Source organism: Vibrio sp. MED222, assembly GCF_000153005.1.
Classification (GTDB): Bacteria; Pseudomonadota; Gammaproteobacteria; order Enterobacterales; family Vibrionaceae; genus Vibrio; species Vibrio tasmaniensis_A.
Genome location: NZ_CH902608.1, coordinates 165,248 through 222,918, shown reverse-complemented (window position 1 = coordinate 222,918; position 57,671 = coordinate 165,248). Strand labels below are relative to the sequence as shown.

The 57,671-nt window shown below is 45.5% G+C and carries 38 protein-coding genes and 1 pseudogene (1 of these 39 cut by a window edge); 25 read left to right on the top strand and 14 right to left on the bottom strand.

Annotation, left to right across the window (positions count from 1 at the left end):
• From MED222_RS09650 to sucD, 5 genes are all read left to right on the top strand, one after another.
• Positions 1-358, top strand: partial view of a succinate dehydrogenase iron-sulfur subunit gene (locus MED222_RS09650; RefSeq protein ID WP_009847320.1) — the 3' portion only. It extends 356 nt beyond the left edge of the window; only the last 358 of its 714 coding nucleotides appear in the window; its start codon lies beyond the left edge, outside the window; its stop codon occupies positions 356-358.
• A 97-nt stretch (positions 359-455) separates the two neighbouring features.
• Positions 456-3,275 carry a 2-oxoglutarate dehydrogenase E1 component gene (gene sucA / locus MED222_RS09655; protein ID WP_009847319.1) on the top strand — a complete coding sequence of 940 codons (2,820 nt, stop codon included), beginning with the start codon at positions 456-458 and terminating at the stop codon, positions 3,273-3,275.
• Between the two features lie 21 nt (positions 3,276-3,296).
• Positions 3,297-4,505, top strand: coding sequence for a 2-oxoglutarate dehydrogenase complex dihydrolipoyllysine-residue succinyltransferase (gene odhB, locus MED222_RS09660; RefSeq protein ID WP_009847318.1), 1,209 nt, complete (start codon positions 3,297-3,299; stop codon positions 4,503-4,505).
• A gap of 206 nt (positions 4,506-4,711) precedes the next feature.
• Positions 4,712-5,878, top strand: a complete 1,167-nt coding sequence (gene sucC / locus MED222_RS09665; protein WP_009847317.1) for an ADP-forming succinate--CoA ligase subunit beta — start codon at positions 4,712-4,714, stop codon at positions 5,876-5,878.
• Positions 5,878-6,750 (top strand): succinate--CoA ligase subunit alpha, encoded by an 873-nt coding sequence (sucD, locus tag MED222_RS09670; RefSeq protein WP_009847316.1) that lies wholly within the window; start codon positions 5,878-5,880, stop codon positions 6,748-6,750. Before sucC ends, sucD begins: the two co-directional genes overlap by 1 nt.
• Before the next feature lie 150 nt (positions 6,751-6,900).
• Here sucD and znuB read toward each other — a convergent pair whose 3' ends face one another.
• The gene (gene znuB / locus MED222_RS09675; protein ID WP_009847315.1) at positions 6,901-7,686 is read right to left on the bottom strand and encodes a zinc ABC transporter permease subunit ZnuB; all 786 of its coding nucleotides are present in this window, start codon (positions 7,684-7,686) and stop codon (positions 6,901-6,903) included.
• Entirely contained in the window at positions 7,686-8,465 is a 780-nt protein-coding gene (znuC, locus tag MED222_RS09680; protein ID WP_009847314.1) for a zinc ABC transporter ATP-binding protein ZnuC, read from the bottom strand. The genes znuB and znuC overlap by 1 nt, the downstream gene beginning before the upstream one ends.
• Before the next feature lie 83 nt (positions 8,466-8,548).
• On the opposite strand from znuC, the gene znuA reads away from it, so the two are divergent.
• The 5 genes from znuA (at position 8,549) to MED222_RS09705 (ending at position 16,430) form a co-directional block, all read left to right on the top strand.
• Positions 8,549-9,433 carry a zinc ABC transporter substrate-binding protein ZnuA gene (gene znuA / locus MED222_RS09685; RefSeq protein ID WP_009847313.1) on the top strand — a complete coding sequence of 295 codons (885 nt, stop codon included), beginning with the start codon at positions 8,549-8,551 and terminating at the stop codon, positions 9,431-9,433.
• 246 nt (positions 9,434-9,679) lie between these two features.
• Positions 9,680-13,066 (top strand): helix-turn-helix domain-containing protein, encoded by a 3,387-nt coding sequence (locus tag MED222_RS09690; RefSeq protein WP_032555261.1) that lies wholly within the window; start codon positions 9,680-9,682, stop codon positions 13,064-13,066.
• Between the two features lie 641 nt (positions 13,067-13,707).
• Positions 13,708-13,929 (top strand): FeoA family protein, encoded by a 222-nt coding sequence (locus MED222_RS22520; RefSeq protein ID WP_004734203.1) that lies wholly within the window; start codon positions 13,708-13,710, stop codon positions 13,927-13,929.
• The gene (gene feoB / locus MED222_RS09700; protein WP_009847311.1) at positions 13,930-16,203 is read left to right on the top strand and encodes a Fe(2+) transporter permease subunit FeoB; all 2,274 of its coding nucleotides are present in this window, start codon (positions 13,930-13,932) and stop codon (positions 16,201-16,203) included.
• Complete coding sequence (locus tag MED222_RS09705; RefSeq protein ID WP_009847310.1) at positions 16,200-16,430, top strand: FeoC-like transcriptional regulator; 231 nt, start codon at positions 16,200-16,202, stop codon at positions 16,428-16,430. The genes feoB and MED222_RS09705 overlap by 4 nt, the downstream gene beginning before the upstream one ends.
• A 136-nt stretch (positions 16,431-16,566) precedes the next feature.
• Here MED222_RS09705 and MED222_RS09710 read toward each other — a convergent pair whose 3' ends face one another.
• Together MED222_RS09710 and argS are read right to left on the bottom strand one after the other, a co-directional pair.
• A complete protein-coding gene (locus tag MED222_RS09710; protein ID WP_009847309.1) occupies positions 16,567-16,995 on the bottom strand; it encodes an HIT family protein in 429 nt (142 codons plus the stop codon).
• Positions 16,996-17,101: 106 nt separating this feature from the next.
• The gene (gene argS, locus MED222_RS09715) at positions 17,102-18,835 is read right to left on the bottom strand and encodes an arginine--tRNA ligase (RefSeq protein WP_009847308.1); all 1,734 of its coding nucleotides are present in this window, start codon (positions 18,833-18,835) and stop codon (positions 17,102-17,104) included.
• A gap of 349 nt (positions 18,836-19,184) precedes the next feature.
• Here argS and MED222_RS09720 point away from each other — a divergent pair, with 349 nt between their 5' ends.
• The gene (locus MED222_RS09720) at positions 19,185-19,781 is read left to right on the top strand and encodes a VOC family protein (protein ID WP_009847307.1); all 597 of its coding nucleotides are present in this window, start codon (positions 19,185-19,187) and stop codon (positions 19,779-19,781) included.
• Positions 19,782-20,093: 312 nt separating this feature from the next.
• Here the strand turns inward: MED222_RS09720 and purU are convergent, their stop codons facing one another.
• Positions 20,094-20,927, bottom strand: coding sequence for a formyltetrahydrofolate deformylase (gene purU, locus MED222_RS09725; RefSeq protein WP_012604522.1), 834 nt, complete (start codon positions 20,925-20,927; stop codon positions 20,094-20,096).
• 300 nt (positions 20,928-21,227) lie between these two features.
• Here purU and MED222_RS09730 point away from each other — a divergent pair, with 300 nt between their 5' ends.
• The 8 genes from MED222_RS09730 to rnd all read left to right on the top strand — a co-directional run bounded on the left by MED222_RS09730 (position 21,228) and on the right by rnd (position 29,229).
• Entirely contained in the window at positions 21,228-21,428 is a 201-nt protein-coding gene (locus tag MED222_RS09730) for a hypothetical protein (protein WP_009847305.1), read from the top strand.
• A 150-nt stretch (positions 21,429-21,578) separates the two neighbouring features.
• Positions 21,579-23,507, top strand: a complete 1,929-nt coding sequence (locus MED222_RS09735; protein WP_009847304.1) for an ATP-dependent DNA helicase — start codon at positions 21,579-21,581, stop codon at positions 23,505-23,507.
• Between the two features lie 58 nt (positions 23,508-23,565).
• Positions 23,566-24,267, top strand: a complete 702-nt coding sequence (gene tsaB / locus MED222_RS09740; protein WP_009847303.1) for a tRNA (adenosine(37)-N6)-threonylcarbamoyltransferase complex dimerization subunit type 1 TsaB — start codon at positions 23,566-23,568, stop codon at positions 24,265-24,267.
• Between the two features lie 93 nt (positions 24,268-24,360).
• Positions 24,361-24,666: a hypothetical protein gene (locus MED222_RS09745; protein ID WP_009847302.1), complete on the top strand. Its 306-nt coding sequence runs from the start codon at positions 24,361-24,363 to the stop codon at positions 24,664-24,666.
• Positions 24,667-24,705: 39 nt separating this feature from the next.
• Positions 24,706-25,266: a Slp family lipoprotein gene (locus MED222_RS09750; RefSeq protein WP_009847301.1), complete on the top strand. Its 561-nt coding sequence runs from the start codon at positions 24,706-24,708 to the stop codon at positions 25,264-25,266.
• 47 nt (positions 25,267-25,313) lie between these two features.
• On the top strand, positions 25,314-26,165 hold the full coding sequence (locus MED222_RS09755) for an alpha/beta fold hydrolase (RefSeq protein ID WP_009847300.1): 852 nt from the start codon (positions 25,314-25,316) through the stop codon (positions 26,163-26,165).
• A 106-nt stretch (positions 26,166-26,271) separates the two neighbouring features.
• The gene (gene fadD, locus MED222_RS09760; RefSeq protein WP_009847299.1) at positions 26,272-27,966 is read left to right on the top strand and encodes a long-chain-fatty-acid--CoA ligase FadD; all 1,695 of its coding nucleotides are present in this window, start codon (positions 26,272-26,274) and stop codon (positions 27,964-27,966) included.
• Between the two features lie 144 nt (positions 27,967-28,110).
• On the top strand, positions 28,111-29,229 hold the full coding sequence (gene rnd / locus MED222_RS09765) for a ribonuclease D (protein ID WP_032555277.1): 1,119 nt from the start codon (positions 28,111-28,113) through the stop codon (positions 29,227-29,229).
• A 99-nt stretch (positions 29,230-29,328) separates the two neighbouring features.
• Here rnd and pfaD read toward each other — a convergent pair whose 3' ends face one another.
• From pfaD to MED222_RS22775, 5 genes are read right to left on the bottom strand one after another with little or no spacing between them, the layout of a single operon-like run.
• Positions 29,329-30,966, bottom strand: a complete 1,638-nt coding sequence (gene pfaD, locus MED222_RS09770; protein ID WP_009847297.1) for an eicosapentaenoate synthase subunit PfaD — start codon at positions 30,964-30,966, stop codon at positions 29,329-29,331.
• A gap of 30 nt (positions 30,967-30,996) precedes the next feature.
• Entirely contained in the window at positions 30,997-36,939 is a 5,943-nt protein-coding gene (locus tag MED222_RS09775) for a hotdog fold thioesterase (protein ID WP_009847296.1), read from the bottom strand.
• On the bottom strand, positions 36,936-38,984 hold the full coding sequence (locus MED222_RS09780) for a PfaB family protein (RefSeq protein ID WP_009847295.1): 2,049 nt from the start codon (positions 38,982-38,984) through the stop codon (positions 36,936-36,938). The genes MED222_RS09775 and MED222_RS09780 overlap by 4 nt, the downstream gene beginning before the upstream one ends.
• A complete protein-coding gene (locus MED222_RS09785; RefSeq protein WP_009847294.1) occupies positions 38,984-46,825 on the bottom strand; it encodes a type I polyketide synthase in 7,842 nt (2,613 codons plus the stop codon). Before MED222_RS09785 ends, MED222_RS09780 begins: the two co-directional genes overlap by 1 nt.
• Positions 46,825-47,016 carry a hypothetical protein gene (locus MED222_RS22775; RefSeq protein WP_083784101.1) on the bottom strand — a complete coding sequence of 64 codons (192 nt, stop codon included), beginning with the start codon at positions 47,014-47,016 and terminating at the stop codon, positions 46,825-46,827. The genes MED222_RS09785 and MED222_RS22775 overlap by 1 nt, the downstream gene beginning before the upstream one ends.
• 527 nt (positions 47,017-47,543) lie before the next feature.
• On the opposite strand from MED222_RS22775, the gene MED222_RS09790 reads away from it, so the two are divergent.
• Positions 47,544-48,377 (top strand): 4'-phosphopantetheinyl transferase family protein, encoded by an 834-nt coding sequence (locus MED222_RS09790; RefSeq protein ID WP_009847293.1) that lies wholly within the window; start codon positions 47,544-47,546, stop codon positions 48,375-48,377.
• 30 nt (positions 48,378-48,407) lie between these two features.
• Here MED222_RS09790 and MED222_RS09795 read toward each other — a convergent pair whose 3' ends face one another.
• Positions 48,408-48,815 carry a thioesterase family protein gene (locus tag MED222_RS09795; protein ID WP_009847292.1) on the bottom strand — a complete coding sequence of 136 codons (408 nt, stop codon included), beginning with the start codon at positions 48,813-48,815 and terminating at the stop codon, positions 48,408-48,410.
• Positions 48,816-49,161: 346 nt separating this feature from the next.
• On the opposite strand from MED222_RS09795, the gene MED222_RS09800 reads away from it, so the two are divergent.
• From MED222_RS09800 to MED222_RS09810, 3 genes are all read left to right on the top strand, one after another.
• On the top strand, positions 49,162-50,157 hold the full coding sequence (locus tag MED222_RS09800) for a TRAP transporter substrate-binding protein (protein ID WP_009847291.1): 996 nt from the start codon (positions 49,162-49,164) through the stop codon (positions 50,155-50,157).
• A 65-nt stretch (positions 50,158-50,222) separates the two neighbouring features.
• Positions 50,223-50,978, top strand: coding sequence for a TRAP transporter small permease (locus MED222_RS09805; RefSeq protein WP_009847290.1), 756 nt, complete (start codon positions 50,223-50,225; stop codon positions 50,976-50,978).
• Between the two features lie 2 nt (positions 50,979-50,980).
• Positions 50,981-52,342: a TRAP transporter large permease gene (locus MED222_RS09810; RefSeq protein WP_009847289.1), complete on the top strand. Its 1,362-nt coding sequence runs from the start codon at positions 50,981-50,983 to the stop codon at positions 52,340-52,342.
• A gap of 32 nt (positions 52,343-52,374) precedes the next feature.
• On the opposite strand, the gene MED222_RS22515 is transcribed toward MED222_RS09810, so the two are convergent.
• The 3 genes from MED222_RS22515 to MED222_RS09820 all read right to left on the bottom strand — a co-directional run bounded on the left by MED222_RS22515 (position 52,375) and on the right by MED222_RS09820 (position 55,844).
• Entirely contained in the window at positions 52,375-52,548 is a 174-nt protein-coding gene (locus tag MED222_RS22515; RefSeq protein ID WP_009847288.1) for a hypothetical protein, read from the bottom strand.
• A gap of 77 nt (positions 52,549-52,625) precedes the next feature.
• Entirely contained in the window at positions 52,626-53,975 is a 1,350-nt protein-coding gene (locus MED222_RS09815; RefSeq protein WP_009847287.1) for a sigma-54-dependent transcriptional regulator, read from the bottom strand.
• 60 nt (positions 53,976-54,035) lie between these two features.
• Positions 54,036-55,844, bottom strand: a complete 1,809-nt coding sequence (locus MED222_RS09820) for a sensor histidine kinase (protein ID WP_009847286.1) — start codon at positions 55,842-55,844, stop codon at positions 54,036-54,038.
• 163 nt (positions 55,845-56,007) lie between these two features.
• Here MED222_RS09820 and MED222_RS22770 point away from each other — a divergent pair.
• Together MED222_RS22770 and tig are read left to right on the top strand one after the other, a co-directional pair.
• Positions 56,008-56,190: pseudogene (locus tag MED222_RS22770) on the top strand (hypothetical protein); the annotation flags it as partial.
• 294 nt (positions 56,191-56,484) lie between these two features.
• On the top strand, positions 56,485-57,671 hold a 1,187-nt coding region (gene tig / locus MED222_RS09825; RefSeq protein WP_009847285.1), incomplete at its 3' end, for a trigger factor.

Below are 57,671 nucleotides of genomic sequence, written 5' to 3'. Positions count from 1 at the left end.
CTTAGTGTCTGATGGCAATGTGCCACCGGCTCGTGAAAACCTACAAAGCCCTGATGAGCGTGCTCATTTAGATGGTTTGTATGAATGTATTATGTGTGCATGTTGTACGACTTCATGCCCATCATTCTGGTGGAATCCAGATAAGTTCATCGGACCAGCAGGCCTACTTGCAGCATACCGTTGGCTAATAGATAGCCGAGATACGGCGACAGACGAACGTCTGTCCGATCTTGATGATGCATTTAGCGTTTTTCGTTGCCATGGCATCATGAATTGTGTAAGTGTTTGTCCTAAGGGATTAAATCCGACGAAAGCGATTGGTCACATTAAGACCATGCTAGTGAATCGTTCGGTTTAAGTTATATAAAAATTGCCGCCCTAGAAGTTTTGGGGCGGCCTTTTAATAGCTCGGCATAGACCGCAGCAAACGTGAAAACTACTGGTTAAGGGAAAATATGCACAACGGCGTGATGAAGGCATGGCTCGAGTCTTCACACTTGGCTGGCGCCAATGCAACGTACGTAGAAGAACTCTATGAACTGTATCTAAGTGACCCCGATTCGGTAAGTGACGAATGGAGAAGTGTTTTTGAAGAACTGCCTGTGCAAGCTTCAGAAGCAGTGGAACAACCACACTCTCGTGTTCGTGAATACTTCCGTCGACTCGCTCAAGAAACAAAGCATTACAGTGTCCAAGTTAGTGATCCAGATGTCGATGCGAAACAAGTAAAGGTTCTGCAACTTATTAATGCCTATCGATTCCGAGGGCATCAATCAGCAAATCTAGACCCCCTAGGTTTATGGGAAAGAGATACAGTCGCTGAACTGGATCCTTCTTTCCACACTCTTACCGAAGATGACCTCAATGAGACGTTTAACGTCGGCTCTTACGCTATTGGCCAAGAGACGATGGTGCTTCGAGATTTGTACAAATCTTTAAAGCAAACTTATTGTGGTTCGATTGGTGCTGAATACATGCACATGACTAACACAGAGCAAAAGCGTTGGATCCAACAACGTTTAGAGTCTGTTTCTGGTCAACCCTCTTTCGATAAAGAAGAAAAGCAAGCTTTCCTAGAAGAGCTAACGGCTGCTGAAGGTCTTGAGCGCTATCTTGGTGCTAAATTCCCTGGTGCAAAACGCTTCTCTTTGGAAGGTGGTGATGCTCTTATCCCAATGACGAAAGAAATCATTCGTCATGCCGGTGGACAAGGCATGCGTGAAGTTGTTGTTGGTATGGCTCACCGTGGTCGTCTAAACATGCTGGTCAATGTGCTTGGTAAAAAGCCACAAGACCTGTTTGACGAATTTGCGGGCAAGCACAGCGATGATTCATGGGGTACTGGTGATGTGAAATATCACCAAGGTTTCTCTGCGGATTTCGCAACCCCAGGCGGCAACGTTCACTTAGCACTTGCATTTAACCCATCTCACTTAGAAATCGTAAACCCGGTAGTTATCGGTTCAGTACGTGCTCGACAAGATCGTCTAGACGATAAAGACGGCAGCCGTGTACTTCCAATTACTATCCACGGTGATTCAGCTATCGCTGGCCAGGGTGTAGTGCAAGAGACGTTTAACATGTCTCAAGCGCGTGGTTTCTGTGTCGGTGGTACGGTTCGTATCGTTGTAAACAACCAAGTTGGTTTTACGACGTCTAACCCTCGCGATACACGTTCTACGATGTACTGTACAGATATCGCGAAGATGGTTCAGGCTCCGATTTTCCACGTTAATTCTGATGATCCAGAAGCGGTTGCGTTCGTAGCGCGTCTTGCATTGGATTACCGTAATACCTTTAAGCGTGATGTTGTTATTGATTTGGTTTGTTACCGTCGCCACGGTCACAATGAAGCCGATGAGCCGAATGCAACACAGCCTTTGATGTACCAAAAAATCAAGAAGCATCCAACACCACGTAAGCTTTATGCTGATGTGTTAATGGAGCGCGGTGAGTTTGGTATTGATACGGCAACTCAACTGGTTAACGAATATCGTGATGCACTTGATCACGGTGAAGTTGTGGTTAAAGAGTGGCGCCCAATGGCACTTCACTCTGTGGATTGGTCTCCTTACCTAGGTCACGACTGGAACATTGAGTGGGACAATAAGATTGATATCGAGCGCCTGAAAGAGCTTGGTACTAAACTTTGCCAATACCCAGACAGCCACAAGCTGCAAAGCCGAGTAAATAAACTGTACAACGATCGAACTGCCATGGTGAATGGTGAGAAACAAGTCGATTGGGGTATGGCTGAAACACTGGCTTATGCAACACTTGTTGACGACGGTAAGCGTATTCGTATCTCTGGCCAAGATTCAGGTCGTGGTACGTTCTTCCACCGTCACTCAGTACTGCACAATCAATCAGATGCAAGCACGTATGTTCCTCTTGCGAACATTCATGATAAACAAGGGCCATTCCAAGTGTTTGACTCTGTGTTATCTGAAGAAGCGGTACTCGCATTTGAGTATGGCTATGCGACAGCAGAGCCAAGCGGTCTCACCCTTTGGGAAGCACAATTTGGTGATTTCGCAAACGGTGCACAAGTTGTTATCGACCAATTCATTTCATCAGGTGAGCAAAAGTGGGCACGTCTATGTGGTCTAACTATGTTGCTTCCTCACGGTTATGAAGGCCAAGGCCCTGAGCACTCTTCTGCGCGTCTTGAGCGTTACCTTCAGTTGTGTGCTGAACAAAACATGCAGGTTGTTGTTCCTTCAACGCCAGCTCAGGTTTATCACATGATTCGCCGTCAGGTTGTTCGACCAATGCGTCGTCCACTGATTGTAATGTCACCTAAGTCATTGCTTCGTCACCCTTTGTGTACATCTTCTCTTGAAGATTTGGCAGAAGGCACGTTCCAACCAGCTATCGCAGAAATTGATGATCTGGCTCCTGAGAACGTAAAACGCGTCGTGTTCTGTTCAGGTAAGGTTTACTTTGACCTGCTTGACCAAAGACGTAAGAACGAGCAAGACGATGTCGCTATTGTACGTATTGAGCAACTTTACCCGTTCCCTTATGAGGACGTGAGAGCTGCAATCGCACAATACACAAATGTAGTCGATTACGTTTGGTGTCAAGAAGAGCCACAAAACCAAGGTGCTTGGTACAGTAGCCAACATAATTTCCGAGCTGCTATCCCAGTAGGTGCTGATATTCAATACGCAGGTCGTCCTGCATCAGCGTCACCAGCTGTTGGCTATATGTCGGTACACTTGAAACAACAAAAAGCGTTAGTAGACGACGCTTTGACCCTACTTAAGAACTAGAAGTAAAAGGAAAATACAGACATGACAATTGAAATTCTGGTTCCAGATTTACCTGAATCTGTGGCTGACGCAACAGTAGCGACTTGGCACAAAAAACCAGGCGAAGCCGTTGCACGTGATGAAGTCATTGTAGACATCGAAACAGATAAAGTAGTTCTAGAAGTACCGGCTCCTGAAGCGGGTGTTCTGGAAGCTATCATCGAAGAAGAGGGTGCTACGGTACTTTCTAAGCAGCTTCTGGCTAAAATTAAGCCTGGTGCTGTCGCTGGTGAACCAACGAAAGACACCACTGAAGATACAGAAGCTTCTCCTGACAAACGCCACAAAGCGGCGCTAACAGAAGAAAGCAACGATGCACTAAGCCCTGCTGTTCGTCGTCTTCTTGCAGAGCACAACCTACAACCAGCTGACGTTAAAGGCACTGGTGTTGGTGGTCGTATTACTCGTGAAGACATTGACGCACACCTAGCAGCAGCGAAAGCGGCTCCGGCAGCAGCATCTGCACCAGCAGTTGAAGCGCCAGCAGCGGCTCGCAGCCAAAAACGCGTGCCTATGACTCGCCTACGTAAGACAGTTGCAAACCGTCTTCTAGAAGCGAAGAACAGCACTGCAATGCTGACTACTTTCAACGAAGTGAACATGAAGCCAATCATGGACCTTCGTAAGCAGTACAAAGACCAATTCGAGAAGCGTCACGATACGCGTCTTGGTTTCATGTCTTTCTACGTGAAAGCAGTAACAGAAGCACTGAAGCGTTTCCCAGAAGTTAACGCTTCTATCGATGGTACAGATATCGTTTACCACAACTACTTCGACATCAGCATGGCGGTATCTACGCCACGTGGTTTAGTGACTCCAGTACTGAAAGACTGTGACACACTAGGTTTCGCAGATATTGAAAAAGGCATCAAAGAGCTAGCAATCAAAGGCCGTGACGGCAAGCTAACTGTTGATGAGTTGATGGGCGGTAACTTTACTATCACGAACGGTGGTGTATTTGGCTCTCTAATGTCTACGCCAATCATCAACCCGCCTCAAGCGGCAATTTTGGGTATGCACAAAATCCAAGATCGTCCAATGGCTGTTGATGGCAAGGTTGAGATCTTACCAATGATGTACCTAGCGCTTTCTTACGATCACCGCCTAATCGACGGCCGTGAATCAGTTGGCTTCCTAGTGACCATCAAAGAGCTTCTAGAAGATCCTGCACGTCTGCTATTAGACGTTTAGTATCTCTAAAACGTCTAGTTAACCCGGTTAGCTAGACGTAAAAAGTTTCAAAGGCTAGGCTGCTCAACGTCTGGCCTTCACTTGAACTGTAAAGCCATTAGAAAATGGACAGCAGTTGATTTGAGAAGACCCTACAGACGTACCACAGGAAACTGTGTCGTTATGGAAATAATAATCCCTTAAGGGAAAATAAACGGAATATCAAAATGAATTTGCATGAATACCAAGCCAAACAGCTGTTTGCAGAATTCGGTTTGCCTGTACCAGAAGGTTTCGCATGTGATACTGCACAAGAAGCTTTCGAAGCTGCAGGTCGTATCAGTACAGCCAAGAAAGTCGTTAAGTGTCAAGTACACGCTGGTGGTCGCGGTAAAGCGGGCGGCGTAGAGCTACATGACACCAAAGAAGGCGTTAAAGAGTTTGCACAAAAGTGGCTAGGTAAAAACCTTGTGACTTACCAAACAGACGCTAATGGTCAACCTGTAACAAAGATCCTAGTTGAAGAAGCATCGAACATTGCTAACGAACTTTACCTAGGTGCTGTTGTTGACCGTGCAACGCGCAAAATTGTATTCATGGCGTCAACTGAAGGCGGCGTGGACATTGAGAAAATCGCTGAAGAAACTCCAGAGTTGATTCACCAATCAGCGATCGATCCTCTAGTGGGCCCTCAAGCTTACCAAGGCCGTGAACTTGCGTTCAAACTTGGTCTAGTTGGCGATCAAATTAAACAGTTCGTTAAGATCTTCATGGGTCTTGGCCAAATGTTCTCTCAGTACGACCTAGCTCTACTAGAAATCAACCCGCTTGTAATTACCGGCGAAGGCAACCTGCTTTGTCTAGACGGCAAGATCAACATTGACTCAAACGCAATGTACCGTCAGCCAAAGCTTCGTGAAATGCACGATCCTTCACAAGAAGACGAGCGTGAAGCGCACGCAGCTCAGTGGGAACTGAACTACGTAGCACTTGATGGCAACGTTGGCTGTATGGTTAACGGTGCAGGCCTTGCGATGGGTACGATGGATATCGTAAACCTACACGGCGGCAAACCAGCAAACTTCCTTGATGTAGGCGGCGGCGCGACAAAAGAGCGTGTAGCTGAAGCATTCAAGATCATCCTTTCTGATGACAATGTTAAAGCAGTACTCGTAAACATTTTCGGTGGCATCGTTCGTTGTGACATGATCGCTGAAGGTATTATCGGTGCAGTTAAAGAAGTAGGCGTAACAGTTCCAGTAGTTGTTCGTCTAGAAGGTACAAACGCAGACCTAGGTCGCGAAGTACTTGCTAATTCTGATGTTGATATCATTGCTGCTGTATCTCTAACAGATGCTGCTCAGAAAGTTGTTGCTGCTGCGGAGGCTAAATAATGTCTGTATTAATTAACAAAGACACTAAAGTAATCTGTCAGGGTTTCACTGGCGGTCAAGGTACATTCCACTCAGACCAAGCTATCGCATACGGTACGCAAATGGTTGGTGGTGTTTCACCTGGTAAAGGTGGTCAAACTCACCTAGGCCTTCCAGTATTCAACACAGTACGTGAAGCAGTAGAAGCGACTGGCGCAACAGCAACAGTTATCTACGTACCAGCACCTTTCTGTAAAGATGCAATCCTAGAAGCGATTGATGCAGGTATCGAACTGATCGTAACAATCACTGAAGGTATCCCTACTATAGATATGATCGATGTTAAAGTGAAGCTAGAAGAAACTGGCGTTCGCATGATCGGTCCTAACTGTCCAGGTCTTATCACTCCGGACGAGTGTAAGATTGGTATCATGCCTGGCCATATCCACAAGAAGGGTAAAGTAGGTATCGTATCTCGTTCAGGAACTCTGACGTACGAAGCAGTTAAGCAAACAACAGATGAAGGCTTTGGTCAGTCTACATGTGTTGGTATCGGTGGTGACCCTATTCCAGGTTCAAACTTCATTGATATCCTAAAACTTTTCCAAGAAGACCCAGAGACTGAAGCAATCGTAATGATTGGTGAGATCGGTGGTACTGCGGAAGAAGAAGCGGCTGAGTTCATCAAAGCAAACGTAACTAAGCCAGTTGTATCTTACATCGCTGGTGTTACGGCTCCTCCGGGTAAACGTATGGGCCACGCAGGCGCAATCATCTCTGGCGGTAAAGGTACTGCTGAAGATAAATTCGCAGCACTGGAAGCAGCAGGCGTTAAGACTGTTAAGTCTCTTGCTGACATCGGTAAAGGCCTACGTGAAATCACGGGTTGGTAATCAGCTGGATTTTATCTAATGAGATAGAAGTTAACTGAACGATATTAAAAAGGCTTGGTCACTGACCAAGCCTTTTTTGTATGTTTTCAATGATACGAGATACGAGATACGAGATACGAGATACGAGATACGAGATCGTACTGATAAGTGCTAAGCTCGGCTTCTAACCATTTGAGATAACATAAACATTGCCGCAGCACTGATAACAACAGAAGGGCCGGCCGGTGTGTCATAGAACCAAGACAAGCTCAATCCTCCGAACACAGCGATAGAACCAATTACCGATGCAAGGAATGCCATTTGTTCGGGTGTATTGGCGAATTTTCTTGCCGTTGCTGCCGGAATGATAAGTAGTGAGGTCATGATTAACGCACCAACAAACTTCATACCTACTGCAATCACGATCCCAACCAATAGCATCAAAATAAGACGCATTAAATCAATGTTGATGCCATCAACCGCTGCGAGATCTTCGTTAACGGTCGTCGACAATAGTGGTCGCCAAAAGATAGCAAGTACCACTCCAATCACGGCAGCACCCGCATAGATGAATACCAAATCTGTCGGAGACACTGCAAGCAAGTCACCAAATAGGTAGCTCATTAGGTCAACGCGAACGTTATCTAAGAAACTCACGGCGACAAGACCCAAAGACAGAGCGCTGTGCGCCAAAATACCGAGTAGGGTATCGGTCGCGACCAGCTTTTGTTTTTGTAAAGTCACTAGCAACACAGCCAGCATCAAACAACAAATCAGCAGCGCGAAATACAAGTTAATGTTGAACAGAAAGCCAAGTGCTAAGCCCATCAAAGAAGCGTGAGCAAGCGTGTCACCAAAGTAAGCCATCTTGCGCCACACCACGAATGAACCTAGTGGCCCCGCGATTAGAGCAATGCCCAAGCCAGCTAAAATAGAGGGAAGAAGAAACTCAAGCATTAGTGGTGTCCGTGTCTATGGTTTGAACATTCATGCACGTCGCCTTCGACAGGCTGTCCTGCGAGATCATGATGGTGATGTTCGTGTTGGTGGTGATAAAAGGCTAAGGTCTCTTGGGTCGCGGTGCCAAAAAGTGCGATATAAGAGGGGTGGTGTTTGATGTCTGCAGGTGCGCCTGAACAGCAGATATGGTGATGCAAACAGATAACATCGTCTGTTTTTGCCATCACTAAATGCAGATCGTGTGAAACCATAAATACGGCACAACCAAAGCGGTGACGAATGGTGTCAATTAGGTCATACAGGTCTATTTGCCCTTGTACATCAACGCCTTGAGCAGGTTCATCAAGAACCAGTAGATCGGGTCTTCTTAGCAATGAACGAGCAATCAGCACACGTTGGTTTTCACCGCCAGATAGCTGGTGCATGTTACTCTTTTGCAGATGTTCAGCACCAACGAGCTTCAATGCTTCGAGGATCTCTTGCTGACTGAACTTGCCAGTGAGCTTTAGAAAACGTTCTACATTGAGCGGTAGTGAATCATTGAGCTTTAATTTTTGTGGTACATAGCCAATTTTCAGTTTTTTAGCTTTTGTTATTGTGCCTGAAAATTTGGTCTGTAAACCTAATACCACTTTTACTAATGTCGACTTTCCTGCACCGTTTGGCCCAATCAGGGTGGTGATTCTGCCGCGCTCTAAATTTAGAGAGATGTTATCTAGAACTTTTCGACCGTCAAATTCGACGCTCACAGAATCTAGTTGGATTAAATTATCCATGAATAGAACTCATTTGCAATTCGCTAATGTTATAATGTAACATTTACCTCAAGCCTAAGCTACTTTTCTATTAACGAGGAATTATGTCACGTTCATCTTTTATACTTGCTACTTTGCTTTTAGCGCCAAGTGTTGCAAGTGCCAATACTATTCTAACAAGCTTCAAACCAATTCAAATGATTGTGACAGAATTAACGCAGGGCGTTAGTGAACCGGATGTGTTGATGAACAGCAATGCTTCGCCGCACGATTATGCGCTTAAGCCATCAGATGTCAAAAAAGTTCATAGTGCCGATATGGTGATCTGGTTTGGCCCTGACCTAGAAGCTTTTTTGACCAAGGTGATTGGTTCTAAAGAAAACGTTATCAAGATCAGTGAGATTCCGGGGATTAACTTGAGAGAGTTTGGACATGAAGACCACGATGCTCATGAAGGGCACAACCATGGTAGCCATGACCCGCATTTTTGGTTGGGTATCGATCAAGTCGAGGTAGCGGCAAAATATATCTCAGCTAAGCTAATTGAGTCAGACTCTGATAACGCCATGGCGTATCAAGAGAACCTAGATTCATTCTTGATTGCTTTGAAAGAGAAACAGCAGGCGATTCATGAACAACTCGCGCCAGTGAAAGACAAAGGCTACTACGTATTCCATGACGCGTATGGCTACTTCGAACAAGAATTTAAGTTGAATAATCTAGGTCACTTTACGGTTAGCCCTGAGCGTAAACCTGGCGCAAAAAGTCTGATAGCTATCAAGAAGACTTTGGTGCGTGAAAATGTTCAATGCGTATTTTCAGAGCCTCAATTTACACCAGCGGTGATTGAATCGGTGACTCGTGGAAGTAACGCTAAACAAGGGCAACTTGATCCTGTCGGTTCGCAGGTTGAAGTGAAGAGTGGAAGCTATTTTGATTTTCTTCAGCAGCTTACAGATAGTTACACAAGTTGCTTAAGTGGAATGTAATCAATATTGAGTATTCTTTACGACACTTTGCTCTCGTTAATTGATGAATCATGCCGCTTTTTGCGGCATTTTCGTGACCGCTAAGATAAAACCTTCCAACAAATATCAAACCTCCTTTCTCCTTTGTCAATTTCAGCTAAAATAGAAAGATAATAATAAGCACAAAAAAACTCACTTTTTGGTTAATCAGCAACAAGCGTTGTGAGAACCAATATTTCATGTGTTGTTGCTGTTCAGGATTAAAAGTTGTATCGAATTATTTTCAAAATGTTCATCTTAATGAGCATTTCATTTAGCGTTCTTGCGGTAAATACATCACCCTCCGTTTTCTACCCTTTGCCCGTTCAAGCACAAGGGAACTTCCTTGCGGCAAAAAATCTGTACTTAGGTGAAGGTGGCGGACTCTGGGTTCATGATGTGCATGGAAAAATACTTTTTTATGATGGCAGAACCCTATTCCCTCGAAAAGGTAGCCTTTTGCAATTTTCTTCAGAGAAAGTCGCGTTTCTTAACGATGAGTTTTGGACTTTCTTTGATAATGAGGTGTACCGACATAGCCCAGGAATCGGCAACGCACTTGCATTTAGTTTAAGCCCAGGGGCTGAGATCGCGAATATCGGTGCTTCCGGTGATTATATTTGGGTTACAGATGGCAGTAATTTCTATACGTACAATACTCAATCTTTAGAATTTAGCACTTACTCGCTTCTAAAATTGTATCGGCATAACAATAGCAGCGATATTGCGATTAACGATGCTGAGCGGGTGCTGTCAAAATGGGTGCTTGCGACCAGTTCCGGAGTGTACCTTTCTGATAGCCAAGAATTTACTCATATCGGTGCATCAGAAAAAAATCATATAGAGACGCTGTATTTTTCGATGGCAAGACGTGAGTTAGTCATTGGTACATTGAATGGTGCAGTGATTATAGATCTTGCAAATCCTAAGAAAGAAAGGTGGGTGCGTGGTTCGCATGTTCTTTCTCTCGCTGAAACAACCGATCAATACTGGATTGGGACTGAGCATGGTCTTATCAGCTACAACTTTATTACAGGGAAAATTACACGATTTGAACAAGCCGATAATCAAGACTTTTCGTTACCGGGTGAAAAAATATATTCGTTAATTAACGACCATGCTGGTGGAATGTGGGTCGCGACCAATAACGGAATTCGATACTTTTCACTGTTCAGCAGGACATTCTCAAGAACGCCATTAACGGGAATGGGGATGCATTCGAGTAGTGTGGTGATAAACAAAGTACAGCTTGTTCGCGATCAACTGTCTTGGGTTGCTTCTTCCAGGGGGCTCTATTTGGTTGATTCTCAAAGTGAAGATAACCCCGTTCGTGTTTACTCTAACCCAGTACAGGATTTTGAGATCTTTGGTTCTTCAATTTGGTTGGCGACTGCAGAAGGTATTCTTAGTTTCAATACTGATACGTTAGAGGCTGAAAAGGTCGATCTACCAAGAGCGATTGAAGGTGTACCCGTTGAAAACTTTGCATTTGAAGCGGATAACATGCTTTGGATGACCTCGGGACAAAACCTTTATTCGTTATCTATCGAAACCAATAAGTTGACCAGTTATGGCACCGACTGGTTAGTTGATAAATTTTTGCCAGCAAAGATCACCGCTCTCAATATAGGTTTACAAGGTCGTATTTATGTTGGTACTGATCACGGATTCTACTCTTTTCTTGATGAGAGAATTAGCTTTAGTCATTCAAGCGAGCGGCTTGGCAAAGTGGTCGATATTGAAAAAGCAAAAGATGGATCCCAGTGGTTTGCGAGTAGCTATGGTGTGTATCGAATCCCTAATAACAGTTCTATTATTCAAGAGGTCACTCTTGTTGAGGAAAATATCAGTCCTAAATGTTTAATTAGCGACGATAATGGGATGTGGTTAGGCTCTTCGAAAGGTATTAGCTATTACGGATTGGATGGGCAACTGCATAAACATATCGGCTCACCATTTGGCTTGATCACCAATGAATTGGCTGCAGGTGCGTGTGCTCCGTTTTACAGCGAAGGTAGCCAGTCTACTAGGCTTATCTTCGGCTCAAGATATGGCGTGGTGAGTGCATTAGCTAATGAGCTATTGGTATCAACAACACCTCATAGCCGTGCATTGCTGAGCAAGATAAGTGTCGACCATCAGATAGTATCACTTGGTGGCAAGACGGCTGATTTAGATGAAATTCCTTATGGCTCATCAATCGGTTTTAAGATTGGAATTTTACCAGCGACATACACGCCTGCAATGGAGTATCGACTAAGCGACAATGAACCTTGGAGTGAGTTTGAAGGGGGGGTACTAACACTCGATCACCTTCTTCCTGGGGACTATACGTTGGAAGTGAAACCCGTTAAGGACTCCCATTATCGCTTTACGTCAACGAACCAAAGCTTCTCTATTGCGGAACCTTGGTATCTGAGTAATTGGGCAGCAGCAAGCTCTCTTATATTACTTATCTGTGTAGTGACTGCTTTGGTTTTTTGGCGATCACGTTACGTCACTTTCGCCAACAGGCACTTAAAGGCGCAAGTTGCATTAAAGACAGATCAACTGAGGCATCAAAGCCGAATACTACTAACGACTAATCAACAGCTTAAAAAACAGTTGTCAGTTAAGAGTGCTCTTGTCACACATACTGCTAATGAACTCTCTTCTGAAGTTAATCATATCGCAGCTATGATCCCAAATTGGAATGATGAACAAGGTAAGTCGCCAATATTGACATTGAAAAATGGCTTGGCTCAGTTGAGTAACACGCCACAAGGGAAGGGAAAGGTTTGTTACGATATAATTTTAATCTTAGAAGCTGTACTCAAAGCTTGGCAGGACGATTTAGCCAAAGCTGGTATTGAACTGGATATTAAAGTTGACACTAAACAACGACACGTCTCCTTGCTGTATTTTAATCTTGATATTATTTTCAACAGTCTAGTCGCTAGCATCATTAAGAGAAATTTTAAGTCACAGAGTATGGTGGTATTGGTTGAAGAGGTTAAAGGGCACCTTGTTGTGACGATCCGAGACCATGGAATGCCTTTCCCTAAATTGACTTCAAGCATTAATGACAATACTGGAAAATCGACCGACCTAAACATCGAAAAGTTGCCATTATTGATGAACCAGAGCGGTGGTGAACTGAATGCTTTTGTCTCGGACTCTCAAAATAAGGTGCAGCTTTCGTGGCCGATTGAATATCAAGTGTTAGATAATTTGGAAGCTAGCACAATTGAACAGATTGAGACCATTAAACTTACAGTTTCAGCGACGGAGCAACAAAGGTTAAGTGCTGAGCAAGAGTGGAAAAACAGAGTGTCACAGCTTGTAAGTGAAAACTACGCCGATGCAGAGTTCAGTACTGCAAATGCTGCTAAGTACTTGTTCATGTCAGAGAGAAGCTTACAGAGACGTTTTAAATCGGCTTATAACAAGACCTTTAAAGAGCATTTGAATGAAGTACGTTTGGAGCATGCGTGCGAGCGGCTACTTGCGGGAGAGAGGATTTCAGACGTCGCGTTTGATTCTGGTTTCAATGACCCTTCCTATTTCAGTCAAAGGTTTAAACATCACTTTGGCATGTCGCCATCTAAGTTTGCTGAAAACAACGAAGAGCAGTGAGCTAGGGACGTCCAGTAACAATATAGATAAAGATACTTTGAGCCTCGACATTCGTGTTGGGGCTTTTTTATGCTTCTACGAGATACGAGATACGAGATACGAGATACGAGATACGAGATACGAGATACGAGATACGAGATACGAGATACGAGATATAACGATAGTTGGGGGAGTTTAAAAAGGTTTTTGGGTTAAAACAAAAGGAAGAAAAAAAATATCGTGGTATAGCCGGGGGGACTATACCACGGGTGCCAATGACACCTTCGCTTGCTGCCGGAGTGATATGGCAAGCCACATCACCTCTGGAATAAAATTAAAGAGAAAGAGTTTCTCTTCGATGGAGTAACTATACGGGTAGCGACTTGTTTTGCTTATAAAATTAACGACAGATGACTGTGAGAAAACCGACATTATTATAAGTTGTTGATTATTATTGTCTTATTGTTTTCTGGTTGACGCGTACTAGTAAGGTAGTCCCCACTAATTGTTGAAAGTGACGTTTTTGACGTAAACGTTTTTAACGAAATTTACGAGAGTGTATTTTCGAAAACATTGATTTCACACAATAGAATTGTGGGTATGTGCGTGTATTATGTCGGTAATAACAATCTTTCTCATTATCAATCTCGAACTGGGTACTTATGAAACTCTCACAACTAGAGCAAGGAAAAGCGGCTTCTATTGTTGCACTTACAGGTTTAACACCAGACGTTAGAAAAAAACTAATGGTTATGGGCATGTTGCCAAAAACCGAGGTGACACTTATCCGTCGTGCACCTATGGGTGATCCGCTTCAAGTTGAAGTGAGAGGTGTTTCTATAGCCATTCGTGAAAGCATTGCAGAACAAATCGAGGTTATCTAAATGGATTATCAAGTTCTTACTGTTGGTAACCCTAATAGTGGTAAAACAACATTATTTAACGCATTAACTGGCGCAAAACAGCACGTTGGTAACTGGGTTGGTGTGACCGTAGAAAAGAAAACCGGTTTATATTCGCACGCTGGTGATCAATTTCAGTTAACGGATTTACCAGGCATTTATGCACTAGACAGTGGCAATGATGCAAACAGTATCGATGAGTCGATTGCATCACGCGCCGTGCTTACTCACCCAGCGGACGTGATCATCAATGTTGTTGATGCTAGCTGTTTGGAAAGAAGCTTATACATGACATTACAATTGCGAGAGTTGGGTCGCCCAATGATCGTTGTATTGAACAAAATGGATGTATTAAAGCGTGAGCGTCAGGTGATTAATCTTAAGGCTCTAGAAAAAGAGCTAGGTTGCCCGGTTCTAAGCTTGTCAGCAAACGATAAAGGGCAAGTGGTTCGTTTTAAAGAGCGTTTGCATAAGCTTCTGGTTCAAGGGGTGAGTCTTGATCCTATCTCTATTGATTACGATGCCGCGTTAGAAGCTCTTATTCCTTCTGTTGATTCACAATTTGATGATGCTGACGTATCTCACCGAGCGCTAGCGATTCGTGCTTTAGAAAATGATTACTTGGTATTGAATGGTTTGGCCCCACAAACTCGCACTCAAATTGATAGTGTGCGTCTTGGTGCCGATTTCGATATTGATCTTGCTGTTGCTGACGCTAAATACACTTTCTTACATGAACTTTGTAAACGAGTTCGTCGCAGCGAAGGCAAACTGAGCCGTAATTTCACAGAGAAAGCCGATCAATTCATTTTGAATAAATGGGTCGGGATTCCTTTCTTCTTCGTCATCATGTACCTAATGTTTATGTTCTCTATCAATATCGGTAGCGCGTTTATCGACTTCTTCGATATTGGTGTTGGCGCAATATTAGTTGATGGCGGACATCACTTATTAGATGGTCACTTACCGGTTTGGCTAGTCACCGTTCTTGCTGATGGTATTGGTGGCGGTATCCAAACGGTTGCGACCTTTATTCCGGTAATCGCTGCTCTTTACCTATTCTTAGCGGTACTAGAAAGTTCAGGCTACATGGCGCGTGCCGCATTTGTACTGGATAAAGTGATGCAGAAGATTGGCTTACCGGGCAAAGCATTTGTACCACTTGTTCTGGGTTTTGGCTGTAACGTACCTTCTATCATGGCAACTCGTACTCTTGACCAAGAGCGCGAACGTAAACTCGCCGCATCAATGGCACCGTTTATGTCATGTGGTGCTCGTCTACCTGTATACGCACTGTTTGCTGCTGCATTCTTTCCTGGTGCTGGACAAAACGTTGTGTTCGCTCTGTACATCATGGGTATTCTGGCTTCTGTGTTTACGGGCTTGTTCCTTAAAAATACTATCTATCCTGGTAGCAGCGATAGCTTGGTTATGGAAATGCCGGATTACGAATTGCCGACCGTGCAAAACGTGATGCTGAAAACTTGGCAGAAGCTGAAACGTTTCGTGCTTGGCGCAGGTAAAACCATTGTAATGGTTGTGGCAATTCTGAGTTTCTTGAATTCATTAGGTATGGACGGCAGTTTTGGTAACGAAGACAGTGAAAGTTCTGTGCTATCTAAAGCGGCTCAAGTTGTAACTCCAGTGTTCCAACCGATTGGAATTACTGAAGAGAACTGGCCTGCAACGGTTGGTATCATTACCGGTATTTTTGCGAAAGAAGCTGTGGTTGGTACGCTAAATAGCTTATACACTACACCTTCTGATGAAGAAGCGGCTGAGTTTGATCTAGCGGCAAGTTTAGAAGAAGCTGTAATGACCATTCCTGAAAACCTTGCTGGTTTGAGCTATTCAGATCCATTAGGAATTGAAGTTGGTGACTTGTCTGACTCTAGTTCTGTGGCTGCTGATCAAGAGGTTGATACTTCGATCTTTGGTAACTTGAAAGATAAGTTTGTATCAGGCCACGCTGCGTTTGCTTACTTAATCCTAATCTTGCTTTACACACCTTGTGTGGCAGCGATGGGTGCTTATGTTCGTGAATTTGGTCAGACGTTTGCCCGCTTCATCGCAGTTTGGACAATGGCACTTGGTTACTTCGGTGCGACCTTCTATTACCAAGCAGCAAACTTCGCTGTACACCCAGTAAGTAGTGCTGTGTGGATGGTGGCAATTGCTGGTGGTTTTGTGGTGACGTATCGCATCTTCAAGAAAATCGGCAGTAAGCAAAAAGCACTTGAGGTGCAAGTAGTATGATTTTAACTGAACTTCATCAATACATTGATAACGAAGGTGTTGCTGCTCGTAGTGAGCTTGCATCTAAGTTTGGGGTAAGTGAAGACGGTATCGATGCTATGCTGGGAGTGTGGGTCAAGAAAGGCAAGATATCTCGCTTGGTCGACACCAATAAGCATGGCCATACAACACGTATTCGCTACACCATCAGCAAACAAGATGGTTTGTCACTGAATGTGATGATGTAGTTCAGGTCTCATACTCTCGTTGAAAGCGACGAGATTAGACAATAAAAAAGCCGCTCACCTATTTTAGGTGAGCGGCTTTTTGTTATGTGTCTTATCTGAACTGTCTTGTTTTAAAGCTCAATGAGACCAACTCAAATTACGCCTTCTTGAAGATAGAACTCAGCGACAAAACGTTTTGGATACGAGTATGGATTGCAGCTTGTTCTTCTTCCGTACGCTGCTCACCTTTAGTGTTTCCCCATACTGGTCCTGGCCATGCGATGTCATTTTTGAAACGCGCAATATGGTGAATGTGCAGTTGTGGCACCATGTTACCTAGCGCGCCTAGGTTTAATTTGTCTGGTTGGAATGTCGCTTCTAATGCTTGGCTTACCGCTTGAGACTCAAGCAAGAACTGCTGTTGTTCTTTCATTGGTAGATGGTGCAACTCTTTTAGGTTGGCGCGTTTGGGTACCAAGATAACCCAAGGCACTGCACTGTCTTTGCTTAGCAGCGCCAAGCTTAGTGGAAATTCGCCAATAAGCGTGGTGTCTTTTGCTAACTGTGGGTGAAGTTCAAAGCTCATTATTATTATCCATTTCGATTTCTTGAATTCAGTATACGTTAGATAAAACAAAAGGTTGATGCTCTCACATCAACCTTTGTATTTATTCATTGTAACCCGAAGGGGATTACATACGCTCTAGAGTTTCGATACCTAGAAGCGACAGACCTTGCTTGATAGTCTTAGCTGTCAGTGCAGCAAGCTTCAGGCGGCTCTGTTTAACGGTTTCATCTTCAGCCACAAGGATAGGGCATGCTTCGTAGAAGCTAGAGAATTGACCAGCAAGTTCGAACAGGTAGCTACACATGATGTGTGGTTGACCTTCACGAGCAACAGACTGTACCGCTTCTTCAAATTGTAGAAGTTTCGCGATAAGGGCTTTCTCTTTCTCTTCAGTGATTTTGATTTCACCTTCTAGAGAGTCCATAGAAATGCCTGCTTTAGCAAAGATTGAAGCGACACGAGTGTATGCGTACTGCATGTACGGTGCTGTGTTGCCTTCAAATGCCAGCATGTTTTCCCAGTCGAACACGTAATCAGTGGTACGGTGCTTAGAAAGGTCTGCGTATTTAACTGCTGCCATTGCTACTGTGTTCGCAATGGTTTTCTTCTCGTCTTCTGCTAGCTCAGGGTTTTTAGATTCAATCAGCTGAGTTGCACGTACTTCTGCTTCGTCCAGAAGGTCAGCAAGACGCACTGTACCGCCAGCACGAGTTTTAAATGGCTTACCATCTTTACCTAGCATCATGCCGAACGCGTGGTGCTCAAGAGATACAGACTCAGGAACATAACCCGCTTTACGAACGATAGTCCAAGCTTGCATTAGGTGTTGGTGCTGACGAGAGTCGATGAAGTAAAGTACGCGATCTGCGCCCAGTTCTTCAAAACGATATTTAGCACAGGCAATATCGGTGGTGGTGTATAGGAAGCCACCGTCACGTTTTTGCACGATAACGCCCATAGGGTCGCCATCTTTGTTTTTGTATTCGTCTAGGAATACAACTTGTGCGCCGTCAGACTCTTTTGCTAGACCTTGTGTTTGTAGGTCAGAAACGATGTTTGAAAGCATATGGTTGTACATACTTTCACCCATCACATCATCACGTGTTAGTGATACGTTCAGGCGATCGTAGTTACGTTGGTTTTGAACCATGGTTACGTCAACAAGCTTTTTCCACATTTCAGCACAGTATGCGTCGCCACCTTGCAGTTTCACTACGTAGCCACGAGCTTTCACAGCGAATTCTTCGTCTTCGTCGTAAAGCTTTTTAGATTCACGGTAGAACTGCTCAAGATCTGACAGTTCCATTGAAACTTCACCAGTTTCAGCTTGGATGCGCTCAAGGTTTGCGATAAGCATACCGAATTGAGTACCCCAGTCACCAATGTGGTTAGCACGGATAACTTTGTGACCTAAGAACTCAAGTGTACGAACAACAGCATCACCGATGATCGTTGAACGTAAGTGGCCTACGTGCATTTCTTTTGCAACGTTTGGAGCTGAGTAGTCAGCAACAATCGTTTGTGCTTCTGCGGCTGAAACACCAAGGCGAGAGTCAGCAAGCGCTGCGTCTGCTTGTTGTGCCAGGAACGTTTCATCTAGGAAGATGTTTAGGAAACCTGGACCTGCGATTTCAACTTTAGAAGCGATACCGTCTAGGTTTAGAACGTCCAATACTTTTTGAGCAAATTCTCGAGGGTTAGTGCCTAGTCGTTTAGCAACACCCATAATGCCGTTTGCTTGGTAGTCACCAAATTGTGGTTTTGCAGATTGACGGACAGCCGCAGGAGAGCCTGCAGGTGCGCCAGCGGCTTCTAGAGCCTGAGATACTTTGTCATTAATCAGTGCTTGGATATTCACACGCGTTTCCTTCAATTCAAGGATGAATAAGAGTAGCCGTTATTTCGTGGGCATTAAATTTGGCTAATTATGCTTCTAGTTAACGATTTAATGCTGAAATGAACAACAGACTCTGTTTAAGTTCACAAAAATGGCGTTAATCATACCAATTTTGTGGGCTTTCTTATAGGTCGAATTGATAGAAAATTAACATTTCCTGAGGGGTTTTTGACAATCAACTTTGACCAAGCCAAGTTTGTCTATTTAGGAAAGTAAGACACGGTACTTTTTGAGTGTTTTTTGTCAAAGCAGCGCTTGTTGCTGGAAGTAAAACTGATACCATGCTGCCATTATTTGGAGAACATAGACAATGACGATGAGCCTGAAGCAAGCAGAACTAGAACCACAACAAATGATTGCACGCCTTGATACGTTTATGACGAAAATTGAGAACCTCGGAAATGTGCTGGGTTTGGATTTAAGCTTTGCTCAAGCGGATCATATTGCATTAAGAATCAATGAAACTGAGCTTGCGAAATCAGCACATCAAGCATGGTCTGAATACGGCTCTACGATTTCAGAAGCGATGATCAATGGTCGTCCCATTGTGGTGTTGGCTTTCGATAAACCATTGCAAAGCCTTGGTTGGAAGATTGAATGTTTAGAGCTTCCATACCCAGCTGAAGGCAAGATTTACCCGAGCCAAGATTGGGAGCATGTAGAGTTTGTGATTCCTTCTCACGCACAAACGGCCGATGAGTATCTAGCAGACCTTAAAGAGACTTACCCGCAGTTCGCTGCTAAGTTTGAAAATTTGGCAGATCAAGGCATTAAGATAAAACTCTCTAGCCCGAAAGGTGAGGGGGAACGTTTGAATAATCCAACGGTTGCATTCAAGCATCAAGGGATTTGCATTAAGCTGCATCCACACTCTTTGAAGAAGATTGTTGAGTCAGAACAGGCCTAATTTGATTGGATAGTTGCTGGGAATAGATTCCTGAACTCACCAAGGCTCGTCGGAATTACGGGGTGTTTGATGGTGTTTGCCAGGTCTATCTTTAGATGCTGACAGTCTGAGCGTTCGAGGGCGTATGTCAGAGTCTACGGTTAGAAGGTTCTTACCGAATTCGTCATTCCCGATAGCGACGAAGGAGCGTAGTCGGGAATCTCATAAAGCTAGTCAGATCATCAGATACAAAAAACGCGCAATGGATTAACCCTATTGCGCGTTTTTTATTGGGTTCTAACTGGAAGTCTTACCTGAAATCGAACCTCCGATCTACAGAATCACGGTCTTGTTGCCGTAAACAAACACGTGATCATTGATCACTTTGTTTAAAGCCTTACTCAACACGTTCTTCTCTACGTCACGACCCGCTTGTGCCATGTCTTTCGCGCTGAAATTGTGATCCACTGGGATAACATCTTGCTTGATGATTGGACCTTCATCGAGATCGTTTGTCACAAAGTGTGCCGTTGCACCAATGATCTTCACACCGCGCTCGTAAGCTTGCTGGTATGGCTTAGCACCAATGAATGCAGGCAAGAAACTGTGGTGAATGTTGATGATTTTGTGGTTGTACTTCTCAACAAACCCCGGCGTCAGCACTCGCATGTATTTAGCAAGCACTAGATAGTCCGCCTCATACTGGTCAATGACTTCCAACATCTTCTTCTCATGCTCTTCACGGTTTAATCCTTCGTGAGAAACATGGTGGTAAGGGATATCAAAACGCTCGGTTAGGCTTTGCAGTGTATCGTAGTTACCAACTACTGCCGCAATATCAACATCTAAACTGCCATCGAAGTTCTTCATCAGAATATCGCCAAGGCAGTGTGCTTCTTTAGTTACCAGAATCACAACACGCTTACGAGATGAATCAACCAGCTTACGTTTTGTGTTTTCTGGCAGGGCTTGGTCTAAATCGGCGAGTAAGGTTTCGTCATTGAAGTAGCCCTCTAGCTCTGTGCGCATAAAGAAGTGGCCACTTGTGTTATCAACGAACTCATTATTGTGAATAATATTGAGTTGGTGCTTATAACAAATGTTGGTGATCTTTGAGATGAGGCCTGGGGCGTCAGTACAATGTGTTAATAAAGTTTTTCTTTCCATTTGCATCTTACTTCCATGAATGTTGCACTTATTATATGAAATCGGGATTCTTCAAAATTTAATGCAGGCCGTCGAACGGTGAACTGAGCCGCAGTATCACCGTTATAATTAATCTATTATCAAGTTGGTTTCAACAAATTCTGCTGCTCATTTATCGCATCGATAAATTGTTTTATATAGAAATATCAGTTTTTCGATAGAAAAAAAGGCAGAAGCTTCATTTTTCAAGTTTTGACCGTAGTACGCATTTGAACTTCAACCGAGGCATTGACGCTTTGGCCAAAAATAGAGGTGATACTTATGGATAAAGAGTTACTAGCAAAAAAACTGTACTGCAAACGAGTGAATTCATTAGCGGGAAGTACAGAGTTAGATGGTAATGTTCTAGATGAAATGTGGGAAAGTAAAACCTCACCAACCGATGCAGTGAAAGCCATGCAGCCTTGCGATAATCATTTTGAAGGCGCCCCTTGGTTGTCGCGTTATCTCAGCCGAAAATAATAACGATTCTTTGATTTTTATTTCTTCAATTCTTACCTTCTAGGTAGCTTAACCCAAACCAAACACCTCCGGTGCGAAGTCATTCTTGATTCGCGCCGGCTCACTAAACCTGCCATAATTCGCCTTCTATTTTTCTAAACTTCGTACTCTATGATATCTAAAACGTTTTCTGCTGATGGTGCTTTGGGTAAAGCGATCCCTGGGTTCCAACCTCGACAAGCTCAGCTAGACATGGCTGAAGCGGTTTCACAGGCTATTGAACAACAGAGCCAATTGGTCGTTGAAGCGGGAACGGGAACAGGTAAGACGTTTGCTTATCTAGTGCCAGCACTGCTGAGTGGTAAGAAAACGATCATCAGTACGGGGTCTAAAAACCTTCAAGAACAGCTGTTTCACCGAGATTTACCATTGATGGTCGATGCGCTTGGTTTTTATGGTCAGGTTGCGTTACTCAAAGGCCGTTCAAACTATTTGTGCTTGGACAGGCTCAGTCGTCAAATGATCGAGAGCCATGGCACTCACACCGATCCAACGCTGTTAGCTCAGTTGGTGAAAGTGCGCAGCTGGTCGTCCGCGACTCAAACTGGCGATTTAGGTGACTGTGATGATATTGCTGAAGATAGCCCGGTCATTCCAACCATTACCTCGACTAACGACAACTGCTTAGGCAAAGAGTGCCCAAGCTACACCGATTGCTTTGTGCTGAAGGCGCGTAAAAAAGCGATGGATTCTGATGTTGTTGTAGTGAACCACCACTTGTTTCTCGCGGATTTAGCGATCAAAGAAACCGGGTTTGGTGAGCTGATACCTGAAGCCGATGTGTTTATCTTCGATGAAGCGCACCAACTTCCCGATATCGCTAGCCAATACTTCGGACAATCGGTTTCCAGCCGACAGATCCAAGAGCTAGCCAAGGACATTGAAATTGCTTACCGAACTGAAGCCAAAGACATGCGCCAACTGCAGAAAGTAGGGGATAGGCTCGTTCAATCGTCAGCCGATCTACGCATTGTGCTTGGCGATACGGGCTTTCGCGGTAACTGGCGTGAAGCATTGAAGTCAGAGTCGATTGCGAGAGAGTTAGTTCGCTTACAAGATGCGTTGCAATTGGCCGTTGATGTATTGAAATTAGCATTGGGTCGAAGCCAGTTGTTAGACACGGCTTTCGAGCGTGCAACCATGATTAAGTCGCGTATCGAACGTGTATGTGACGTGTCGATTACTGGTTATTCGTATTGGTATGACACCACGCCACGACACTTTGCTTTGCACATCACGCCACTCTCAGTCGCCGACAAATTCCATGAGAAGATTGAGCTAAAACCGGGTGCTTGGGTGTTTACCTCTGCAACTTTGGCGGTGTCGGACGATTTCGACCATTTCACCTCACGGCTTGGGCTAAAACCGTCAGCACAATTTTCACTACCGAGCCCGTTTGATTACCCAAATCAGGCGCGTTTGTGCGTGCCTCGCTATCTACCAGAACCGAATAGCCCGGGCTTAGCGGACAAGCTAGTAAGAATGCTGACCCCTGTGATTGAGCAAAACCAAGGTCGCTGTTTCTTCTTATGTACCTCACACAGCATGATGAAAGAGTTGGGTGAACGGTTCCGCGAAACGCTCTCGGTTCCAGTTCTGCTGCAAGGTGAGACAAGTAAGCAAAAAACCTTAGCCGAATTCATGGAATTAGGTAACGCATTGCTGGTGGCTACTGGCGCTTTCTGGGAGGGGATAGATGTTAGGGGCGACGCATTAAGCTGTGTTATCATCGATAAATTGCCCTTTACAGCCCCTGATGACCCTTTACTTAAGGCTCGAATCGAGGACTGTAAGTTAAAAGGGGGTGATCCTTTTGCACAAGTACAGTTACCAGACGCAGTGATTACCTTGAAACAAGGTGTTGGCCGATTAATACGTGATAAACGTGACAATGGCGCTTTAATTATTTGCGATAACCGCTTGGTGACCCGCGATTACGGTGGTGTGTTTTTGGCGAGTTTACCGCCTATCCCACGTACCCGTGACTTAGGGATCATTAAAGAATTCTTAGCTAAAGACCATTCAACCGCTGCTGAGTAATTGGCATTGTTGAGCTTAGCCATTATTTTAGATTAGATAACGAATATTTGAGACACAAATGAGCGCGAAAATTCTTGCAGTAGATACCGCAACTGAAAACTGTTCAGTTGCACTAGTAATTGGTGACCAGGTGTTCGCACGTAGCGAAGAGGCACCTCGAGACCATACGAAAAAAATTCTACCTATGGTTGATGAAGTACTGAAAGAAGCGAATATTGCTTTAACCGATATCGACGCGATCGCGTTTGGCCAAGGCCCGGGCAGTTTCACGGGTGTACGTATTGGCATTGGTATTGCTCAAGGCTTAGCTTTTGGTGCTGATTTGCCGATGATCGGTGTGTCTACACTGGCAGCGATGGCGCAAGGCAGCTACCGTAAATTTGGCGAAACTCATGTTGCAACAGCAATTGATGCTCGCATGAGTGAAGTTTACTGGGCTCGTTACAGCCGTGAAGATGATGGTCGTTGGACTGCGGTCGATGCGGAATGTGTAACGCCTCCAAGCGAATTGGCTGAACAGCTTGAAGCGGACTCCAACACATGGGCAAAAGTAGGCACAGGTTGGGAAGCATATGCAGAGCACATGGACACACTAGCGATCAACACCAAAGTGTGTGAAGTGCTATTCCCAGAAGCTCAAGACATGGCGTTCCTTGCTCAATTTGCTTATGCTGAAGGCAAAGCGGTTGCTGCTGAAGAGTCTGAGCCGGTTTACCTACGTGATAAAGTGACTTGGAAAAAACTGCCTGGTCGCGAGTAAATACGTATTACTTTGGCTCTGCAGTTTATTTTGTAGAGCCGTTATTAAAATTAGATACACAATCATTAAAGTCAGGTAATAAACTCTTTAAGCATGGTTTCAATCAACGGCTTACCTCCTTCTTCGATAGGCAATACATCTAAAACCAATCGAACCAACAAAAAGAATGAGGTAAAAAAAGGCGATGCAAAGACCTCTGTTGGTCAGCCAACTAAGGTTGCGAATGCTGTCTCGCATTCTATTCGCCAGGTCAAAGAGTCTGAGATTCACAAGGCTCAGATTCAATATGATCTTCCAGAAGGGCGCGGACGACGTGCGATGGAGGAGTATATGGATGTGATGAATCAAGCTAAAAAAGAGGAACTTGCAAAGCTAATTGGGGTCGATATTTATATCTAGCTTTGTGTTTTCATTTATCCTGCTCTAAGGAGCTGCATTATGTATTCTCTCATATCTAAATCTCGCTTATTTTTCCTTGTCGCTTTCTCTACGATGGTGATGGGGTGCTCCTCTTTACCTAAAGAACTTAATGCAAACTCAGAACAGGTGGTAACTGACTACCAAGAGTGGGTAAACACACTACCGGATGCCGGTGATGTTCGTTTGGGTGGCGTGATTGCTAAAGTCACTAATCTGAAAGATAAAACGCGTGTTGAAGTGGTGAACTTACCTATCTCTAGTAGTGGTAAGCCTGATATTGATGCCGAACCAAAAGGACGTTTTGTTGGTTACATTGACGGCTATGTTGAACCATTGAGCTTTGCTGAGGGTCGTTTAGTTACTTTAGTTGGCACATCAAATAGCACTGAAGACGGTATGGTTGGTGAATACCCTTACACTTTCCCAGTCATGAATGTCTACAATCAACGTTTATGGCAGATCACTGAAAGAGTGGTTATTAATGACTTTGCGCCAACTTACTACTCTTGCCGCAGTTTACATTGTCGCAGTTTTCAAACCATGCCTAAGTCAGGGCGTGTGATTCAAGATGTGCAATAGTCGAACCTTAACTCGACATACCCAATGACAGGGACACCATACTATCAATGATTGAACAGTCATATTCCCTTGCGAGCGGGACACTTGCAACACAACAGATTGGCAACCCACAAACGACCGTAACGACGGTCGTTTTTATTCATGGCTGGCTAGATAATTCCGCAAGTTTTACTCAGGTCATGCAGCAAGTCTCTAAGCTTTCTCCAGATACTCACTTGGTTGCGATCGATCTTTTTGGGCACGGTTTCTCGTCGCATAAGTCGGGGAGTTACTACCCATTTCACGACTATATTGATGATTTACACCAGCTAGTGACCAAATTATCGCCAAACAGACTGGTGCTGGTAGGACATTCACTTGGTGCATTGATAGCAAGTTGCTATAGTGCCGCCTTTCCTGAAAATGTGTCAGGATTAATTCAAATTGAAGGTCACGGACCTCTTTCTGAAGCTCCCCACGAAACAGTCTCTCGCTTGAGGGATGGGGTACTTAGTCGTCTTCGACAGCGAAGAAAGCCTTCACGTCCTCTGGCAAGTCTTGAGGATGCTATTAAGCTGAGAGCTCACGCCAACCAAATTAATGCTGAATTAATCGCTCCTATTGTTGAGCGAGGTATTGTCGAGTTTGAGAACTCTTGGCAATGGCGATGCGACCCTAATCTAAAATGTGACTCGTTATATCGAATGTCACAGGCGCACGCTGAAGCGATTATGGCGGCTATTGAATGCCCTCAATTAATAATCCTAGGGAATGATGGATACCGACATTTGCAGCATAATCGCTACAAATCAGCGCATAGTCCTCTGAATATAGAGACGATTCCTGGCGGACATCATTGTCATTTAGAGAGCCCAGAGCTAGTTTCAGAGCTAATTCTTGGTGTAGTTAACAAAATTTAAACAAGTGTTTGAGCCTTTTAGTGCTCATGCACTAAAGCTGTGCTGTAATACCGCAATGATAAAAAGCGGCGAAGCAGTCGTCAGCTGATAAACGAGGAGTAACATCGTGGATAAACCTTGGCTTTCACGTTATCCAAGTGACGTACCAGAAACGATCAACCCAGATCAGTACCAATCTCTCATTGAAATGTTTGAACAGTCGGTACAGAAGTTCGCCGACCAACCTGCATTCGAGAACATGGGATCGATTATGACATTCCGTAAGCTTGAAGAGCGCAGTCGTGCTTTTGCTGCTTACTTGCAGAATGATCTAAAACTGAAGAAAGGCGATCGTGTCGCGCTGATGATGCCAAACTTGCTGCAATACCCAATTGCACTGTTTGGTGTACTGCGTGCAGGTATGATTGCTGTGAACGTCAACCCACTGTACACGCCTCGCGAACTTGAACACCAACTGAATGACTCTGGCGCAAAGGCGATTGTTATCGTTTCTAACTTTGCGAGCACACTAGAGAAAGTCGTTGATAAAACTCCGGTTAAACACGTTGTACTCACTAGCCTTGGGCAAATGTTGCCACGAGCGAAAGGTACGATTGTCGACTTCGTAGTGAAATACGTAAAAGGTATGGTGCCTAAGTACGATCTACCGGGTGCCATTTCATTCAGAAAGGCACTTTACAAAGGCCGTCGTCTTCAATATGTGAAGCCGTTTATGGCGGGTGATGACATCGCATTCCTACAGTACACAGGTGGTACAACGGGTGTAGCGAAGGGCGCAATTCTAACGCACCGCAATATGATTGCGAACGTACTTCAAGCTAAAGGGGCATACAGCCCTGTGCTACAAGAAGGCCGTGAATTGGTGGTAACGGCATTGCCGCTTTACCACGTATTTGCATTGACAGTGAACTGCTTACTGTTTGTTGAGATGGGTGGTCGTAACCTTTTGATTACTAACCCTCGTGACATTCCTGGCTTTATTAAAGAACTACAAAAAGTTCCGTTTACCGCGATTACTGGCGTAAACACCTTGTTCAATGCGCTAGTGAATAACGAAGATTTCCACGAGTTGGATTTCAGTAACATGCGTTTATCTGTTGGCGGCGGTATGGCGGTTCAACGCGCTGTTGCTGAGCAATGGAAGAAAGCGACAGGTGTCCACCTACTTGAAGGCTATGGTTTAACTGAATGTGCTCCTTTGGTCACAGGTAACCCATACGATTTGAAAGACTATACGGGTGCAATCGGCCTGCCAGTACCATCAACAGAAGTTCGTATTGTTGATGATGAAGGTAAAGTGGTTGGCAATGACCAAGTGGGTGAATTGCAGGTCCGTGGTCCTCAAGTGATGCAAGGTTACTGGCAGCGTCCAGAAGCGACCAAAGAAGTGATCGATCAAGACGGTTGGCTATCGACAGGTGACATCGTTAAGTTTGATGATGAAGGCTTGTTGTACATCGTTGACCGTAAGAAAGACATGATTCTAGTGTCGGGCTTCAACGTTTACCCGAACGAGATTGAAGATGTTGTGGCTCTGCATGGCAAAGTGTTAGAAGTTGCGGCTATCGGTCAACCTCATGAAGTGTCAGGTGAGTTGGTTAAGATTTACGTTGTGAAACGTGACCCGAGCCTAACCAAAGAAGACATTATCGCGCACTGTCGTGAGCACCTAACGGGCTACAAGATCCCTAAATTGATTGAGTTCCGTGAAGAACTACCAAAAACCAATGTAGGTAAGATCTTACGCCGAGTGCTTCGTGAAGAGAACGATGCTGAGCTTGCTAAACGCGCAAGCGAGTAACGAGCTCATTTACGAGAAGATGATGCACCATAAGCCATAGCAGCGCTTAATCTAAGCGAGCGCTGAAAAATGGTGTTAGAATGCCGACAGTTAATGTCGGCATTTTTGTATCCGGCGATCAAAGTAAAATCAGTGAGAGTTTTTGTGGATTATCAAATCATTACCCAAGTGAAAGACCTTGAGCGAGTTTGCCAACAAGCACGTGAAGCCGATGTTGTTATGCTTGATACAGAGTTCGTTCGTACAAGAACCTATTACCCTCAATTAGGCTTAATTCAGTTATTTGATGGTGAAACGCTGTCACTGATTGATCCTATTGCTCTTGATGAAATGACCCCGTTTGTTGGGTTATTGAAAGACACTTCAGTACTGAAAGTTTTGCACGCGTGTGGCGAAGATCTAGAAGTGTTCCAGAACGCATTTGGCTGTACGCCAACGCCAATGGTTGATACGCAGATCATGGCAGCCTTCTTAGGTCATGGTCTTTCAACTGGCTTTGCAGCTCTCGTTTCAGAGTTTGTAGGCGTTGACCTAGATAAGAGTGAATCTCGCACCGACTGGCTAGCGCGTCCGCTTTCTCAAAAGCAACTCGACTACGCAGCAGCAGACGTTCACTACTTGATGCCAATGTACAACAAGATTCTAGAAAAAGTGATGGAAGCGGGCTGGTGGGAAGCGGCACAGCAAGAGTCTGATTTACAAGTGGCTAAGCGCATCCGTAAAGCAAACCCAGATAACGCTTACCTTGATATTAAAGGCGCGTGGCAGCTAAAGCCTCAGCAGCTAGCTATTTTAAGACCGCTAGCAACTTGGCGTTTAAAAGAAGCGATTAAGCGTGACTTAGCGCTGAACTTTGTTTTCAAAGAACAAGACCTATGGGCTGTGGCGCGTTTTGCGATGAAAGACCCTAAGCACATGGAGCAAGAAGGTTTTGATTACCGCTCTGTACGTCGCCATGGCGCTAAAATCAGTTCAATCGTTAAGTTAGCTGAGCATACGCCAGAAGAAGAGTACCCTGCGCCAGTAGAACGTCTAATGGACTACCCAGGTTACAAGCAACTCTTCAAAGTGTTGAAAGATGAAGTGAAAACAGCATCGCAACACAGTGGTTTAGCGACTGAGTTTTTGGCGTCGAAGAAGCAACTTAATCAAGTGTTAAGCTGGATTTGGAAGTACGATCGTAATCCTGAAAAGCTGCCAGATGTTATGCAAGGTTGGCGTTTAGATGTGGTTGGCGAGAAGCTAAATAAAGCGATCAAATAACCAACGACTGCAATGACATTTCGATGATTCAAAGAAAAGCGACCCGTTAAGGTCGCTTTTTTTATTCGTTGAGCTTAATTAACCGCTGTATTGAAATGCCTAGGCCATTCTTTGCGTTGGCTTCCAGCGTGCTAGTTCCGGATCAAGCTTGATACCTTGCGAAGTCAGCAGGTTAACACGAGCCAAGTAGGCTGCGCCGTGCATTAGGTGTTTTGCTAGGTCGACTGCATTACGCTGCTGGTAATCATCTAGGTAGCTGTCTTTCGCCCATGCGTTGAATGCGCCAAGTGCCGGGCCAGCCCATACTTGATAATCCATCTCACGACCTTGTTCGCCGGTGTTTGACCAACGGCTAGAAAGACCCAAGTACCAACGGAAAATCAACGCCATTTTACGTTTCGGGTTACCTTCAGCACGCTCGATCTGTTTAGGATCGCGCTCGTTAAAGTGCGCCACAGTCCCTGCCCAAATGTCATCCAGTGTTGAACGGAATACTTGCTTCTCAAGCTTCAGACGCTCTTCTACTGGAATCGCTTCAATTGAGTCGTAGCGAGTGTAAAGTTCATACAACTTGTTCGCACGCATTGGGAATAAAGTGCCGCGCTTAACCACTTGCAGTTTCACGCCCATTTCGAACATGTCTGCTGCCGGAGCCATAGTCACGTCAGCCATTTCAGTTGTCGAAAGCAGCTTACGTGTGTGTTCGCTCGCGCCAGCCTCAACACACGCTTGGTTGATTGAACCGGTAACAATGTAAGCAGCACCCATGTTAAACGTCGCTAGAGCCGCGTCAGGCGTGCCTACGCCACCACCACAACCGACACGTAGCGGAGTTTTGAATTGGTACTGTGCTTGGGTTTGTTCTTTCAGTGCAAGAATCGTTGGCAGCAGGGTAACCAGTGGACGGTTATCGGTATGACCACCAGAATCGGCTTCTGCGGTAATGTCATCAGCCATAGGAACCAGCTGTGCCAGTTCCATCTGTTCTGCTGTGATTCGACCTTCATCAACCAAAGCTTGCAGCATTTTAACTGGAGCTGGTTGCATGAACTTACTTGCAACTTCAGTACGGCTTACCTTAGCAATAACCTTGTTGCCAATCTGAATCTCACCTTGTGCATCGCGGCTAAGGCCCGCGGCACGGTAGTGAACGATCTGCGGTGTTAGGCCTAAGAAGGCAGAAGCCTCAACCGTTTTCACTTTGTGTTTCAAAAATAGCTCTACACTGCCGCGCTCTAGAGCGGGTTCGCTTGGGCTGTGAATCAGGTTAAACGCATAAGGACCGTTTGGCAGTGCTGCTTGAATACGGTTGATCGCTTGCTCAACGCGAGACGGGATTAAGCCCGCCGCGCCAAATGAACAAAGAATGCCAGCTTGGCCAAGCGCAATCACTAACTCTTCAGATGAAATGCCGTTTGCCATTGCGCCCGCATAGTAAGCGTATTTCACGCCGTGACAGCGACGAAAATCTTCGTCGCCTAGGCTTTGTGTACCAAGTGCAGGAGCAAAGGCGCTAACAGGTTGGCTGTTCGCTGAGCTTGCTGAATCGCCCGATGCAATCTCTGCTTGTTGGCTAACACCTAACCCTTTTTCTGGGTGGTTCACGACGTAACAAGCAAGGCTTAAGTCTTTCAATATTGTCGACATTGCTGCGTTATCAAAGCGAGTTGTGCTCTCTTCGATCTGCCAAGGCCACGGAGATAGCTTTTCGTTATTGATTGTAGTTTGAGTTGTCATACTAAATTCTTTCCTAGTTCTCTGTCAGGCTTATGCTTCTTCGATACAAATCGCGATGTCTTTCACTTCGTAAATACGTAGACCATCTTTGCTCAGGTTTGCGTCGCCAACGATGATGCGTTTGCCGTCTTCGTCTTTGATTGCAGTGATGTGTACATCCAGTGACATCTGTTTGTTCAGAGGGTTAATCTGACCACGGTATTTCCATTTCACTTCAGATTGGATTTGACCAAACTTAGGATTGCGGAAGCCAGCACCAAGATCTTTATTTAGCGCATAGGTTTGCATCAGTTCGATGATCGCTTCGACACCTAGAGAACCTGGCATTACCGGATCTTGATGGAAGTGGAACTGGAAGAACCAATCGCTTGGGTCAATCGTACGCTCAGCGTATAGGTAACCCAGACCGTCTTTACCACCATCGCTGGTGATCTGCACCGTATCGATAAAGTTCAAGCGACCGCCAGCCAGTTGGTAGTGCTCTTGCACTTCACCAGTAGCAGAAACAGGTGCATTGAAGTAACGCGTCGTTTTGTCTAGTAGGTTGATGTTTACATCCGGCGTGCGGTTGTTATCAACATGCCAAGGGTGAGTCACTTTACCGTTGTCCAAACCAAGCTGGTCTTTCAGTGCTGCGCCCTTGAAGTAACCGAATACCGCTGTACCTTGGTAGAACGGCACGCCGTCAGTGCTCAGTTCGAAGCTGAAGCTCTGAACGATGTTGGTGCCCATCATTACTGTTGAAAGCAGACGAGAATCGTTGGTGATCGTTTTGCCGCGCAAGTCGACGTTACGCAACATTTTGCCGCTGCCATCTAGGTTGCGGAAAAACAGTTCTTCACCTGGGAAACCCAGTGTTGTTCCCATGTAGCCAGAGATGAAGCCGTTTGGCTGCAGTGAAATCTCCATCAATACCGAGTAAGGCATTAGGGTCTGGTGGCTGTTTTCATCAAAGTACCATGCATTTTCTGGCACTTCGTACTCTGCGATACACGATGAAGGCTTCTTGAAGTCGCCACGCTTACCGTCGATCTCAACCACACGAGTGGTTAGCTGCAAGTCGCCACACGGAGTACGTGGTGGAATCATTCCACGGTAGATAGAGAAATCAGGACCGAAACACTTCTCGATATCGCCAGTCGCGAATTCGAACATGTGGTAAGGCGTGAATGGAACCGTATCGGGTGTGCGGTTTGGGTAATCTGGAGTTGCCGGAGCTTCAACGTGTTGAAGAGGAACCACACCTTTGTTTGGTGCAGTTTCTAGGTCTTCAATTTGAGCCATCAATGGCGCATTCGCTGAAGCCTGTTGGTTCACTTCTGGTGTATGGCCCAAGCTTTTATGGTCCAAGCTTTCGATAACAGGGGTCGCGACAGCTGATTCTAAAGAAGGCAGATAACGAGTACATTCGTCGTCTTCTTTGATCATCACACCCAAGTTTTGGAAATCAACAATCACTTTGCCATTCAGCAAAATATCGATGTTAGCTTTCGCGTATGGGCGAGGGCTTAGACCAATCTCAGTCACTTCCATGCGGTAAGTCAGTTCTGCCGATTGTGGTAGAACTTGACCACGGCAACGTACTTGTTGAGGCGCATTTTCAAGCGGTTGGAAACGACCATTTTGAACAAGCGTGTGCATGCCAAGGTGCATCATGAAGAACTGAAGCAGTTGACCACAACCTTCTGCCATCAAAGAACCAGCCATTACCGAGTCATCTTTGAAGTGACAAGGGAAGTACCAATGCTCAGGCTCTAGCTGCTTATGACCTTCAATCAGACCAAGTCCCCATGTGCCACCTTGTGGTTCAACACGACTAACCTTTTCGATCATCATGAACTTCTCTGAGCTGAAGCATAAAGAAGGCTGGTGGCTATTGGATTGGTGAGTTGGACCAAAACATTCTGCAATGTTGGCAGTCAGTAGATGACGCAATTCTTGGTGGTTAAACTGAGTTTTAGGGCAGTGCAACATAGGATCGAAGCGTTGCTTAGTTGCAAGCTTACGAGCCTTGATTTCATCTTCAGTGTGAATCACACCCTTGCCATCTGCCAACTCTTCATCGGTGAAGAAGCCCGCACAGCCGTTATCCATTTTCAGGATCATCTTGTCGCCAACGAAACATTCGTACGAGAAGAAGAACAGCAGCGTGTCGCCATTGCGAGCAAAGTTGTTGATTGAGATGTCGTAACGCAGTGTATCGCCACCACGAGGCAAGTCGCCAAGGAAGGTCAGCGTGCAATCAAGCAGGCGATAAACACGCTCACCTTTGTTTTCGAAATCAATACCTAAGTAGCTGATTAGCATTAGGTCACACTGACCAGATTCAACTGCAACAGCCCAAGGGATCTGACCATCAACAAGATACGGCGCATCAACTGGGATGTCGTATTCTGTGGTCATTGTGCTTGGCTTGTACTCGTTAACGGTCGCGTTTAGCTTGGTTACACGAGATACCAGTAGGTAGTCCGTGGTTGGCAAGCGAACGCGACGCGAGTAGCTATCGATGATCGCGTAATCAGGGCCAAATACGTTCGCAATATCGCCTTCAGCGTATTCAACCAGATCATCGTAATCCCAGATACATGGCTTACGGATAGGTTTTACTGGTGCTGGCGTCGCAAGTACGTTGACTGGCGTTGACGAAACCTGAGCCGGTTGAGCTTGAACAGGCTGAGCTGGCGTTTGTTGACCAGTCGTTTGTTGGCTGGTCGTTTGTTGAATCAGGGCATTGCTATCTAAACCAGATGTCACTGCGTTTAGCTGTGCTTTTAATAACGCATCAGCCATCTGCATGCCTTGGGCACGTGTGTGCAGGAATGCTTTGTGTACCTGTTGAGCCGCTTGCTGGTTTTGAGCAAAAGCTTGGTTTTGGCTTAGATTTTGCGGCTGCTGTGAAGCTGCGTCGATTTGAGACGCGCCATTTTTAGCGGATAGGACATGAGTCATATTGCTGTGGTTACCTGTTAGCTGACTGTGGCGAGTTGGCGCCAGAGTAGGAGATACTGATGTAGGAGTTTCGATGACTGGCTCTATCGCGTTTTGCGCTAATGCATTCTTCTCTAACTCTTTTTGTGCAAGGGCTGCTTGAATGCTTGCTGTCGTTGGAACCGACGCCACTCTTGCTGCTTGTTTACCAGAAGCTTTCTGTTGAATCGTTGCCAAGTTGGTCACTGGGGTTTGGGCAATATGTTGATAGATATCACGACCACCAAGAGTCACTTGCTTAACTAATTGACGTTTAGCATCGCTCGCCAGTTCATTGCTTAAACGAACGGAAAGTGATTGAGATTCAACACTCGATTGGCTTAGTAGCAGCTGTGAACATTGTCCTTCGCTGATGTTGGCAACAATCGCGCTCTTAGAACTGACATTCGGATTCAGAGGTGCAAGGTTCAGGTTGAGCAGACCGTGTAGCAGGCTTGCCATACCAGAAGCAGCAGAGCAATGACCCACACGTTGACTTGCTTGAGTAGTCTTTGTGTTCCCTAAACTTAGAGACGAAAACTGATGAGATGAAGATTCTGGTGCATGGTTAAGCTCAAGCAGAGAAACATCGTTCGAGCTCATACCGACTTGAGTCAGTAACTCATCAACAACGGCGTTGTTATTCTCGCTTGAACCAAAAGCTAAGGCGTTGATGCTGCCGTAAGCCGCATCTTGGTTGCTCGCTACTTGGTTTTCTTCAACAAGAACAATCGCACCTGCACCTTCACCGACATTCCAACTGCCATCTTGCAGCTGTCCGAATTTTGGAGCTAGCGTCACTGGGCTTACGCTGTTCTTCAGAATCACATGTTCTGCACTGCCGCTTAGGTCGACGGCTGCAATCACAACGGCATCCATCGATTCTTGTGACATCAAGTTTTGTGCAACATCAATACAACGAGCAACCGACTGTTCAGCAGCTGAAATCGTAAAGGCAGGGCCATTAAAGTCCCACAATGAAGAGATACGCGAAGCCATGATATTGCCGATGAAACTGGTGTATTGGTTCAGCTTGGCTGCGTCCATCACACTGTCCATCGCGATGGTTTCTAGCGCTTGGTATTCGTCTTGAGTTAGTTCGATACCCATGTTGGCAAAGCTGTCAGCCAATTGGCTATGCAGGTTTACGCGTCCACGGAATTGGTGCATCTCAAGCTCTGTTTCCATCGCAACTAAAACCGCAACCTTTTGGCCTGCAACAAGCTTGGCATCTTTGATGGCTTCGTCTGCAACTTTCATCAGTAGCAACTGCTGAGAGATCAAACGGTCATCTTCATTTGGCGGCACTTTGAAGCGCAGGAAATCGAGATCGAATTGATCGATGTACGCGCCATTTGGAATACCGTGTAAACCAAACTGATTCAGTAGTTCTGGATGTTGGTCTAAGCCTTTCCAGCGCTTCTTAGGCAAGGCAATGAAAGCATCGTTGTTGGTCTCAATCGCAGTGCTTAGCGCGTTGATGCTCTGCAGAGAACCAAAGTGAGACGCTAGACCAGTAATGCTTAAATTAGATGGTTGTAGGCTTGGAGACGCTGACTCTTGAGTCGGGTTTACATGACTGGTGTCTGAATACGCTTCAAGCAGTAAGTGAGCGTTACAGCCACCGAAACCAAAGACAGAAACACCCGCACAGCGCTCTGAGTTGCCCGCTTTACTTGGCCAAGATTGAACCTGCGTTGGCAGAGTCTGTGAGCCAAATAAACCTTCTGGCGACGATAGTGGCTTATCCAAGTTAATACTTGGCGGAAGCACACCTTCTTTCATCGCAAAGATCATTTTCATGATCCCTGGCATACCCGCCGCAGTCAGCAAGTGACCGAGGTTGGACTTAGCAGAGCCAATCAATGGCGGGTTCGAACCATTCAATTTGTCAGCAAAGAAACGCTCCATTGAGGTTAACTCAACCTTGTCACCTAATGGTGTACCGGTTGCGTGACACTCAATCACTTCAATGCTGTCTGGTGATAAGTTCGAAGCCTCGTAAGCGCGTTCAAAGGCTTGGACTTGTCCTTTGCTGTTTGGGCTTAATACGAACTGGCCTCGGCCATCGTTCGACAAGCCAATACCGCTGACGACTGCGTAAATATTGTCGCCATCACGCTCTGCATCAGCTAAGCGTTTTAGGACTAAAACCCCCGCACCTTCGCCAGCAAACAGACCTTTACTGTTGCTATCAAACGGAACCGACACACCGTGATCAGGGTAAGCGTGGAAGATCGAAAAACCCATATTGATAAAGAATGGGTCAGCACCGGATACCGCGCCTGCCAACATCATGTCGGCTTTGCCTGTATTCAAGTAATCACACGCTAACTTCAATGAATACACAGAGCTTGCACATGCGGCATCTAGACTCAGTTGTACGTTACCTAAACCCAATGCATCAGCCACTAACTTAGAGGCGTTGTGTGCCGCTGCACCATTGATAGGGTTGAGGTCTTGCGCGGTTTCATTGGTTGGTAGCAATGAAAATTGGTCATTAGCTAATTTATCTTTAAATGCTTTCTCGACCACCGAGTGATAAATCGGTAGAAACAGGTCGTTTGAACGTGTGGTTGGGAACGAAAGGGCACCCATGATCACGCCTGTGCGCTCTAAAACATCGGCATTCAGATCAATGCCAGCGTCGACTAACGCCTTACGACTGGTATCCAAAGCCCATAGGAAACTTTGGTCAACACCGTTGAACGATTCTGCTGTTAAGCGGTAGCCATTGCTATCGAAATTGAAGTTTTCGATGTAACCGCCTTTGTCACAGTAAAAGCGGTCTGACTCACCTTGCACGCCCTGATAGTTTTCAGGTTTAGCTCCTAACTTTTCAGCGCTTAATGTGGTTCGAGAATCTTTTTTATCCAGCAAGTTTTGCCAAAAGTCTTTTGGCGTATCAGCTTCTGGGTATTGGTTTGCAATACCAACAATCGCGATCTTATTGCACTTTACTTGTTGTTTGTTCTGAGCCTGATACTGGTTCGATTGAGAACTCATACTAGCTCTCCTTGATGATTCACTGCGCTGCCTTGAGACACACCACTTAATTGCTTAGCGGTGGTGATCTGTTGTTTTAGCCCTTGAATAAGTGGCTCGACAGACAGTGGAATTTGATGAGTAATGAGCTGACCAATGCATTTGATGAGCGTGACAACATCGTCACCGCCTTTGGCATTGGAAGCGATTGTGCAGTACTGGTCTGCTACGTTGTCGCTACGATTGATCTTGTCGATCAATGTGCTGGTTTGACGATCGGCACCTACTTCTACAAACAGACGAGCACCTTGTTGACGCGCACTCTGGATCAACGCGGTGAAATCCAGCGTTGAACAGAAAGTGTCGGCAATCGAAAGGGCGATGCTGTCACTGTCGATATTGATTGGTGCGCCAGTCGGTAGACCTGCTGCGCTGATAAAGCGGATATGCTTTGGCAACTCGTCGAACAGTGATTGCGTGTAAAACTCACGCACTTGGCTATGCTGACTCAGCGCTGGTGTGGTGTGCATCGCAGTAACACGGTTCGCGGCAATGCCACGTTTACCAAGCTTTTTGAGCAGAGCTCGACATGTGCTTTCACAACCGGCCAGTACGCAAGTATCACCTTGGATGATAGCGAGATAAGCGCGCGGAAACTCTGGTAACAGAGCTTCAATCGCTTGCGCATCACTGCGAACCACAAAGCTGTTCCATTGGATGCTTTCGTCGCTGTTCAACTGCCAATCTTGACGCACTGCGGTGAGTTCACCAGAAATAGCCGTCGTGAAGATAGGACTGGTTTGAGTCATCTCAATCAGCGCATGTGGGTTTTTCCAAACATTTAAGCTGGCCCACATGGAGGCTTCACCTTTGGAGTAACCCAAAGCGAAATCTGGCTGCACTTTGAATTCATCACACAAGAGCTGCGTTAGTAAATAACTACTGCCGACACCTGCAATGGCCAATTCACTGAGCGACATTTCTTGCGCGTCGTCTGCGTAGGTTTTTTCTGCCTGCAGCATCTCTTTCAAGTTACCTTCGCGCTCTAAACGAGCAAATAACTGTGGGAAATGTTGGTGAAATTCGCGCAACATGCCGGGATAAACCGTGCCAACACCAGGGTAAACAAATGCAACGCCACCTTTGCTTTGAGGCTTCGGTGAGAAACAACTGCCCGCTGGCGTTTTGTAGTGGCTATTGTCACCCATTACTTTTGGCAACGCATTTTCTATCGCGGTGATCTCTTGTAGTGCAGCCTCAATTGAAGCCGCCTGAATCACGATGTTTGCACCACGGCCAGCATTGTGTTGAACGCTTTGAAAGTGGCTTAGGTTTGAATGCATCAAGGTGGCGATAGCAAGTTCGCTGTCCGTTGAATCACTAACGCATTTTAGCTCTTCTCTTAACGAGGTTAGCTGAGAAACCAATTCAGTTTGCTCGCAGCCAAAAACCACAAACATCAAACGTTCGCTGGATAGCAAGGTTTTTGGTTCGTGCAAACCGGTCGCTTGAGTCAATATCAGGCTGGTGGCTTTTGGGCTATCGTCACTGAAAGTTAACGCAGCAACACGTGCTTTGTTTGGCTCAGTGAACCAGTAATGGTTAGGTAATGAATGGCTCGGTAATGAACGGCTCGATATCGCATTAATTATATTCAACAATTCATCAAACTGCTGCGAAGCCGATAAGTCAGAGTGTTGCTGTTGATGACTTAAATCTGAAGCGGGGCGGCGTGCAATATCCAGAGCTAGCTGAATGCTATTTCCGGTAGCTGTATCTACAAAGCTCGCCAAATTCGCGTGTGGGTGAATCTTATTCTGAGCAGCATTCAGCGCACTTAACATCAACAATGATGGTGAGTGATGATCCAAACAGAGCTTAACGACATTACCTTGATTGACTGTCTCGATGGCGTGAGCAAGTGCTTGATTAAAATTGCCATCAACCACAACAGTTATCATCTCTGGGAACGAGGGAAATAAGTCGGCAGAAAGCTCAGCCGCGTTTGCTGGCTGAGCTAAAAGAGCGATGCGCAATGGCATCGCTTTATTAGTAGGAACAGTCACTATGACAATTGCTCCTTTTCTGGGTTCTTAGTAGTCTCTTTCTTCGACACTGCTGAGCTAGACTTCGGCAAAAATGCGTCGTTTAAGCTTTTGCTGATGGTGACTTTTGCACCTTTCATTACCGCGCTTAAACGACCATCTTGGTGGTAAAGCGAGATATCAGCTTGAAGCGAACGAGCCGTACTTTTTATCACGCTCAGATCTAGCCAACCTTGGTCACCATCGTGCATCGGTGCGTAACAAATAAACTCACCGATTGCAGACGGTAGGCTTGCCGCGCCGTATTTCAATCGAGCCCATACCAACATGGCTTGCAATAGATAATCTTCAGCAAATGGCTGGCTATCACCAAAACCTTGCTTCGGAATAAATGATCCGCAGTCGCTGTTTTCAATCTGAGGTAGTTGGCACTGAGCCAATAAACCTAAGTCGTCAAAGCATTCGACTGAGGTAATACCTTGCAATCTTGGTCCATGAAACAGAGTGCCGTCACTGTATAGAGCTTGTGCCGTTGTTACAGGAGCTGAAGTGTTGGCTTCAAAGCGCTTTGTCGACGCTTGTTGAACATCTTCAGAAACTTGCACAGAGGCAACTTGCAACTGAGCTTGATACTGTGGTCGTCCTTGGCAACTGATCACTGCTTTTAGCTGACCTTTTGATTTAGCATCAGAGGAAAGAACCAGTCTTAGCTCTTGCACTTCATCAGTATCAAAAATCACACCTTTCAGCAGTTTGTAGTTGTGAACGCTAACGTTCACCCCTAACAGTTGCTCAGCGATTTCACGCATCCATTGGATGGCACACACTGTCGGTAACACTGGGTTACCGGCAATGCAGTGATCTTGAATGAAAGGCAATGCCTTAGGATCAAGATGACGTGTCACAGTAATGCTTGTATTCAGCGGACTCTCTGCAAGATGCACAGACTCCGCATTAAGCTTTTTTACAGCAGCTTCCTTGTTGTCAGAACCTTGCATGCTCGTGCCAACCAGCAGTTGAATGCCAGTTTCGTTCAGTAGTTGAGAGCTAAATAGCTCTGCACCCGCTTGAAGAGGAATTACGTACACACCGCGCTCTGTAAACATACGCTTCAGCGCTGCGTTTACCATGCCGCCGTCCCACGGTCCCCAGTTGAAGCTCATCACTTTCGCTTGAGGGTTACGAGCAGACAATTGCAGAGCCGCTTTGTTTAGGATTTCGTTAGACATCGAGTAATCGCTTTGGCCTGTGTTTCCGTAGAAACCCGCCGCCGAAGAGAACATCGCAATCAGTTTTAGCTTGCTGCTATCAAGACCACCAAGAACCGCTTCTAGTCCGCCCACTTTCGTGCCGTAAACCATGTTCAGTTCATCAAGTGTTTTGTCTTGAATGTGTTTGTCAGCCAGTACACCAGCGCCGTGGATAAGACCTGTGATGCCTTCGAAATTCGCCAGTGTTTTCGCTACTGACTCATGGTTCGATACATCTAGGCTTAGGTATTCAGCGCTCGCGCCAATCTCGTTGAAAGCGGCAAGTGCTGCGTTGATTTCAAGGCTGCTCAATACAGGTTTTAGCAAGGTATCTACTTTCTTAGGCGTTGGTTTGTCACCTGTTGCTTGTAGGTGAGCGATAGCCGCTGGTTTTAGCTCTTTCTCTTGCTTACCTTGTGCCCACTGAGGTAGCTCAGCTGAAGTAATATGCTTACTACGACCTGCAAGAATGAAATGAGATTTACATTGCTTAGCAAGCGTCAGTGCACATTCAAACGTCACGCCTTTAGCGCCACCAGTTACGAGAACTTTGTCGCTCTTGGTGAGTTGAGCGCCTGTGTTTTTAGTTTGTGCAGCGCCTGGTGTTGTCGCAATCAGTGTTGCACGACCAGATTCACCGTTTTCCGCATGGCTAAGGCCGATTTCAACCGTGTTGGTATCGATATCGAACAGTTCGCCTGTGATAGCTTCAGCTAGGTGACGAGCATCAATAGAAGCGTCAGCATCCAATGCACGGCAGAACACGTTTGACCATTCATGGCTCAGTGTCTTAGTTAGACCAGACAACGCGGCTTGGTTAAGTTCTGCATTCGCTAGTTGCTTAGTATCTAGGTAACCAAAGCCACCATCGATACGGCTTAGTGTGAAGAACACACTACGACCAGAAACGGCATTCAGTTGGCCATTTAGGTGCTTGGCGAATAAGAACGCTGTCGTCAGTGAAGCTCTGGAGTCTGCATTCAAGTTAACCGCTTGCTCGTTGCTTTGTTTCGCATCAACGATAGCTTGTAAATGAATGAAGCCAGCAATCACTTTGTTCGACGTTTTAAGGTCTGCTTCGATGCCGTTAATAACCGCAGTGACACCAGCATCATCGACGCTGTTGAGTGTGTAGCTTGCGATTTCACTGTTTAAAGGTGACGCGGCAGAAAGAGCACTACGCACTACAGCCACTTGAATGCCGTTAGCGGTCAACTTTTCTGCTAGAACACCGGCGTTGTGACCATCATCTGTGATCACGACACAAGCGTCTTTTGAGAAACAATCGACGAGTTTATCTGCCGCTGGTAGCTTTTTTAGCGCTACCTCATTGTGTGGAGGAAGTTCCGCTGTCGCTGTTTCTGCGATAGGCGTTACTGATTCAGCTTTTGGAGTTGCTGCGGGTGCAGCAGCGGATAGCTTGCTTTGCATGTAGGTAACGATTTCACCAAGCGTACGACACTCAGCTAGGTCTTCAGGGTTTAGCTCTGGCAGCGTTGGTAGCTGGTCTTGAACCGTACCCAGGATCTCGACGCGTTTAATCGAATCGATACCAAGGTCTGCTTCCATGTCCATCGCTAGGTCGAGCATTTCTGCTGGGTAGCCAGTTTTATCGGCAACCACTTCCATCATTGTTGATTGAACATGAGCAGGATTTAGGTCATTGCTCGTGCTTTCTGTAGCAGGAGCTACTGTCGCTGCTTCCGAACTAGGAGCTAACTTGCTGTTCATGCCTTTAGTATTCATGTAAGCAACGATTTCACCCAGAGTACGGCACTCCGCTAGGTCTTCAGGGTTCAGCTCTGGCAGTGTTGGTAGCTGGTCTTGAACCGTACCAAGGATCTCAACACGTTTGATTGAGTCGATGCCAAGGTCTGCTTCCATGTCCATTGCTAGGTCTAGCATTTCTGTTGGGTAGCCCGTTTTATCAGCCACTACGCTCAGCATTGTGCTTTGAACTTGTTCTGCGTTTAAACCGTTTGATACTGCTTGCGCTGGTGCAGATGCTTGAGTTGCTACTGGAGCAGAAGCTGGAAGTTTGCTGTTCATGTACTCGACTATCTCGCCTAGAGTACGGCACTCAGCGAGGTCTTCAGGGTTTAGCTCTGGAAGAGTCGGTAGCTCGTCTTGAACCGTACCTAGAATTTCAACACGCTTGATTGAGTCGATACCAAGGTCTGCTTCCATATCCATTGCTAGGTCGAGCATTTCAGTCGGGTAGCCCGTCTTTTCTGCTACCACTTCTAGCATCGTCTTCTGAACGACAGCGGCATCTAAACCGCTAGCTGCTTGAACTGAAGTTGCTGCAGTTTGAGCGACTACAGGAGCAGAAGCCGGAAGCTTGCTGTTCATGTAAGCAACGATTTCGCCAAGAGTGCGACACTCAGCTAAGTCTTCAGGGTTTAGCTCTGGAAGAGTAGGCAGTTCATCTTGAACCGTACCAAGAATCTCAACACGCTTGATTGAGTCGATACCAAGGTCTGCTTCCATATCCATTTCTAGATCAAGCATTTCCGTTGGGTAACCTGTCTTCTCAGCAACCACTTCTAGCATGGTTTGTTGAACGACTTTTGCATCAAGACCGTTAGCGGCTTGAACAGCAGCAGTTGCGCTTGGCTGTGCTGCCACAGGCGCTGATGCTGGCATCTTGCTGTTCATGTAAGTAACGATTTCACCAAGAGTACGACACTCAGCTAAATCTTCAGGGTTCAGCTCAGGTAGGTTTGGCATTTCGTCTTGAACGGTACCAAGGATCTCTACGCGCTTGATTGAGTCGATACCAAGGTCTGCTTCCATGTCCATTTCTAGATCAAGCATCTCCGTTGGGTAACCCGTTTTCTCGGCAACGACTTCTAGCATCACTTTTTCAGCGTCGGCTGTTTGTACTGCTACTGGTGCAGCCACAGGAGCTGGTTGCGCTTTAACTGGCACAGGTTGAGCTGCAACAGGCGCTGCCGCTTGAGCCGCTACTTGTGGTGCAGGAACGGCTTTCTGTACTGGCGTAACTTGAACAGACTGAGCTTGAACTGGCGCGGCTTGTACAGGAGTCGCTTGTACTTGAGCTACAGGCTGTTGGACGGTAGCTGCTGGAGTCGTTGGAGTAGCTGTAGCTTGAATCACTGGCTGAACATTTACTGGCGCAACGAAGGTTTGTTGTGCCGTTTGTGCTGAACCTTGCGTTAGCATATTAAGTGCTGAGTTGTTGCTGTGCGCTTGCATTTCTAGGTAATGAGCGTGCGCTTTTAGCGTTTCAGCTTGGTGCTGGTGGAACATTTCCATAGAACGTTGCAGGTTCTCAGGAATTGCTACGCCTGCTGTTGCCATTTTCGCTTGCTCAGACATTAAGGTGTTGAACGTGTCACCGTATTGCTGAGGAATCGCCAAGAATTGCTGATGTACTTCTGCTGCTTGTTGTTGAGCATTGAAGAACGACTGCAATGAAGACTCATCTACCGTTACTTGAGCTGTTGGCTGACTAGTCGCTGGGGCTGTTTGAACCACTTGAGGCTGCTGAGCTGTTGTTGCTACTTGTGCGCTTGGTGCTGGAGCAGCTGACTGTTGTACATTTGAAGCTTGAGGAGCAGCCACAGGTACTTCAACGATTTCTGTTTTAATCACTTCTTTTTCCACGATTTTCTCGACTTCAATTTTCACTTCAACAATCTCAGTCTTTTCGGTGACGTTGCCCGAAGCCAATGATTGATCCATTTTCTTACGAGTAGCAGGGCTGATGTAGTTGGTTGCATTCAGCTTGATGTTCATTGGTGATGCCTTCGCAGGTTCAGCAATGTCAGCTTGGTAAGGGTCAATGTTGTCTAATGAAATACCTGCCACGCACAGTTGAACCGCAGCTAAGCGAAGCTGTTGGTCACTGTCGCCTTTAGGGCTTGGGTTGATGCTGATTGCGTAAAGCTCTTCGTTCTTATCAGCCAATGTTTTCTCAACCAGCTTTTGAAGAATGTTTTTCGGACCGAACTCAACGAATACGCGCGCGCCTGCTTCATACATCGCTTCAATTTGCTCGCTGAAACGAACCGATTGCAGCATGTGTTGCTTGAACGCTTTCTTGATCGCTTTAGCGTCTTTGCTGTGCAGTTTGCCCGTTGCGTTCGAGTAAAGCGGCAGCGTTGGAGCGCTGAATGAAGCTTTATCAATTGCAGAAGCAAATGGTTTTTGAGCGTGAGCAACAAGCGGTGTGTGGAAAGCACCAGACACTGGCAGAGCAATCGCTTTGAAGCCTTGTTCTGTTAGCGCTTGTGCTGCTTGTTGAACCGTTGCAGTTGGACCTGCAATAACCAGTTGAGTCGGAGCGTTGTAGTTGGCAATGCTCACGCCTTCGAATTGGCTGATGCAGCTTTCAACGGCTGGAAGTTTGTCTGCGTCTAGGATGACCGCAAACATCGTACCGCTGTCACCTTGTTCTGGTGTTGCAGCCATCGCATCGCCACGAGCGAAAGCTAGCTGGTAGTAATCGTCTTGCGAGATAACACCCGATGCACATAACGCGCTTAGCTCACCAAAGCTGTGGCCTGCGACCATGTCTGCTTTGAAGCCAGCTTGAGTCATGATGTCGAACTGACCCATAGACACAGTACCAATCGCACTTTGAGCATTGGCCGTGTTGGTTAACACCGCTTCTTGAGCTTTGGTTGCTTCTGGTGTGAAGGTTGGAATTGGGAACAGAATTTGCGACAGAGCTGTTTTCTTGTGCTGACCAAATACTTGATCCGCTTGAGCAAGCTGTTGGCGCATTTCAGGGTAGTGACATGCAAGCTCGCGACCCATGTTTAGGTATTGCGAACCTTGACCTGCAAACAGAGCTGCTACTTTACCCGCACCATTTTCTGCAATCAGTGCCGACTCACGGTAGCTAGCACCGTTTGGCATCTGCCAATGTGTTTTGGTTTGGCTCTCAAGCATAGAAATCGCTTGAGTCAGTTGCGCTTGCAGGTCTGCTTGGTCAGTGACAACTAAACCAAGACGAGCGTGCTTAGCGTCTACTTCGCGTAGAGCGTGCTGCTCAGCAAGCGCTTCCAGTTTGAACGCGGCGTCTGCAGCTTGAGTTGAAACTTGTTTTAGCTCATTGATCAATGCTTGACGAGATTCTGCGCTGAATAACAGAGTTTGCGGTACTTGGCGCTGACGGTATTTATCACCGCGAGCGTGCTCTGGCGTGTACTCTTCCAATACAACGTGGAAGTTAGTGCCACCAAAACCGAATGAGCTGATACCTGCACGGCGTGGTGTGCCGTCGACACGTTTCATCCAAGGACGCGTTTGTGTATTTAGGTAGAACGGTGAGTTCTCGATATCCAACTTAGGATTCGGAGCCGATACGTTAATCGTTGGCGGCAGTACTTTGTGGTGCAGTGCTAATGCAGCTTTGATTAAACCGGCAGTACCCGCGGTTGATTTAGTGTGACCAATTTGAGATTTCACAGAGCCTAACGCAATGTGTTGCTTCTCTTCGTTGTTCTCACTGAATACTGAGTTTAAGCCACCAAATTCAGCAACATCACCCGCAGCAGTACCAGTACCGTGCGCTTCTAGTAAGCCAAGCGTGTGCGGTGCAAAACCTGCATCATCGTAAGCACGTTTCAGTGCTTTAGCTTGCCCTTCAGGGCGAGGCGCGTAAATACTCTTGAACTTACCATCCGACGAAGAACCCACACCTTTAATTACCGAGTAGATTCTGTCGCCGTCACGCTCTGCATCTTCAAGACGCTTAAGAGCAACCATGCCGATGCCTTCACCAATCATCATGCCTTTTGAATCGATGTCGAAAGGTTGAATGGTTTCGTTTGTAGTGAATGCTGGGGTTTTAGAGAAGCTCATGTACATGGTTGGTGAGTTATCAGTACACACACCACCAGTGATCATCATTTCACTGCGGCCTTCAACCAGCTCACTCAGAGCCATACGCATTGCAGCCAGAGAACCAGCACATGCAGCGTCTACTACACAGTTGATGCCACCAAGGTCAAAGCGGTTAGCAATACGACCTGAAATTACGTTACCCAATGAACCAGGGAACGAGTTCTCTTCCCAGTGGATGTATTGGTCTTGGAACTTTTTGATCAGCATTTCGCTGTCTTCGTCGTTGATGCCACTGCTCTTGAAGACTTTTTTCAAAACAGGGTATTGAAGACGAGCATTCAGGCTTTGAGCAATCTTCTGACCACCGCCTACACCAAGCGTAATACCGATCTTGTCGCGATCGTAACCTTCAGGCAGTTTGGCATCTTCAAGTACTTCTTTTGCCACGATCAGAGAAAGTAGCTGTGACGTATCCGTCAGTTCAAGGATATTTGGCGGAAGGCCGAACTCCATAGGGTTGAAGTCAACTTCTGGGATGAAACCACCGCGCTTACAGTAAGATTTGTCTGGCGTGGTACGATCTGAATCGTAGTAATCTTCTGGACGCCAGTGTGTATCAGGCACTTCGGTAATTGCATCGATCTTTTCGCTGATCAAATCCCAAAACTTGTTTAAGTAACGAGAGTTCGCAAACATGCTTGCCATTCCAACGATAGCAATAGGCATGTCTTTAAGACGTTTATTAAGTCGAGTGTCGTCGACTGATTCCGGTGTGTTTTTTTCGGGTTGGCTCATTATGAGTCTCCACTAGAAATCACAGAAAGTGATGTCGTGTTTTGAGGCTGCGCTTTTAAAGCTATAGAAAGAAAATCTGAAACAGACTTAGGGAAGCGCAGCTGAAAATTCAGGTTGCTGAGTGGCGGCAACCAGATAGAAATTAGTTTTACGAAGTGCGTTGACTTACGAGAGTAGGGGAGGTGTTTCATGCGCGACGGTGGCATTCAAATGTTGAGGCGATGTCCATTAAAATCCTGTTCAAAGTCTGACTAAACGACAAGTCGGTATCCGCAAAGAAAACGTGTGAATTTGTTTAATGGTTGAGCAGGCTACCCGAGGTGAGTGGCCGATACAATGCTCCCAGAGGCCACTATGATCTGTTCAGACCAGATGATTTTGCTGAACTTTTGTTTTTTGTATTTTTAATGGAATTAACTTATTGATAATTAATGGATATGGGTGGTTTTTTAGTGTTTATACTCTATTTCTTGACTTGGTGGGATCTATGTCAGATTTTTGTAAGTAACATTTAATAGATGCCTGTTCTGTAAGGTGGAGTGTGATCTGTGTTTTAATTTGTTATTATTTTAAAAGTTAGTTTTAAGTCCCTATATGAAGGGTGTTTCCCTCCCGTATTCTCTAGGTTCCACTTAATTTATAGGTGAGTTAAATTTGTTCGATTGGGTTGTTCCAATCGTGTTTTGAAGAGTGATTTATAGAAGTGAGTTCGAGTTAAATGAAAACTCCCGTTGTTGATTTGTGGCTATGTTCTCTGAGTAATTTAAATGACCAGCCAAACAATGTATCGCAGCTCAAAAAGAGACTGACAGCCGATGAGATTGCCAAAGTTGAGCGTTATCGAATGCCCTCATCTCAGATTCAAGCTTTGTATGTACGAAATTATCTGAGAAAGGTGCTGTCTAGCTATTCTGATTTGATGCCTGAAGCGTGGCGCTTTGAATATGGTGAGAAAGGGAAGCCGAGATTAATAGAGAAACAACAAATAGAAACCGGCCTGAATTTCAATATCAGTCATAGCAAAGAACATTTGTTGATTGCAGTTTGCCAGAGAAAAGGGAAGCAAGTTCAATTGGGTGTTGATATTGAACACGCAAGAAGTTCGACCAATATCGACTCGATCATGAAGCACTACTTTTCAGATAAAGAATTGGCGGATTTACTTGAGCTCAGCAAAGAAGAACACAGAGAGCGTTTTTTCGATCTGTGGGCGTTGAAAGAGTCGTACATCAAAGCGACGGGGAAGGGGCTAGCCACATCGTTGCGAAGCTTTTCGTTCGATTTCTCCAATCTGACGGAGCAAACATTGCCAATTCACGCTTCGGATTTTCAACCAAACTTGCAGGATGAAATTAGATTGTATCGCGAAATCAGGCTAGATAGCGGGATTGGGTTGGATTTGGATTCTTATCAACAAGACGATATTTCTACAGATTGGCAATGTTGCTTGGGTCGATTAGATGACCAGTATCGTTTCGCCGTGACTCTTGGTGGGAATTTGCTACCCATGCAGATAGAGATGAGAACCTTTTCGTCGTCTCATCTCCTTTAAGCGAGTTTGGTGAGGTGAGGTAAGATGAGGTTAACTCGTTTCGCCAAGCATCGCTTTTAAGACTTCAGCAGGCACTGGCTGAAGTTGTTTGTCTTTATCTAAACAGACCATTTCGATATCACCAATCACTGCGGGTTTGGTTGCATCTTTACGCCACACTTCTTGTCGCCATAGCGTTTTGTATTTGCCATCGAGTTCAAAAGAGGTGCGGATGTCGCAGATCTCAGCGAACTCAACCCCATCTTGAAAAGTCATGTTGGCTTTATATACCGCAAAACCTAATCCATGTTCATTCCACAATGTTGCCAGTTTATCGCTACCCAAGACATGTTCGCGTGCACGCTCAAAGTACTTTAGAAAGTTAGGGTGATAAACCACACCTGAGTGATCGGTATCTTCATAGTAAATTTGTACTGGGTGATGGTAGATCTGGCTCATTGATATCAACTCTTATTAAGTAGCGTTGTAGTAAATCTGACTAAGTTGTGCAGCACTCTACAGGATAGGTCGAAATTACTTCAAGGTATCATCGGCAATCGAGCTTTTGGTCAGACCTCATTTATCACCGATGCTTTGGTCAGCTTCCACCCATTTACAAATATTCTATGTGTCACTTTCCACCCATTGATTTTTGCAGCGAGTTAGTGACTGCTGCAGGCAGATATCATGAAGCCTTACGGTTAAAGGGTTGTTAATGATTTGTGTCAATGTGGCGCGCTAATTGCCTTAGTGAAAGCACGCAGTTCCCATTGAAGGGCTGCTTTGTTTACTAAGGAGAATAATAATGTTTAAGCCTCTTACCCTGCTGTCTGTATCTGCTCTGGTGCTCACAAGTTTTAATGCTGCTGCAAACTGTGACCCAGGTGAAATCGTGATTAAATTCAGTCATGTAACCAATACCGATAAGCACCCGAAAGGCATTGCCGCTTCTTTACTGGAAGAGCGAGTAAACACGGAAATGAATGGCAAAGCTTGTATGCAAGTTTTCCCTAACTCAACACTCTACGATGATAATAAAGTACTGGAAGCCCTGTTAAATGGTGATGTTCAAATGGCGGCTCCTTCGCTGTCTAAATTTGAGAAGTTCACTAAGAAATACCGCATTTTTGACCTTCCTTTCCTATTTGAAGACGTAGAAGCTGTTGACCGTTTCCAAAACTCAGAGTCTGGCGAAAAGCTGAAGAACGCGATGAAGCGTCGTGGCCTTCAAGGCCTAGCGTTTTGGCACAATGGCATGAAACAGATGTCAGCAAACAAACCTCTTATCAATCCTGAAGACGCGGAAGGCTTGAAATTCCGTGTTCAAGCATCAGACGTATTGGTTGCTCAGTTTGAACAGCTAGGTGCTAACCCACAGAAGATGTCTTTCAAAGAAGTATACGGTGGCCTACAGACTAAGGTTATCGATGGCCAAGAGAACACATGGTCAAACATCTACGGTAAGAAGTTCTTTGAAGTACAAGACGGCGTGACAGAAACTAACCACGGTATTCTTGATTACCTCGTAGTAACGTCGAACGACTTCTGGAAAGACCTACCTGAAGATGTACGTACGCAACTTGGCACAATCGTTCAAGAAGTGTCTGAGACTCGTAACGCAGAATCTTCAAAAGTTAACCTAGCGAACAAAAACAACATCATCGAAGCGGGTGGTGAAGTTCGTACGCTTACGCCTGAACAGCGTGAAGCATGGGTAACTGCGCTTCAACCAGTATGGAAGAAGTTTGAAAAAGACATCGGTTCAGATCTTATCGATGCAGCGTTAGCTTCAAACCAATAACACCGCTAAGGGAGTGGCGTGAATTTCGCCACTCCTCATTAAAATAACTATAAGCGGAGTCAATTATGGATAATCCTCAAATGGAACAGCCAAATTCTAGCGAATCAGCACTGGAAACCTCTTTTTTTTCCAAAGTCGGAAGAGTTACGGATGTGATTGAAGAGTCATTAATCGCATTTTTCCTTGGCGCAATGACGCTACTTACTTTTGCCAATGTGGTATTTCGATACGCATTCAATGGCAATATCTTATGGGCACTAGAACTGACGGTGTTCATGTTCGCTTGGATGGTGTTAGTGGGCGCATCTTATGGCGTTAAAAAACACTTCCACATTGGTGTTGATGTGATCATCAACCTTGCCCCAGAAAAGCTACGCAAAGTGTATGCGTTAATCGCCGTCACAAGCTGCCTAGCATTCTCAATCTTACTTCTTATAGGTTCTTGGAATTACTGGTACCCGTTCGCGACTGAGCGCGCTTGGTACGAGACCGATGATATTCCAATGCCAGAGATGCTTCAGTTCCTTGCCGACTGGATGAATGAAGGCGAGCGATACGAGAAACTGCCACGTTTTATTCCTTACATGGCACTGCCTATTGGTATGGCAATGCTGACGTTCCGTTTTGCCCAAGTTGCTTACCAAGTAGTCACAGGCAAGCTTGATCGCATGATAGCGGGGCATGAAGCCGAAGAAGAGCTGGATGCATTGAAAGCTGATGTGTTAGCGGGTTCTGATGAAGACGCGACAGCGGTATTGGATTCGACTAAGCAAAACAAGGCGAACGAGTCGGGTACAAAATCTAACGGTAAGGAAGACTAATCATGGCAATGTTATTTCTATTTTTAATGGTAATTGCTTTCATGTTGGTCGGTGTACCAATTGCGATTTCCCTTGGTTTATCGAGCGTCATATTCTTGTTGATGCACTCTGATGCGTCACTAGCTTCGGTTGCACAAACGCTGTTTAATGCATTTGCAGGCCACTACACACTCTTAGCGATCCCTTTCTTTATCTTGGCCTCTAGCTTTATGTCTACTGGTGGTGTGGCGAAACGTATTATCCGTTTTGCTATTGCAATGGTGGGTTGGTTCCGCGGCGGTTTAGCAATGGCATCGGTTGTGGCGTGTATGATGTTCGCAGCGTTATCTGGGTCGTCTCCAGCAACGGTAGTGGCAATCGGTAGTATTGTTATCGCTGGTATGATCAAAAACGGCTACACAAAAGAGTTCGCGGCAGGGGTTATCTGTAACGCGGGTACGTTGGGTATCTTGATTCCACCATCCATCGTTATGGTGGTTTACGCTGCGGCGACGGATGTATCTGTCGGTCGTATGTTCTTAGGCGGTGTGATTCCTGGCCTGTTGGCGGGCGTGATGTTGATGATAGCTATCTACATTGCAGCACGTATTAAGAAAATTCCTGCACAACCATTTGTAGGCTGGGGTGAGATGTTCGCAGCCGCGAAGGATGCGAGCTGGGGCTTGTTGCTGATTGTTATCATTTTAGGTGGTATCTACGGCGGTATCTTTACTCCGACAGAAGCGGCGGCTGTTGCAGCGGTTTACGCGTTCTTCATTGCCAACTTTATCTACAAAGATATGGGGCCGTTTGCGGAGAAGAAAAATACAAAGCCTGCTTTGGTGAAAGTGTTCCAAACGTTTTTCCATAAAGACACCAAAGACACGCTCTATGATGCGGGCAAGCTGACCATCATGTTGCTGTTTATCATTGCCAATGCTCTGATTCTTAAGCATGTACTGACAGAAGAACGTATTCCTCAGATGATCACGGAATCGATGTTGTCTGCAGGTTTAGGGCCGATCACCTTCTTGATTGTGGTGAACGTTCTACTCTTGATTGGTGGGCAGTTCATGGAGCCATCAGGCTTGCTGATCATCGTTGCGCCGTTGGTATTCCCAATTGCAATTGCACTGGGTATCGACCCTATTCACCTAGGTATCATGATGGTTGTGAACATGGAGATAGGGATGATAACACCGCCTGTGGGGCTCAACTTGTTTGTGACCGCAGGGGTTGCCAAGATGTCGATGATGAACGTAGTAAAAGCCGCACTGCCATGGGTTGGCGTGATGTTCTTATTTCTGATTATCGTAACCTACGTACCTTGGGTATCAACATGGTTACCGACTACCTTGATGGGGCCGGAGATCATCACGAAATAGATAGTGAAATCATAGCGAAGTGATGGGGAGGGTTAAACCTCCTCATCAATGATTTTTCCATATCGAGAGCTAGATTCAATCGGATCATACAGCGCTCTTTTTGCCTCTAATTCTGGAGTGTCTAAGTTGACATGATTGTCAGTATAAAAAATACCGTCAATTTCAAACGTATCGGTGATCGAGGGAACTTTTGTTTTCTCACCCATAATGATCTCCTTACCACCTTGGTTGCATAACATCCTGTTGTGAAATAAGTATAGGTGATCTTGCTCCCAAATTTAATTTAGTTTTCGCTCTGTCGGTATGACTCTTTAACTAGTTGGTGTTTTTGCATTTTATCGTAGAGGGTTTTACGTGGAAGTTGCAGTCTATCCATAGTCTGTTTAATGCTGCCATTACACTCAATAAGCGCTTGTTTTAACGTGTTTTTCTCAAATTCAGACACCAGTTCTGCCAAAGACAGTTCTTGAGTGACTTGATTGGTGTTGTCTGATAAGTGAGAAAGCTTACCTAAAAGTACAAACCGCTCAGCTGTATTACGCAATTCTCGTACATTTCCCGGCCAATCATGGGCTAAAAGCGCGTGCAGCTCCTTTTGGGGAAGTGCTGGTGCTGTCTTGCCATAACGTGCAGCAGCGACCAGTAAGAAGTGGTGGAAGAGTGCAGGGATGTCTTCTTGACGGCTTCTTAACGGCGGTAAATCTAGGGTCACAACGTTGAGTCGATAATAGAGGTCTTGGCGGAAAACGCCTTCTTCAGCCGCCTTCTTTAGGTCGACTTTGGTTGCAGCGATTACTCGAATATCGAGAGGCACTAAACCGTTTGAGCCAACCCTTTCAATAACGCGCTCTTGTAAGACGCGCAACAGGCGAATTTGTGCCTGCATCGGCATGGACTCAATTTCATCTAAGAATAGAGTTCCGCCTTGAGCAAATTCAAATTTACCCACTCGCTTGCTTTCTGCGCCAGTGAACGCACCTTTCTCATGACCATACAGTTCACTCTCTATCAGGTTTTCAGGTACCGCACCGCAATTGACGGCGACGAAGTTTTGTTCTCGCCGGCTGCTTTGTTCATGTAGAGAGCGTGCGACCAACTCTTTGCCTGTGCCAGTTTCACCAAAGAGTAAAATGTCAGCGTTAGTATCTGCCACATGAGTGATGATAGAACGCAGGTCGGTCATTGATTGCGTGTCACCAATGATTCTCGGCCCAAGCGCTTTACTGGCCTTTAAAGAGCGCTTCAATTCAAGATTCTCGAGTGTGAGTTGACGTTTTTCTATTGCTCGTTTGGTGGTTTCGATTAAACGTTCATTGGCGAACGGCTTTTCGATGAAGTCATAGGCGCCATCTTGGATCGCTTGTACCGCCATCGAAATATCGCCGTGACCAGTAATCATAATCACGGGGATTTCTTTGTCTTTGTGCATCACGGTGTTGAGTAGGTCATGCCCGGAAAGGCCCGGTAGACAGATATCAGTGATGATTACGTGAGGTAAGCCGTTCTCTTGAATTGCGAGCAGAGCAGACTCCGCATCGGGAAAGAATTCGGCATCAATATCGGCGAGCTCAAAGCTCTGTTCAATAGCCATTCTTAGATCGGATTCATCATCAATGAAATAGACGTGACACATAGTTATTCCTTTAATCTTTTATTTTTATTGTTGGTGAAGGTGTACTGGTTTGTTTAGCGACTAATCTGATTCTTTTGTTGGAACTATGGGTAACTCGATACTAAATCGAGCACCACCTTGTGGGCTGTGATTGGTAACTAGCTTGCCATTTATTCCGCTGATTATTTGTTGAGAAATCGATAGCCCAAGTCCAAGTCCATTTTTCTTGGTGGTATGGAAGGGTTCAAAAAAATTTCCGTTAGAAGGGGAGGTGAAGCCTGGGCCATTGTCATCGACATGAATCAGCAAGGTCTTGGCTTGTTGATGGTCGGGCTTCCTAATCTCTAACAGAATAGCTAATTGTTTGTCGTCTTGTTGTTCCATCGCCTGAATCGCGTTAGTCAGCAAATTAATGATCACTTGTTCCAATTGAATGGCGTTGGCGAGCACGCAAGCATCAAAGGTTTCAGGAAGTTCGTTGACCTTTACTCGTTCACTCTTGAGTTGTGGTTTCATCAGTTCTTTTGACGAGTGCAATACTGGCAGTATCTGTAACGTGTGCAGCTCTTCCGCAGTGGATTTCTTTGCAAAGGAACGAAGCTGGTGGCTTATCTTAGCCATACGGTCAGTGAGCGCCGAGATTCGCGATAGGTTGTCATCGACACGCTCGGTTTTTTCTTTGGCAAGAAACAGTCGGCCGTTGTCGGCATAACTGCGAATCGCAGCAAGCGGGTTATTCAGTTCATGGCTGATGCTTGCTGACATTTGCCCCAACACTGCCAGTTTGGCGGCTTGGATGAGTTCGTCTTGTGTCTGCCTCAGTACATGTTCAGTTTCGATTCGGTGCTTAATCTCGACATGCAACTCTGATGTTCGTTCAAGCACTTGAAATTCTAGCTTTTGCTTGGCTTCGGATTGCAGTCTGTCTATCTGAGCTCGTCTTTGTTGTCGATGGTGATTGAGTTGCATCGTTAGATAAATAATCGCAAAAATAAGGCTCAAAACCACAAGGTAAGCAACCAAGTCCCACCAAACTAAGTGGGTCGGAGAAAATACTCGTATGGTGAGTTTTGGCTCGGCTAGGAAGCGTGAGGAGTTAAAGAACTGCTCTTGGACGAGCTTGTGGGGAGACTCAATATTGCTAGTAGCACTCTCTAAGTCACCGGAGAAGTGCAGGCTTTCTATTTTTGTATCGAGATACTGCCTGCTTTCTTGAATTCGAGTGTGTTGTTCTTCGCTTAATGGTTGAAGGCTTTTGAACAGCCACTCAGGATTACTCGACATAAATACGATCTGGTCTTTATCGTCAGCAACAAAAAAACTCTGTTTGCCTTTCCAACTTGCTTCAATCAGCGATAAATCCATCTTTACGACAATGACGCCAATAATCTCGGCGGCATAGGCGACGGGGTAAGAATAATAATAGCCTCGTTTCCCAGAGGTTGAACCTAGCGCAAAATATTGATTTTCATTGCCAAGAATCGCTTCTTGAAAGTAGGGACGGAAAGCGAAATTTCGCCGAATAAAAGAACGCGGTAGATTCCAGTTACTGGCTGCTATGGTGGTGCCAATGCTATCTAACAGATAGGTGTCCGATGCTTGAATCACCGAGTTTACGTGTTCTAGGTAGCGATTGGTGAGTTCGATTTGCGCAGAGTTACTTGGAGAGTGAAGAGCATCGACCAACTCTTTGTCTTTTGAAAGCAGCTCGGGAATGTGCGCGAACTTGTCGAGTTGGCTTGAAATATGAACCGAAAATCGGTCTAGCTTAGATTGATGATCATTTAACAAACTTTCATGGCTTGTGTTCCACACCCAATGACCGCCGAACACCATTAGTAAACTGTATGTGGCCATTAATAGGATTGGGATTCTCAAAGCTTGAAACATGAAGGCTCTCCGCTCATTTCTTTGGTAAATAATCAAGCCTGTCTTCTCTCGTTTATGGTAGCAAATAGCGGTAGTGTTTGCTGAAAGTAGACAGTCGCCAGATGGATGTAGGTTAAGGGTTTGTAACGGGGATTGTTGAAAAAGTTATCGACTCTGAGGGGTAAAACAAGAGCAAGATCTCTTTTTAAGGTTTTTAGCAAAAAAAGCCCTCGATTCCCTTGAAAAAGTCGCTATTGTCCCCATTTCTGTTGTGCTAAGTGATGATTTGATCGTTTTTGTATCATTTAGTTGGACGAATTTAGAGCATTCATCATCATGCAGAGGTGAACGGCTCGACAGAGATTAAACAGATCGCTAGAATGTCGCGTCTAAAATTTCTGTCCTGAGGCTAATCGGAGATACCTTTCTTGTTTTCGAAAACAAGCTTTATTGCGTTTTAATCGACGCGTGAAGAACGAAGATATCGCTGATTAGTCTGGTGTTTGGTTGAATAATCAATTCAGACATCAATGCTCGATTTTAAATTAGGTGTTCGGATAGAGCACTACACAAGGATGCAGCCAACAACGTCGGCTTTTGAATTAAAGCTAAGTTACGGCTCATATGCTCAGATTACTGAGCCAGTTTTGAGGTTTATATAATGCAAGTTACTGTTGAAACGCTAGAAGGCCTAGAGCGCCGTCTTAATATTACTGTTCCTGCTGCTAACATCGAAGATGCAGTTACAGCTGAACTACGCAACATCGCGAAAAACCGTCGTTTCGATGGCTTCCGTAAAGGCAAAGTGCCAATGAAGATGGTTGCTAAAATGTACGGCAAAGCAGTACGTCAAGACGTGATGGGCGAAGTAATGCAACGTCACTTCATCGAAGCGATCGTTAAAGAGAAAATCAACCCAGCTGGCGCACCTACTTTCGCACCAGTTGAAAACAACGAAGGCGCTGACCTAGTATTCAACGCAACTTTTGAAGTTTACCCAGAAGTTGAGCTGAAAGGTCTAGAAAACATCACTGTTGAGAAACCAGCAGTAGAAGTTAAAGAAGCTGACGTTGAAGAGATGATCGAAACTCTACGTAAGCAACAAGCGACTTGGACTGAAGTTGAAGCTGCTGCTGACGCTGGTTCTCGTGCAACTATCGACTTCGTTGGTTCTATCGACGGTGAAGAGTTTGAAGGCGGCAAAGCTGAGAACTTCCCACTAGAGATGGGCGCTGGTCGCATGATCCCTGGTTTTGAAGACGGTATCGTTGGTAAAACAGCAGGTATGGAATTCGAAATCGAAGTAAACTTCCCAGAAGATTACCACGCTGAAAACCTAAAAGGTAAAGCTGCTAAGTTCTCTATCAAGCTGAACAAAGTTGAAGCTCGTGAGCTTCCAGAACTAAACGAAGAATTCGTTTCTAAGTTCGGCGCAGCTGAAGGCGTTGAAGGCCTTAAAGCTGAAGTTCGTAAGAACATGGAGCGTGAGCTTAAGCAAGCAGTTAAGAACCGCATCAAAGAGCAAGCAATCGACGGTCTAGTTAACGAAAACAACATCGACGTACCTTCTGCTCTAATCGATCAAGAGATCGGTGTTCTACGTCAACAAGCTGCTCAACGTTTCGGTGGTAACACTGAAGCTGCTGACCAACTTCCACGTGAGCTGTTCGAAGAGCAAGCTAAACGTCGCGTAGTTGTAGGTCTTCTTCTTGGTGAAGTAATCAAGACTGAAGAGCTAAAAGCTGATGACGAGAAAGTTAAAGCTATCATCGAAGAGATGGCTACAGCATACGAAGATCCAACAGAAGTTATTGCTTACTACGAGCAAAACGAGCAAATGATGAACAA

Excerpts from the sequence above, each read along its gene's own strand:
- sucA (WP_009847319.1), top strand. The coding sequence starts at position 456 with ATGCACAACGGCGTGATGAAGGCATGGCTCGAGTCTTCACACTTGGCT.
- odhB (WP_009847318.1), top strand. The coding sequence starts at position 3,297 with ATGACAATTGAAATTCTGGTTCCAGATTTACCTGAATCTGTGGCTGAC.
- sucC (WP_009847317.1), top strand. The coding sequence starts at position 4,712 with ATGAATTTGCATGAATACCAAGCCAAACAGCTGTTTGCAGAATTCGGT.
- sucD (WP_009847316.1), top strand. The coding sequence starts at position 5,878 with ATGTCTGTATTAATTAACAAAGACACTAAAGTAATCTGTCAGGGTTTC.
- znuB (WP_009847315.1), bottom strand. The coding sequence starts at position 7,686 with ATGCTTGAGTTTCTTCTTCCCTCTATTTTAGCTGGCTTGGGCATTGCT.
- znuC (WP_009847314.1), bottom strand. The coding sequence starts at position 8,465 with ATGGATAATTTAATCCAACTAGATTCTGTGAGCGTCGAATTTGACGGT.
- znuA (WP_009847313.1), top strand. The coding sequence starts at position 8,549 with ATGTCACGTTCATCTTTTATACTTGCTACTTTGCTTTTAGCGCCAAGT.
- MED222_RS22520 (WP_004734203.1), top strand. The coding sequence starts at position 13,708 with ATGAAACTCTCACAACTAGAGCAAGGAAAAGCGGCTTCTATTGTTGCA.
- feoB (WP_009847311.1), top strand. The coding sequence starts at position 13,930 with ATGGATTATCAAGTTCTTACTGTTGGTAACCCTAATAGTGGTAAAACA.
- MED222_RS09705 (WP_009847310.1), top strand. The coding sequence starts at position 16,200 with ATGATTTTAACTGAACTTCATCAATACATTGATAACGAAGGTGTTGCT.
- MED222_RS09710 (WP_009847309.1), bottom strand. The coding sequence starts at position 16,995 with ATGAGCTTTGAACTTCACCCACAGTTAGCAAAAGACACCACGCTTATT.
- MED222_RS09720 (WP_009847307.1), top strand. The coding sequence starts at position 19,185 with ATGACGATGAGCCTGAAGCAAGCAGAACTAGAACCACAACAAATGATT.
- purU (WP_012604522.1), bottom strand. The coding sequence starts at position 20,927 with ATGGAAAGAAAAACTTTATTAACACATTGTACTGACGCCCCAGGCCTC.
- MED222_RS09730 (WP_009847305.1), top strand. The coding sequence starts at position 21,228 with ATGGATAAAGAGTTACTAGCAAAAAAACTGTACTGCAAACGAGTGAAT.
- MED222_RS09735 (WP_009847304.1), top strand. The coding sequence starts at position 21,579 with ATGATATCTAAAACGTTTTCTGCTGATGGTGCTTTGGGTAAAGCGATC.
- tsaB (WP_009847303.1), top strand. The coding sequence starts at position 23,566 with ATGAGCGCGAAAATTCTTGCAGTAGATACCGCAACTGAAAACTGTTCA.
- MED222_RS09745 (WP_009847302.1), top strand. The coding sequence starts at position 24,361 with ATGGTTTCAATCAACGGCTTACCTCCTTCTTCGATAGGCAATACATCT.
- MED222_RS09750 (WP_009847301.1), top strand. The coding sequence starts at position 24,706 with ATGTATTCTCTCATATCTAAATCTCGCTTATTTTTCCTTGTCGCTTTC.
- MED222_RS09755 (WP_009847300.1), top strand. The coding sequence starts at position 25,314 with ATGATTGAACAGTCATATTCCCTTGCGAGCGGGACACTTGCAACACAA.
- pfaD (WP_009847297.1), bottom strand. The coding sequence starts at position 30,966 with ATGACAACTCAAACTACAATCAATAACGAAAAGCTATCTCCGTGGCCT.
- MED222_RS09775 (WP_009847296.1), bottom strand. The coding sequence starts at position 36,939 with ATGAGTTCTCAATCGAACCAGTATCAGGCTCAGAACAAACAACAAGTA.
- MED222_RS09785 (WP_009847294.1), bottom strand. The coding sequence starts at position 46,825 with ATGAGCCAACCCGAAAAAAACACACCGGAATCAGTCGACGACACTCGA.
- MED222_RS22775 (WP_083784101.1), bottom strand. The coding sequence starts at position 47,016 with ATGAAACACCTCCCCTACTCTCGTAAGTCAACGCACTTCGTAAAACTA.
- MED222_RS09790 (WP_009847293.1), top strand. The coding sequence starts at position 47,544 with ATGAAAACTCCCGTTGTTGATTTGTGGCTATGTTCTCTGAGTAATTTA.
- MED222_RS09795 (WP_009847292.1), bottom strand. The coding sequence starts at position 48,815 with ATGAGCCAGATCTACCATCACCCAGTACAAATTTACTATGAAGATACC.
- MED222_RS09800 (WP_009847291.1), top strand. The coding sequence starts at position 49,162 with ATGTTTAAGCCTCTTACCCTGCTGTCTGTATCTGCTCTGGTGCTCACA.
- MED222_RS09805 (WP_009847290.1), top strand. The coding sequence starts at position 50,223 with ATGGATAATCCTCAAATGGAACAGCCAAATTCTAGCGAATCAGCACTG.
- MED222_RS09810 (WP_009847289.1), top strand. The coding sequence starts at position 50,981 with ATGGCAATGTTATTTCTATTTTTAATGGTAATTGCTTTCATGTTGGTC.
- MED222_RS22515 (WP_009847288.1), bottom strand. The coding sequence starts at position 52,548 with ATGGGTGAGAAAACAAAAGTTCCCTCGATCACCGATACGTTTGAAATT.
- MED222_RS09815 (WP_009847287.1), bottom strand. The coding sequence starts at position 53,975 with ATGTGTCACGTCTATTTCATTGATGATGAATCCGATCTAAGAATGGCT.
- MED222_RS09820 (WP_009847286.1), bottom strand. The coding sequence starts at position 55,844 with ATGTTTCAAGCTTTGAGAATCCCAATCCTATTAATGGCCACATACAGT.